Origin of the sequence: Paenibacillus rhizovicinus (assembly GCF_010365285.1) — a bacterium.
Classification (GTDB): Bacteria; Bacillota; Bacilli; order Paenibacillales; family Paenibacillaceae; genus Paenibacillus_Z; species Paenibacillus_Z rhizovicinus.
Genome location: NZ_CP048286.1, coordinates 2,252,402 through 2,310,072, shown reverse-complemented (window position 1 = coordinate 2,310,072; position 57,671 = coordinate 2,252,402). Strand labels below are relative to the sequence as shown.

The following is a 57,671-nucleotide window of genomic DNA, read 5'->3' as shown; positions in this document are numbered from 1 at the left end:
CCATTCAGAGAGAGCGAGAACGATCCTACTGGAGTTGGGGATGTAAGGGAAAATTTTTTTTCTCTTCATTAAATAAGTTTCTTGAATAATTTCCTTGGCGAAACGTTGCGAACGTAAAAGCCGGAGCATCCGTATCGAATACTCCGGCCAGGAACGGTGAAGCTTAGGCTTACCGCGGCTTACTTGTGGAACGCTGCGCGCCCTCGTTGAACTTCGATTGGCGCCGGGACCTCGTTGCCGCCTGCGAACTGATGCTGCACCAGCTTGTTGAAGGAGGACAGCCAAGGCTTAAGCGAATGGCCTGCCCATGCTTCCTGCGCGTATTGAATCAAGTGATTGTTAAATTCCATGTTTGCGGAGATATGCACTTCCTGAACGGCTGGCGCAAGCTTGCGGACATGAACCGCGATCGTTTGTTTAAGCTCGTCGGAGATTTGATTATGGTCATTGACGGTGAAGTTGGAATTGTACGGCGTTGCGACTCGCTGATTGTTCCAATACGGGCTGCCGCTATCGTCATTGTATACGCCTTGCGTCGAACCCGAGTTATTCTGTTCGCGCGTGCTGCGTCCGCCGGATTTGAGCGTGCCGGTTGCCGTCCAGTCCGTCGTAATGGCGATATAAGCATTCTTGTCCGTCAGCATCGCGATGGCGCCGGCCACGCCATTGATATTCGAGACGTCGTTGGAAATCAGCGAGCTGTATTCGAACCAGGCATTGTCGTGCTGTCCGGGCAATCCGCTTACGGTACCGAACATGCGGCTGCCCAGCATTTTCGGATCGCCTTTGTTGTTGCTTCCGTAATCGTATGTGCTGTTTTGAACGTAGCGTTGATAATTGCAGCCGTTTGTGACGACCACGCTTAGCGTTAATGCGGTAAGCAAAGTAAGAAAACGTGCTTGCTTCATCGTAAGGTCGCTCCTTTCTTCTGCCTGTCCTTAGAATGGGCGAGCGGAGAGCAAATATGCATGGCGAACCGATACATAAAGAACCATGGTTTATGCACACAATGTAGGATAGACATGGAGCTTCAGAAGTGAAAATTGGCAAGCTAAAAAACGGGGAAATCGTTGGTTTCACTAGGGATGAGAACATTTTGTGAACATCCTTGGGAACATTGACAAATAGCACCTGCAACTTTATATTTATTTAAGTGATTAGATTGCGGAAGTTGTCTACACATCTAGGATTTACAAGCAGCAGAGCCGCTTTTTGCACTGTCTACGGCTGCTGTCAAAACGTAAAAAGTGGGGTTGATTGATGATGAAACGGTGGCACGTTCTAAAACGGCTATTGCCGCTTCTCGCCGGAATGGTGTTGCTGCTGTCAGCTTGCGGACGAGCTGACTTATCGACGCTGAGACCGCAAGGACCGGTAGCCGAAGAACAGTTCGGACTAATGAAACTTACGATCACGATCATGGTTGTCGTCGTTCTGATCGTATTCGTAATCGCAGGCTATGTTATTATTCGCTATCGCCGCCGTCCGGGTGACAAATCGATCCCGGTTCAAGTGGAAGGCAACCACAAGTTGGAGATTATTTGGACCGTTATTCCAATCATTCTCCTGATTATCGTCGGTATTCCGACGGTTAATTCCGTATTCGGGCTTGCGAAGGATTACACGAAAGACCCGAATGCCGTACAACTCAATGTTACGGCTCACCAGTACTGGTGGGAGTTCGAATATTCCAAACTTGGCGTTAAAACAGCGCAAGAGCTTGTTATTCCGGAAGGTACGATCATTTCCGTTCAAGCGAAGACTGCCGACGTTCTTCACTCCTTCTGGATCCCGTCCCTGGCGGGTAAAGTGGATACGAACCCGGGCGGAAACGTGAACACGATGTACTTTAAAGCCGATCATACCGGCGTATTCCTTGGCAAGTGCGCAGAGCTTTGCGGACCTTCACACTCCTTGATGGATTTCAAAGTCAAAGTCGTGGACAAGGCTTCGTTCGACCGTTGGGTTGCAGCAATGAAGTCGCCTGTAGCTCCTCCTCAAGATCAAGAAGTTGCGGACGTGCTTAATAAACAATGTCTGACTTGCCATGCAATCGGTAGCAGCGGTGCTGCTTATCCTAACCTCATGGGTATCGGAGGCAAACAAACGGTCGCAGGTATCTTGGTCAACACGGATCAGCCTGAATATGCCAACGAAGGTTCGGTTGAAGACAACCTGAAGAGATGGATTACCAATCCTCAGGAAGTTAAACCAGGCACATTGATGCCTAAGGTTGATTTGACCGAGAAACAAATCGATGGCATCGCGAAGTACTTGGCGGGCTTGAAACTAGACTATTAATCACTTACGGAATGAAGGAGGTACCTACTTTGGCTCACGCACACAAGGTTAAGCGGTATAGTGGTCTCATGGACTGGCTAACAACCGTTGACCATAAAAAAATCGGCATTCTGTATTTGATCTCAGGCGGATTTTTCTTCCTGGTAGGCGGATTGGAAGCATTGATGATCCGCATTCAATTATGGCAGCCATTGAATGATTTCGTAGCAGCGCACACGTTTAACGAATTGCTGACGATGCATGGAACGACCATGATCTTCCTTGCGGCGATGCCGATCATATTCGCCTTGATGAATGCGATCGTGCCGCTGCAGATCGGCGCACGCGACGTAGCGTTCCCGTTCGTTAACGCGATCGGCTTCTGGACATTCTTCGCAGGCGGCGTCCTGCTGAATGTCAGCTGGTTTGCCGGCGGCGCGCCCGATGCAGGCTGGACGTCATACGCACCGCTTGCAACGCCTACTTTCAGCGGCGGTCACGGCGTTGACTTCTATGTTATCGGTCTTCAAATCGCCGGTATCGGCACGCTGGTCGGCGGTATCAACTTCTTGGTAACGATCATTAATATGCGTGCTCCAGGCATGAGCTTCATGCGTATGCCGATGTTTACCTGGACGGCGTTTATCACTTCTGCTTTGATTCTGTTCGCTTTCCCTGCACTGACGGTCGGCTTGGTTGCCATGATGTTCGACCGGCTCTTCGGAGGTAACTTCTTCGAACCGACCAATGGCGGTAACGCCGTGCTGTGGGAACATATCTTCTGGATCTTCGGACATCCCGAAGTATACATTCTTATCCTGCCTGCTTTCGGCGTCATTTCCGAGGTTATCAGCACGTTCTCCCGGAAACGGTTGTTCGGTTACAGCTCGATGGTATTCGCAACCGTGTTGATCGGCTTCCTCGGCTTCATGGTATGGGCGCATCACATGTTCACGACGGGTCTTGGACCTGTAGCGAATGCGTTGTTCTCCATCGCGACCATGCTGATTGCCGTACCGACAGGTATCAAAATCTTCAACTGGCTGTTTACGATGTGGGGCGGATCGATCCGGTTCACGACGGCTAACCTGTTCGCTGTAGGCTTCGTGCCTACATTCGTAATGGGCGGCGTAACAGGGGTCATGCTTGCAGCAGCTCCTGCCGACTTCCAGTATCACGATTCGTACTTCGTCGTTGCCCACTTCCATTATGTTATCGTGGGCGGCTTGATTCTCGGCCTGTTCTCGGGGCTATACTACTGGTGGCCGAAAATGTTCGGACGCACGCTGAGCGAAGGTCTTGGCAAGCTTTGCTTCTGGACATTCTTCCTCGGTTTCCACTTGACGTTCTTCGTACAGCATTTCCTCGGTTTGATGGGGATGCCGCGCCGCGTATGGACGTACCTGGACGGTCAAGGCTTTAACAATCTCAATATGATCAGTACATGCGGCGCATTCCTGATGGGAATCGGTACGATCGTATTCTTGCTAAACATCGTTATCACGTCGTTCAAACCGCGCAATGCAACGAATGATCCGTGGGAAGACGGCCGTACGCTGGAATGGACGATTCCATCCCCGGCACCTGAGTACAACTTTGCTCAAACGCCGCTTGTTCGTGGTTATGATGCATTCTGGAAAGAAAAAATGGAAGGCAAGAAAGAAATGCTGCCTGCCGAGCCGCTCGGTTCGATCCATATGCCTTCGCCTTCGATTCTGCCGTTTGTCATGGCAGTGGGGCTCTTCATTGCAGGTCTTGGCTTCATGTACGGCAAAGGCGATTACGGCGATGGCTTCAAAGCTTTCTTGTTCAACAATCACATCGTAGCGATCTTCGGTTTGGCAATTACGCTGTTCTGCATGTTCCTGCGTTCGGTGTACGACGATCATGGCTTCCATATCGAAGTGGATGAAATCACTGGTGATAAGGGGGTTAAGGCATGAGCGGACATTCGCACGTAGACGGACAATTGCCTCACGAGCCCGAGAAAGCAACGCTCGAAGGCCGTAATAAAGTTCTTGGTTTCTGGCTGTTCCTTGGTGCCGAAACCGTATTGTTCGGAACGCTCTTCTCGGCGTTCCTCGCGCTTCGCCATCAAGTTGGCGACGGCAACCCGAGCGCGCAGGAGTTGTTCGAGCTTTCGACAACTGCTTGGGCAACGTTCATCCTGTTGACTTCGTCGCTTACCAGCGTGTTCGCGATTCAGTCGATGCACACGAATAAAGTAAAGTCGATGATCATCTGGTTGGTTATCACGATCTTGCTGGGTCTTGGGTTCCTTGGACTCGAGATCGTCGAGTTTACAAACTACGTTCATGAAGGTCATAAGTTCTCGACAAGCGCATTCAGTACATCGTTCTATACGCTGGTTGGCTTCCACGGTGCCCACGTATTGTTCGGTATCCTTTGGATCAGCATTCTGATCGGTCAAATCTTCAAAAAAGGTTTGAATGTCGTAACAGCTCCTAAGATATATGTAGCCGGTATTTATTGGCACTTTATCGACGTCGTGTGGGTATTCATCTTCACCGTCGTGTACTTGATGGGAAAGGTGGGCTAAAGAATGTCAGGTCAACAACATTCCGCAGTCAATGAGCAAGAAAAACACCATAAACACGAAGGTCCTAAGAAACATATCATCGGTTTCATCATGTCCATCCTGCTGACAATCATCGCATTCGCGATGGTTGCAGCAGGCGAAATCAACACTACGTTTATCTACTTGTTTCTCGTTCTGATGGCATGCGTTCAAGTTTTCATTCAAATGGGTTTCTGGATGCACATGAAGGATCGGGGACATCTGTACCCGATTATCGGAATTTTGATGGGCGTGTTCGTCGTATTCACGATTGTCATCATGGCTGAATATTGGGCTTGGTGGTAATACGGTGTTAATTGAAGAGGGGGAGGTCCTTGCCGACCCCCTCTTTTGTTGTAAGTGAGTATCGCTATGGAAAGGGGTACCAACCACATGCTTGGATTGCAATATTTCAGCTTTGATGAGTTGTGGAGCCCATGGTTTTTCTTCTTTATGACAGCATTAGTCATTCTCTATTTCTACTTGGCTGGGCCTTGGAAGGAAAAGCATGCGCCGCAGGAGCCGAAAGTAACCGGCTTGCAGAAAACGATGTTCGTGTCTGGGATGGTCTTTCTGTACTTGGCGCTGGGCGGGCCGCTTCAGCTGCTCGGGCATATGATGTTCACGTTCCACATGGTCAACATGTCACTAGCGTATTTGATAGCGCCTCCGCTGCTGTTGCTAGGAATTCCGGCGTACATGTGGCGGCGATTCTTCCGTGCATCCTTCTGGTCCAAGTTAGGGTGGACGATGCACCCGATTTTCACGCTCGTTTTTTTCAATATGATTTTCTCGGTCTATCATGTGCCTGACATTCATGATTATGTCATGCTGCATTTTACGATCCATCGAATCTTCTATTTGGTATTGTTTATCACATCGATGATGATGTGGTGGCAGATCGCTTGTCCTGTACCGGAATGGAACAGGCTAACGGATTTGCGCAAAATGGCGTATATTTTCGCTAGCGGGATGCTGCTTACGCCTGCTTGCGCGCTCATCATCTTCTCGGGCTCGACGATGTATGCAACCTATAGCGATCCCGATGTATGGGCGAAAGCAATGGGCTACTGTATCGGCGGGGGCAATGCCAGCCTGCTGTTATCGAAATTCTCCGGGCCGTCGTTCTTCAACTTATTGTCGTCGCCGGCAGAAGATCAGCAACTGGGCGGTATCGTCATGAAGCTGGTCCAAGAGCTGATGTATGGCTGCATTCTGGCCTACGTTTTCTTCCAATGGTACAAGAAAGAGCACGGGGATGCGAAGGATGACGAGATCCCGGACAACGGTGCACTGAACTAGAATAGCTCGAACATTTTTGTGTAGAAACGGACGGGATGAATCTTGTCAAAGTACGATATATTACCTACGATCAGCACCTCTTTCATCGTGCTCAGCGCGATATTGGTGGCGATCGGCTGGAATCTCGCTATCAAGCGGAAGCTTGAAGCGCATAAGAAAGTCATGCTGGCCGGAGCAGTCTCGGCACTGCTCTTCTTCTTGATCTACATGTCTCGTACCGTGTTCGTAGGGAATACGGACTGGGGCGGTTCGGATGAAATGAAACCGTATTACTTGACGTTTCTCTTCTTCCACATCGTGCTCGCAACAGTAGGCGCAGTCTTCGGTTTAACGACGCTGACGCTGGCTTTCAAAGAACGTTTCGCGAAGCACCGCAAATGGGGACGCATTACGTCGGTCATTTGGTTCTTTACGGCGATAACGGGCGTAATGGTGTATGTGCTGCTCTATCTGATGTATCCGGGCGGTCATACGAAGCCGGTACTGGACGTATTGTTTGGCGGCGGTTAATCGAAACTGCATGCACGGTTTTCAGCCTGAGGAACGTAAACCAATCAACCTAAGAGGTAAATCTCCTTGTGAGATTTACCTCTTTTTCGTACAATCATGTTAGTTAAGAACATCACATGTTTGTTTTAAACAAGGGGGGTTAGAGGATGCGGCTGCATGGGCGTCAATATACTCGAAGAGAAATCGAGGCGCATGTTGGACGGATGGAGCAGCTCGGCGGGATTCGAAGAATGGCGCTTGCGGAGGGCAATGAAACCGGTGCCACCATCATTGCCGTACGGACGGGTGCGGGACTTGCGTATGAAGTGACGCCCGATAAAGGAATGGATATTTCCATGGCTGCATTCTCGGGTTCGTCCTTGGCATGGCAGTCGGCCAATGGCGATGCGCATCCTTCTTATTATGACGATCAGGGCACAGGCTGGCTGCGCACGGCGGCCGGAGGCTTATTCATGACCTGCGGCTTGATCAGCGCCGGCTCGCCCGGCATGTATGACGGTCGCACATACGGACAGCATGGCCGGGCGCATCATACGCCGGCACGGCAGGTCAGTGCGGAGAGCAGCTGGGTCGGCGACGAGATGGAGCTCATTATTCGTGGCGTAATCGAGGAGACGTCGATTTTCGGCGGGCATCTGCGCTTGCGACGAGAGATTCGCAGTCGGATGGGAGAGAATGCGATCGTAATCCGCGACTTGGTGGAGAATGCCGGCTTTAAGGCCTGTCCGCATATGATGCTGTATCATTTTAACTTCGGCTATCCGCTGATGACGGAAGAGACGAAGATTCGTTTTCCGGGCGGGAAAGTTAAGGCTAGGGAAGCCGAGCTGCCGATTGACGGTTATGATCGCTGGGAGCAGCCGGATGCGAATTATGAAGAGCGCGTGTATTACCATGAGCTCCCGGAGAGTCCGGACGGGTGGGCGGAGGTCGCCGTTCATCAGCCGCGGTTTCCGCTAGCTGCGGGGATAACGGCACCGGCAACGTTGAAGCTGGCTTGGAAGACGGCGTTGCTGCCACGCTTGGTGCAATGGAAAATGCCCGGGGCCGGCGTTCATGCGCTAGGCATCGAACCGGCCAATTGCGGCGTGGAAGGACTGGAGGTCGAGCGGCAGCGCGGCACGCTGCGCATGCTGGAGCCGGGCGAATCGGTGCAATACGAATTGAAGCTGTCGATCGACGCATCGATGGACGTGGAGGAAGAGTCATGAGCTTAAACGAACGGCAGCGGAAGCTGCTCGCCATGCTGGCAAACACCGGCGAAGTGAAGGTAGCCGCATTGAAAGAGACATTCGGCGTGACGGAAATGACGATCAGGCGCGATCTGGAGAAGCTGGAACTGGCCGGGTATGTGAAACGTACCTTCGGCGGTGCCATCATGGCATCGAAGGATGTTGCGATTGGCGACCGGACGGGTGTAAGGACGGAAGAAAAGCAGGCCATCGGCAAGGCGGCCGCCGCGCTCGTGCAGGAGAACGACGCGATCTTCATCGATGGCGGAACGACGACGTTATATGTGGCTCGTTATTTGAGAGCGGACATGAACCTCACGGTCGTGACGAATGCGTTGAACATTGCCATGGAGCTGCTGGAGAAGCGAATTACGACCGTGGTGACTGGCGGCATGGCATTGGAAGCGACCTCCACGCTGGTCGGTCCAGGCACGATAGAGGCGATCGGCAAAATGGCCTTCGACCGCGTGTTTCTCGGAGCGACGGGATTGACGGCCAAGCATGGCTTCAGCAATTCCAACATGTATGAGGCTGAAATCAAACGATTGGCGATTGCTCAGGCGACCGAAGCGAACATCGTCATCGACCATACGAAGTACGGGGCGAAGGAGCTGTTTTCTTATGCCGGGATCGCTGACGTACAGCGCATCATTAGCAGCGAGCGGCCGGAGGAAGCGTTGGAGCAGGCTTGCCGGGAGAGCGGGACGGAATTGCTGATCGCCCATAAAGATGTTTAACTCGAACAAATGAATAGACATGCTTCACTGTTCAAGTTAGAATAATGTTATAAACGAACATAATTTGTGCTGTTATAACAAAGGGAGATGGGATACGAATGTCAGTAAAGCCAAGACTTAACCGGATGTTCAGCGCGCAGGGGAAATGTTTCGATGTGGCGGTGGATCATGGCTTCTTCAATGAGCCTTCGTTCTTGTCGGGCATCGAGAATATGAAGCAGGCCGTGCAAACGATCGTGGACGCGAATCCGGATTGCATTCAGCTCAGCATCGGGCAGGCAAAATGGCTGCAGGACGTCCCGGGGAAGAAGAAGCCGGGCCTCGTGCTGCGCACGGATGCGGCGAACATCTACGGAACCGAGCTGCCGCGTTTTCTGTTCAGCGAGCTGATCGACCGTGCGATCGAGAAGGCGGTTTCCCTCGATGCGGTAGCGGTCTGCGTCAATCTGCTGCTGCTGCCGAGCCAGCCGGAGCTGCATCATCAATGCGTGCGGAATATTTCGCTATTGAAGAGCGAATGCGAGAAATACGGCATGCCGCTGATGGTAGAGCCGCTCGTCATGCTCCCGAATGAGGCGAAAGGCGGCTATATGGTCGACGGAGATATTAATAAAATCATGCCGCTCGTCCGTCAAGGCGTAGAGCTCGGAGCGGATGTCATCAAGGCCGATCCGTGCGACGATGTATCGGAGTATCATCGCGTCATCGAAGTGGCTTCCGGCATTCCGGTGCTCGTTCGCGGAGGCGGACGAGCCAGCGACGAGGAAATCGTCAGCCGCACCGTTGAACTGATGAAGCAGGGCGCTTCCGGTATCGTTTACGGCCGCAACGTCATTCAACATCCGAATCCGGCCGGCATGACGAATGCGCTGATGGCGATCGTGCATCACGGAGCGACGAACGAACAGGCACTCGCGATTTTGAACGGCGGGGAGGTCGGTTAATATGGGAAAGCGGACGATCAGCTTCGGCGTTATCGGCTGCGGCTTGATGGGCAAAGAATTCGCAAGCGCGGCTGCCAGATGGCTGCATCTGGATGACGTCGATTTCGAGCCGCGCATCGTAGCGGTGTGCGACGCGAATCCTGCGGCTGCGGAATGGTTCAAGCGCCAGGTGCCGAGCGTCGAACGAACCTATTCGGATTACAAGGAGCTGCTCGCGGACGACAGCGTCGAGGCGATCTACTGCGCGGTCCCGCATAATCTGCATGCGCAGCTCTATGTCGATATTATCGAATCGGGCAAACATCTGCTCGGCGAGAAGCCTTTCGGCATCGACGCGGAAGCGAACGCGCGCATCAACGACGCGCTTGAAGCGAATCCCGGCGTTATCGTTCGCTGCTCTTCGGAATTCCCGTTCTATCCGGGCGCGCATCAGATCATCCAGTGGGTGAACGAAGGCAAATTCGGCCGTATCATCGAGGTCGAAGCAGGCTTCTGGCATTCCAGCGACCTGGATCCGACCAAGCCGATCAACTGGAAGCGGCGTATCGCGACGAACGGCGAATACGGCTGCATGGGCGACCTTGGCATGCATGTGCTGCATTTGCCGATGCGCTTCGGCTGGAAGCCGAACAGCGTCAGGGCGCTGCTGAGCAAGATCGTCTCGGAGCGTCCGGATGGAAAAGGCGGGATGGTGCCTTGCGAAACGTGGGATAATGCGATTCTGGCTTGCGACGTGAAGACGGCGGACCAGCAGTTTCCGATGGTGCTGTCCACGAAACGGATTGCGCCGGGTCATGCGAATACATGGTTTATCCGCATTCAAGGCACGGACATGTCGGCGGAGTTCAGCACGAAGAATCCGAAGCAAGTGTCGTCGCTCCCTTATACGCCGGGCAAGCAGCAAGCATGGCATACAGTGGATGCACCGTATAAGTCGGCTTACGCGACGATTACCGGCGGGATTTTCGAATTCGGCTTCTCGGATTCGATTCTGCAAATGTGGGCGGCATTCTGCGATGAGCTGGCGCATGGCGCGGACGGCATGACGCAGCCATTCCGCTGCGCGACGCCGGAGGAAGCATCGGGCAGCCATCGCGTCTTCACGGCCGCACTGGAATCGGAGCGCACCGGGGCAACCGCAGCGATCGAATGGAGGGATTAGCGTGAGCAGAGCGCGCACGGGCGCGGAAGTCGTGGTGGCGGGGCATATTTGCCTGGACGTTATTCCGACGATGCACGAATTGAAAGAAGGCATGGGAGCGCTGCTCGTCCCGGGCAAGCTTGTCGATATCGGCGCGGCGCGGATCGCAACGGGCGGCGCTGTCTCCAACACGGGGCTTGCGCTGCACCGTCTCGGGGTCCGTACGAAGCTGATGGGCAAGATCGGCGACGACTTGTTCGGGAGCGCGATCGAAAACGTGCTTCGAAACTGCGATCATGCGCTTGCGGACGGCATGATCGTGGCACGGGGCGAGTATACTTCGTATACCATCGTCATTAACCCGCCGAACATCGACCGGATTTTCCTCCACTGCACCGGAGCGAACGACACGTTCGCGGCAGAGGATCTGCAGGAGGGGGCGCTCGATGGCGCGCGGCTGTTCCATTTCGGTTATCCGCCTCTCATGCGGCGCATGTACGAGGACGGCGGAGGCGAGCTTGCAACGCTGCTGTCCCGGGCGAAGGCGAGAGGGTTGACGGTTTCGCTCGACGCGGCCAAGCCGGATCCGGCATCGCCGGCAGGTCAAGCGGATTGGCGGACGATTTTCATGGAAGCGCTGCCTTATGTCGATGTTTTCTTGCCGAGCTTCGAGGAGATCCTGTATATGTTAAGGCGGCATACGTACGATGCGCTGGCGGCTGAGCATGGCAGCGATCTGCTGCCTTTCGCGGATGGCCCGCTGCTGCGGGAACTCGCCGATGAGCTGCTGGCGCTAGGTGCCGCGGTCGTCGTGCTCAAGCTTGGGGAACACGGGCTATATCTGCGCACGACGAACGATGCGGCCAGACTGTCCGCGGCGGTGATGGGCGCCGGTGCGGTGTGGCCGGAATCCGTGGACGAATGGCTTGGCCGCGAGCTGCTGGCACCTAGTTACGCCGTGGAGGTTGCGGGGACGACAGGAGCCGGCGACTGCACGATTGCGGGTTTCCTGGCTGGCTTGTTGAAGGGTCTGAACCCGGAATCGGCTCTGCACGGCGCGGCTGCCGTCGGGGCATGCAATGTGGAGCAGGCGGATGCGACCAGCGGCGTACCGTCGTGGGAAGCCGTACAGAAGCGAATGGCTGCGGGTTGGAGCAGACGCGAGGTGAGCTTGGTTTTGCCCGGGTGGCATGCGGGGGAAGAAGGGATATGGCATGGACCGGCCGATGGGCGAAGCCGTTCGAAAGACTGATCGCCGCGGTTAGACGATCAGCGGAATCCTAAATTGACGAGGAGGATGACGGGCATGAGACGAAGCGAAGTGAGGGCAGCGCAGAAACGGGCGGCGGCCATGTTTGAACAGACGGGTATCGCCTTGACGCCGCACGAGCGCGAGAACATCGAGGTTGCGGGGTTCGGGCTTGGCGATTTGGAAAGCCAGGGGCTGGAGCTCGTGACCTACATCAATACGGACCGTTATTGCGCGAAAGAGCTCGTTCTGTTCCCGGGTCAAACCTGCCCGGAGCATCTGCATCCGACGGTCGGCGGGAATCCTGGCAAAATGGAAACCTTCCGCTGCCGTTACGGCGTCGTGTATCTCTACGTCGAAGGCGAGAACGGCGGCACGATTCAAGCCGAGGTGCCGGCCGGGAGCGAGGCGTATTACACGGTCTTCCATGAAGTCGAGCTGCATCCGGGTCAACAGTACACGATCCCGCCGGGCACGAAGCATTGGTTTCAAGCCGGCGAGAAGGGAGCGATCGTCTCGGAATTCTCGAGTACGAGCCGCGATGAGTTTGATATTTTTACGGATCCGAGAGTCGAGCGCATGCCTGTCGTCGTGGAGGATTAGGCTTGGCGAGGATGAGCGGTAGCGGTAAACAGGAACTGGAAAATGCGGCATCTAACCTGAATTCGGGGTTGGATGCCGCATTTTTCGTTGCATGTTACTCTTATTAAAATAGTTCCAAACATTGTGCTGAATCGTGTATACTTTTAAAAGCATGCTTTCAAAATATTCCCAACCCGCGGAAGGAAGGTCACATTGAAAATACTTCGTTATACAAACAGTTTACTGCTGGTCATCTTGCTGCTATTGCCGATGGCTGCCCAGGCTTTCGCTGAATCCGGTACGGACAACGTTAACACGCAGGAGAGCGTGGCCGCCAAATGGAAGGTGACCCTAACTCCGGGTGATTCACAGCTCACCGTTTCTTTTCCGAAAACACTCGACTCCGGCATCGTTCCAGATACATTTACGCTAAGGATCGTAGCTGCCGAGGGACAACCCGAAGCACCTATTCCGGTCATTCTGTCGACAGATACAATTCAGTCCGATATCGTGACCTATACCTTTACGAAATTGACCAATAAGCAGCAATACATTATCGGCGTAATCGCCACGAAAGAAGGAGAGCGTCCACATATAGGCACTGCAGTCGGTACCCCAGTCATCATTCCGGTCGCCATTGCGATCAAGACGGTTGTTGGCGACGGCTCAGTCAAGCTGACGTTCGGTAAACTAAAGGGACCCAAAGTGCCGACGGTATACAAAATTCAATGGTGGTACAAAACGGACAAGAAGGGCAAACCGGTTTACGAGAAAACGGTAACTATCAACTCGCAGAAAGTTACTGGACCGGAATTCGGCTACACGTTCACCAAGTTGAGCAACGGAGCTGTCTATCATTTCGATATCACAGCCGAGATGGGTGCTGACGTTTTGGGTCAAACCAAGGACATCAAAGCAACGCCGAAGGCCTCGCCGAAAAAGTGAAATGCAATGAAAATAGAGTGAACAGAGAAGACGACTCCTTTCAAAAACGGAAGGGAGTCGTCTTTCATTATGTTTTCATTAGCGGATGCCGGTTTTGTCGCGCAAGACGTGCTCGACTTTGGCGAGATGCCGCCCCATGAGCGATGAAGCGAGCGCTTCGTCTCGCTGCGCAATCGCGGACACGATGGAGCGATGCTCCTCCAGCAGCTGGCTCGCCGAATGGCGCTCGGCGTAGAACCAGAGCGAGCGCGTGTCGCGCATGCTCGCATGCAGACGCTCGGACAAGCTCTTCATTAGCTCGATTAGCATCGGGTTCTGCGTCGCCCGGGCGATCTGCTCGTGCAGCAGCACGTCGGCCTGCTCGCTGAAATGCTCGTCATCGAGCTGCTGCTCCATCTCCAGGAGCGTGTTGTTCAAGGCAGCGAGATCATTGCCGTTGCGGTGCTTGGCGGCCAGCCCGGCACAGCCGGTTTCCAGCACTTTGCGAACTTCCAGCAGCTGCAGCAGCGAATCGGCGCGGTCCAGCCATGCTTCCTGGGCGAAGGCGGGAGCTTCCGGCGGCGTCTTGACGTAGGTGCCGCCTCCTTGGCGGATGTCGAGCAGCCCCTGTGCCTTGAGCGCGCTCAACGCTTCGCGGATGGTGGAGCGGCCGACGCTGTATTCCGCAGCAAGGTCAACGACCGAAGGGAGCTTGTCGCCGGGCGACAGCTCGCCGGACTTCAGCTTCAGGTGGAGCTTCTGGGTGACCCACTCGTTGCTCTTGAGCGGTCTTTCGTTTATCGACATTGGCGCAGGCCCCCTATCCTAGAGGTGAAAAGTAATTTCGGGCGATATCGGTTCATATCGAAATTCAAGCACGATTAAGTTTCATCTTATGATATACTATTCCCAAAACAAAGTCATCAGATGACCTGATCTATTAGTGTTCTTATTCTTATTATTAAAGGGGAGTTATCCATGCTGCAAGATGCAATCGCCGGCAAGCTGCGGGCCATCGTCGGAGCTCAGTGGTTCAAGGATGATCCGGAATCGCTGATCACGCATTCCTACGACGGCACGCCAATGCTGCAATCGCTGCCGGACGGCGTTATCTATCCGGCCAATACGGATCAAGTTTCTTCGATTCTGAAAGTGCTGCAGGCGCATCGGATTCCCGTCGTGAGCCGCGGTTCCGGGACGAATCTGTGCGGAGGGACGGTGCCTGTTCAAGGCGGCGTCGTCATGGTCATGCACCGAATGAATCAGATACTCGAGGTGGATCTCGAGAACTTGACGGCGACCGTGCAGCCCGGATTGAATACGAAAGCGTTCATTACGCATGTTGAGGGGCTGGGCTTGTTCTACCCGCCGGACCCGAGCAGCATGGCGATCTCGACGATCGGCGGCAATATCGCGGAATGCTCGGGCGGCCTGCGCGGTTTGAAATACGGCACGACGAAGGATTACGTCATCGGCCTCGAAGCAGTGCTGGCGAACGGAGAAATCATCCGTACCGGCGGGAAGCTGATGAAGGACGTGGCGGGCTACGACCTTACGAAGCTGCTGGTCGGCTCGGAAGGCACGCTTGCCGTCATTACGGAAGCGACGCTTAAGCTCATCCCGCCGCCGAAGACGAAGATGACGATGCTGGCCATGTACAAGGATCTCTACGGCGCCGCGCGCACGGTGTCCAAAATCATCGAGAACCGCATCATTCCGGCGACGCTGGAATTTCTGGACAATCCGACGATCCGCGTCGTGGATGATTTCGCCAAGCTGGGCCTGCCGCTCGATATGGATGCGATTCTGTTGATCGAGCAGGACGGCGATGCCGCGACGGTGGAGCGCGACATTGCGCGCATCGCGGACATCTGCCGCAGCGAGAACGCGGAACGCGTTAGCATCGCGGCCGACGAAGCGGAAGCGCTGAAGCTGTTGACGGCGCGCCGCAGCGCGTTCACCGCGCTCGCGAGACTGCGGCCGACGACGATCTTGGAGGATGCCACGGTGCCTCGTTCCAAAATCGCCGATATGGTGCTCGCCATCAACGACATCGCCAAGCGCCACGGCGTGACGATCTGTACCTTCGGGCATGCCGGGGACGGCAACCTGCATCCGACCGCGACGACGGACGCCCGGGACGCGGACGAGATACATCGCGTGGAGGAAGCTTTCGCGGAGATTTTCGAAGCGGCGATCGCGCTTGGCGGCACGATTACCGGCGAGCATGGCGTCGGCCTCGTGAAGGCGCCTTTTCTGGAATGGAAGGTCGGCGCGGCGGGGATCGAAATGATGAAGGCGATCAAGAAGTCGTTCGATCCCGACAACATTCTGAATCCGGGCAAAATGTTCGCGAAATCCGCGCGCAAAAGGGTGGTGCTGAGCCGTGGCTAAAACGTTAAGCGACTTGCTCCCGAGCGCTCCGGACAGCGGCTGCGGCGAGCTTGCGACAACGCTGAAGAATACGCTCGACTACGATCAATTGACGAACTGCATGCGCTGCGGCTTCTGCCTGCCGGCTTGTCCGACGTTCCGCGAGACCGGCATCGAAGCGGAATCGCCGCGGGGACGCATTGCCTTGATGAAGGCCGTCGCCGACGGGATCATGAACCCGGACGAGGCGTTCGAGACGCAGATGAATCACTGCCTCGGCTGCCGTGCCTGCGAGCCGGCTTGTCCCGCCGACGTGAAGTACGGACAGCTGCTCGAACAGGCGCGCGACTCCGTGGAGAAGCATACGACAACGCATCGCTGGTGGGTGAAGATCGCCCGCAAAGCCGCATTCGAGGGCATGTTTCCTCATCAGAACCGGATGCGGCTGCTGGGCGGCGGTCTGCAGCTGTACCAGAAGACAGGCCTGCGCAAGCTGTTGCGCGGCGCCGGAATCATGAAGCTGTTCCCGCCGCATATGCGGGAGATGGAAGCGATCCTGCCGGACGCGTCGTACAAGGGCGTCGTGGAGCAAATCGGGACGCATCATGCGGCAAAAGGCGAGCAGGTGGCCGCCGTCGGCTTGTTCAGGGGCTGCATCATGGATGTGCTGTTTACCGAAACGAACAAGCACACGGTCGAGCTGTTGAACGAAGCTGGCTTCGACGTCATCATTCCGGAGACGCAGAATTGCTGCGGCGCGCTGCATGCGCATAGCGGCGAGCAGGACGGCGCCAAAGAACTCGCGAAACGGAACATCGCGGCGTTCAAAGCGGCAGGCGTCGATTGGATCGTTTCCAATGCCGGCGGCTGCGGCGCGCTGCTTGTGGAGTATGACCATCTGCTGCAGGATGATCCGCAGTGGAAGCAGGATGCGGCTTGGTTCGCGGCAAGAACCATCGACGTGAGCCAGCTGCTCGTCCGGCATGGCCGGCTGCAGTCGGCGGCGCAGGCGGCGGCTGCTGCCGGAGCAGGCTCGGTGATCGGCGGCGGGCTGCAAACGGCGGGAGGCGCGGGCTGCGGCGGTTCATGCGGCGGCGGCGTAAACTTCGCGTCCGGCGAGACGGTCCGCATCACTTATCAGGACTCTTGCCATTTGCGCAACGTGATGCGCTCATCGGAGGCGCCGCGCAAGCTGATGCGCAGCGTCGCGAACGCCGAGTTCGTCGAGCTCGCGGAAGCGGATCGCTGCTGCGGCTCGGCGGGGATTTACAATCTGACGCAGCCGCAGATGGCGGGGCAGATTCTCGATCACAAGATGGAGCATGTGAAACGGACCGGCGCTCATTATTTGCTGACGAGCAACCCGGGCTGTCTGCTGCAAATGAAGAACGGCATCGAGAAGCACGGGATGAGCGGGCAGATGCAAGCGCTGCACGTGGTTGATTTTCTGCATGAGCGAATGTGCGGCACTGCCGGCCGTTCCGGTTCACCGGACTGACCCGTCGCCGGACTGTAAGATTTCCGTACTGACCAAGTTCCGTACTGAACGATCGTCGGCCCAAACGATCCAGCTCCATCGTATGGACTATTAAATCATCGGTTTCTAATCAAATCATAGCGGACGCTATAAGCAGGACAGCATGAGGGGCGGCGGAAGCCGCCTCTTTCGTGCGTGCATACGGCAAACAGCATACGGCATGCCGCATGCCGCATTCCGCAAGTTACGGCAAGCTTAACAGCCCGCCAGACGCACGGCTTTGCGGACATTCGCTAATCCATGGAAAAGTCGGAGCCGATGCGGCTAACGGTAATTTCTATGCATCGATAGAAAATTTTTTAATTCATAGTTGACACATCGGAATAATCTATATATGATTATCCCATAAGATGGATTGAACTTACCGGACCGCCGGAAGTTTCCTGCACTGATTCTCCTACGAGGGAGCTCAAGACAAGGGAAACTTCCGGCTTTTTGCGTCCGAAATTACAAAAACAGGGGTGTATCTTATGAAGAAACGAGTACCAGCTTACCGGAAATTATCCTTGCTCCTCATTGCATTGCTCAGCATGGTTACGGTTCTGGCCGCCTGCGGCTCGAACGATTCCAATAGCGCATCGAATTCTTCCAATTCCGCTTCGAATTCCTCAAAGGGAGCTTCGGGCAGCAAAGAAATTCGCATTGGCTACCAGAAATACGGCACCGTCAATATTCTCAAAGCGAAAGGTACCTTGGATAAACGATTGGAAGCGGAAGGCTACAAAATTACGTGGACCGAATTCCCCGGAGGCCCGCAATTGCTGGAGGCGTTGAACGTCGGCAGCATCGACATCGGCCATACCGGAGAAGCCCCGCCGATCTTCGCCCAAGCGGCCGATGCTCCGCTCGTATACTTGGCTCATGAGCCCGCAAGCCCGAATAGCGAAGGCATTATCGTGCCGAAGGATTCGAAAATCACTTCCGTCGCCGATTTGAAGGGGAAACAGGTTGCGCTCAACAAAGGCTCGAACGTTCACTATTTGCTCGTTAAGGCGCTGGAGAAAGCGGGCGTTGATTATAACGATATCAAGACGGTCTTCCTGCCGCCGGGCGATGCCCGGGTAGCTTTCGAGAACGGCACCGTAGACGCGTGGGTCATTTGGGATCCGTTCCTGGCTGCCGCGCAAACCGCGACGGGCGGCAAGCTGCTGACCGACGGCAAGGATCTCGTATCGAACATCGAGTATTATATTGCTTCCCGCAAGTTTGCCGAGGCGAACGGCCCGGTCATCGAGGCGTTCAAGGAAGAGCTGAACAAGATCGACGAATGGTCCGAAGCCAATCAGAAGGATGTCGCGGCGCTTCTGTCCCCTCAGCTTGGAATCGATATTCCGTCGCTTGAGCTAGCGGCAGGGCGCAGAGGCTACGGCTTGTCGCCGATCGACGATTCCATTATCGAAGCCCAGCAGAAAATCGCCGATACGTTCCTGGACCTGAAGCTCATTCCGAAAGCCATTCAGGTGAAGGATGCGACTTTAAAATAGCAGTCGACAACGATTAGCTATGCAACGGCAATTGAACATCGAATTACTGAACAGCGACTTACAGAACGGCGATCAACCGAAAACAACTTACAACCGACAACGGAAAGGGTGTTTTGACAATGGAAGTATTCTGGTTTATTCCGACGCATGGCGATGGACGTTATCTTGGCAGCGCTGAAGGAGCGCGCGTTGTCGATGCAAAATATATGCAGCAAATTGCGCAAGCGGCAGACCGGCTTGGTTACGGCGGCGTCCTGCTGCCGACGGGGACTTCATGCGAGGACGCATGGGTCGCGGCTTCTTCGCTCATTCCGGTGACGGAACGCCTGAAGTTCCTGGTCGCGCTGCGGCCGGGGCTGATGTCGCCGACGTTAGCGGCCAGAATGTCGTCGACGTTCGACCGCCTCTCGAACGGGCGGCTGCTGATCAACGTCGTGACGGGCGGGGATCCGGTGGAGCTGGCAAGCGAAGGGGTCTTCCTCGAGCATGACGAGCGTTATGACCTGACCAGCGAGTTTCTGGATATTTGGCGCAAAGAGCTCAGCGGAGAAACGGTCGATTATGAAGGCGACCACCTGCGGGTCAAGGGGGGCAAGGTGCTGTATCCTCCCGTGCAGAAGCCGTATCCGCCGCTTTATTTCGGAGGATCGTCCCCGGCAGGCCAAGAGGTTGCCGCAGACCACATCGATGTCTACTTGACTTGGGGCGAGCCGCCGCAAGAGGTAGCCAAGAAGATCGACCAGGTTCGCCGATTGGCGGCCGAGCGGGGAAGAGAAGTGCGTTTCGGCATTCGTCTGCACGTCATCGTTCGCGAAACGTCCGAAGAAGCCTGGAAAGAAGCGGCCCGTCTGATCAGCAAAGTCGACGATGACGCGATCGCCGCAGCCCGGAAAGTGTTCGCGCGCTACGACTCGGAAGGCCAGCAGCGGATGTCGAGTCTGCATGGCGGGGACAGGAGCCAGCTGGAAATCTATCCGAACCTGTGGGCAGGCGTCGGTTTGGTCCGCGGCGGCGCAGGCACGGCCCTCGTAGGCAATCCAACCGAAGTGGCCGGACTCATGCACGAATATGCGGCGCTTGGTATCGAGACGTTTATTTTATCGGGATATCCGCATTTGGAAGAAGCTTATCATTTTGCCGACCTCGTCTTCCCGCTGCTTCCGCTCAAGGGCGTTCAGCCGGCTGGCGGTCCGTCCTCGACGAGTCCGTTCGGCGAGCTCATCGCCAATGCGATTAAACCGGCGGAGCGGGCAGCAGCCAGATAAGGGGGAACGCGAATGAGGAGTCCATCGTCACGTAACTGGAAAGCTGGAACGTTATCTATCGGACTCGAGTGGCTGATTCCGGTTCTGATCGTTGCCCTCTGGCAATGGATGGGCAGCGCGGGGTGGATTTCGCAGCGCATTCTGCCGACGCCCGCATCCGTCGTAGAAGCCGGGGTCAAACTGGTCCGCAATGGCGATTTGTTTACCTATATCGGGGACAGCACGAGGCGGGCGCTCATCGGGTTCGTGATCGGGGGAGGCATCGGGTTCGTGCTGGCGATCCTCAACGGCTTGCTGCCGCTGGCGGAGAAGCTGACCGATTCGTCGATCCAGATGATTCGCACGATTCCGCATCTCTCTCTCATCCCGCTGATCATTGCCTGGTTCGGCATCGGCGAAGAGGGAAAAATCTTTCTCGTCGCGCTCGGCGTGTCGTTCCCGATTTACTTAAACACGCTACATGGTATCCGGTCCGTCGACTCGGGCTTAATCGAGATGGGACGCACGTATGGATTGCGGGGGTTTGCGCTATTTCGTACGATTATATTTCCCGGCGCGCTTCCGTCCATCTTGGTCGGCCTGCGGTTTGCGCTCGGCATTATGTGGATTACGCTGATCGTATCGGAAACGATCTCCGCCAATAGCGGGATCGGCTTCATGGCGATGAATGCAAGGGAATTCTTCCAAATGGATGTCGTCGTACTCAGCATTGTCATCTATGCGTTGTTAGGCAAACTGTCGGATTGGGTAGCGAAGCTGATGGAGAGGAGTTGGCTGCAATGGCATCCGCACTATCGTCGAGGGAAATGATTGATCGGCATCCGGCAGATTCCCAAGGGGATTCTTCTTCACGGGGATTGCGAGTAGACGTACGGGATGCGGCCGTCCGTTTCGGCAGCTTAACCGTGCTTCAGGAGCTGGATCTGTCGATTCCGGCCGGACAATTCCTGGCGGTCGTCGGGCGCAGCGGCTGCGGCAAGAGCACGCTGCTTCGTCTGCTGGCAGGCTTGGAACAAGCATCGCAAGGATCGGTATCCATAGGCGGCGCGGCTTCGGCCGGATTAAGATCGGACGTGCGGGTGATGTTCCAGGACGCCCGGCTGCTGCCTTGGAAAAGCGTGCTGGATAACGTTCGGATCGGCGTGGAAGGCGGCGACCGTGCCAAAGCGTTAGAAGCGCTGGAGCTCGTTGGCCTGGCCGACCGCGCGAAAGAATGGCCCTCCGTATTGTCGGGCGGCCAGCGGCAGCGGGTCGCCCTGGCCCGGGCGCTCGTCAGCGATCCGAGCCTCCTGCTGTTCGATGAACCGCTTGGCGCGCTCGATGCGCTTACCCGTATCGAGATGCAGCAGCTCATCGAACGGTTATGGCTGGAACGTAAGTTCACCGCCGTACTCGTCACCCATGACGTGAGCGAAGCCGTGGCGCTTGCCGACCGCGTCGTACTGGTGGAGCAAGGCACCATTTCGCAGGACATTACGGTCTCCCTGGCCCGTCCGCGCGAGAAGGACAGCGGATTTACCCACTACGAGAGCAGCATTCTGAATCGCGTGCTGGGAAGACGGCCGGCCAGCGTTACTCAGGGCGGCTTTACGATCTAGCGTATGTGTGCCGCCGGGCGGCGGAGTGATGAAGAACCGGATTCCCCTTGTTGCAGTGCACCCCTTAGAATAGACATTGGAAAAACCCCTAGGTTAATCCGATGAAATTCTAGGGGGTGCTTTTTTTATGGCGATTAAAGGACAAAAATTTCATCATTATCCGGAATCGATTAAGGTTGAGGCTATTCGACTGCATGTTGAGGAACGTTGGAGTTACAGTCGGATTACAGCACATTTGGAAATTCAGGATAAGGATCGAGTGAAGCGCTGGATGAGGAAGTATCGCGAAAAGGGAGTCTCTGCATTCGAGGACAGACGAGGTAACCCACATCGAGATGAAACGAAGCAAGAACGTGAGCTCAAGCGGCTCTACATGGAGGTTGAGGTGCTAAAAAAGTGGTTACAAATCTTGAATCGGGAGGGCTGCAAAGCAAACACATCGTCATCGACGAGTTGAAAAGTAAACGAACTGTCAAGGAATTGTGTGCATATCTGGGGATCAGTCGAAGTGGTTACTACTCCTATCTAAACCGCAAAGACCACGATCCTGATGAAGATCTGAAGAACAAAATCAAAGCCATCTACGAACAGCGCGACAAGACTGTAGGGTACCGCCGCATACAGGATGAACTATCTCGTCAATATGGCCTCATAGTGAACCATAAGAAAGTATTACGCTTGATGCAGGAGCTTGGCATAAAAGCGATTATACGTCGTAAATATGTCCATCGAACAAGCTATGAAGCAGCTGTTTCAGATGGCAGAATAGCAGCAAACATGTTACAAAGAAACTTTAAGGCGGATAAACCCAATCAAAAATGGGTAACAGATGTGACGCAATATCGCGTATTCGATGAGAGAATTTACTTATCGGCGATCAAGGATTTGTGGAACAACGAAATCGTCGGATACCACATCAGTCGTCACAATGACAATCCGCTTGTGCTAGAGACGTTTAGGAAGGCGTTTGAAAAACATAAAGACGTGACTGGGCTGATCGTTCACAGCGATCAAGGAAGCCAGTACACGTCCCATGCTTACCACGACATGCTGCCACAGGTTGGCGCCCAAATCAGCATGTCACGCCGAGGCAATTGTTATGACAATGCCTCAATGGAGAGCTTCTTCTCTCATCTGAAAGTAGAAGCACTCTACCCTTATGATATACGATCCATCGATGAGGCACAAAGAAGAATTGAGGAATACATCCGCTTTTACAATGAAGATAGGGCTCAACGAAAACTAAACAAGCTGACTCCGGTCGAATACCGGCGTCAGCTTGTTGCCTAGGGCTTTTTCCAATGTCCACTAAATGGGGTCTTGACCATGTTGGGGAGGCGGTTCTTTTTTGCGTTGGCTGGGCGGGAGCACGCGTCGACCGTGCCGACTCGCGGGACCCCGCGGACCTCGTGAACCTCGTGGCCCTCGTGAACCTCGTGGCCCTCGTGAACCTCGTGGCCCTCGTGAACCTCGTGGCCCTCGTGAACCTCGTGGCCCTCGTGAACCTCGTGGCCCTCGTGAACCTCGTGGCCCTCGTGAACCTCGTGGCCCTCGTGAACCTCGTGGCCCTCGTGAACCTCGTGGCCCTCGTGAACCTCGTGGCCCTCGTGAACCTCGTGGCCCTCGTGAACCTCGTGGCCCTCGTGAACCTCGTGGCCCTCGTGAACCTCGTGGCCCTCGTGAACCTCGTGGCCCTCGTGAACCTCGTGGCCCTCGTGAACCTCGTGGCCCTCGTGAACCTCGTGGCCCTCGTGAACCTCGTGGCCCTCGTGAACCTCGTGAACTCGGAAACCCGCGGCCTGTCGACACCTGCGGCTCCATGAACTCCGCGAACTGCGGACCCCGTGCCCCCACCACCCTGTGGCTCACGCCGACCCGCGCCCCCGCGCCCCTCGCCGCCCCCGCGGCTCCCGCCGCCCCGCGCCCCTCGCCGCCCCCGCGGCTCCCGCCGCCCCCGCGGCTCCCGCCGCGGCTCCCGCCAACTCCGCGCCCCCGACCAACTAAGCTAACGAACCCAAACAACGCTATTGGCCCAATATTCCTGCCTTTTGCAACGTAACGAATCCTAGCGTCGCTATTCGATCGAAAAGCCCTGATAATGAGCTTCTTCGCTTGGTTTCACCGAAATAAGGCTAGTCAGATTCGCTAGCTGCGAAATGACGGTCTTTTCAACCATATAAGACGCGTGGAGTTCGTTAGGACTCAGCAGCCTATATTCCTCGCTGATTGAATCGGACTTTCTACTAAATCTATACATCTATTTCCTGCAATTGTATGATGGGAATATCGGCATCCAAACGTGACATTGATGCTGGAAAGGATGAACCTGGTGCCCAATCCATTCGACTGTATCACGGAGTTTATGTTTTTCGAGACGGACATGCAGCCATCCGATGTCATCTTGATCCCCGGAGGAAGCCATCCCCAATTAATGGAGAGGGCGGCAGAACTATATCGGCAAGGGCTTGCTCCGTACATCCTTCCTTCGGGAGGGTCAAATCCCAAATTGCAATCGACGGAATGGGCATTCCTTCGCGAAGTTGGCCTAGCGCTCGGAATACCCGACAGCGCCATTCTGAAGGAAGATCAAGCGAAGAATACATTCGAAAATGCAAGATATTCGTGGGAAGTGCTGCAACGGCAAGGAATCCGGCCAAGAAAAGCGATTCTAGCATGCAAATCCTATCACGCTAGACGCGCGTTGCTCACCTACCAAGTTGAATTTCCGACCGATGTTGCATTTTATATAAGCCCAGTGACGGATAAAACGCAGACTACGAAGGATAACTGGTTCCTGGATGAATCGAAGATCCATGATGTCATGAGCGAATTAACGAAAGTGGGCCAGTATTTTAAGCACCACATTCCGAATTGGGCGAAGCGATAACAATCGGCCTCGCCCCCCAAGAAGTCCGAGCAGAAAGGAGCTCGCGGATGAAGCTGCTTTGGGATTTTGACGGGACGCTATTCGATACCTACCCGGTATATACGGATGTCTTGTACGAGGTGCTGGCCGGGGCGTCGCCGAAGCGAGAGATCTTGTCGCGGTTGAAGGTTTCTTTTACCCACGCAGTGAGGCATTACGGGTTATCGGAGGCGCAAATCCGGCGCATTTTCGAGTTGGAGGAGGCCCTTCATCCGGCGCAGACGCCGCCATTCCCGGATGTGGAGCACGTCTTGAAGTTCGCGGAAGTCAATGTAATCATGACGCATAAACCGCGCAAGGAAGTCATGGCTATCCTGCAGCATTATGGTTTGGCGGAGTATTTCAAAGAAATCGTTGCGGGCGATGACGGGTATCCCAAGAAGCCCGATCCGGCGTCTTACCTGTATTTGCATGGCAAGCATCAACTTGATCTAGCCATCGGCGATCGAGAGATCGATATTCTTCCGGCCAAGGCGATCGGCATGCAAACCTGTTTATTTCAAAATCCAACGCCCGTAGCCGATTTCTACTTGACGCACTATAAGGACTTCTTCAAGAAGATCACGGGAGGGAATTTATGACGACGAAGAAAGCTTTACTGATTATCGATGTCCAACTGGCGATGTTTGACGAAGCAGCCCCTGTCGATCAAGGCGAACGTTTACTCGAGAAACTTCAAACGGTCATCTCGCGGGCACGGGTTTCAGGAACGCCGATCGTCTATATTCAACACAACGAAGGACCAGGCACGCCGCTCGAATCCGGCACAACCGGCTGGGAAGTTCATCCGGCCATTAGACCGGAAGCCCATGATCTGGTCATACAGAAGGAAACGCCGGACTCGTTCTATCGAACGCCGCTAAAACAAGAATTGGACGCGAGAGGCATCCATGAACTTATCCTTGCAGGCATTCAAACCGAGATCTGCGTGGATACGACCTGCCGCAGCGCTTTTAGCCACGGCTACAACGTTACCTTATTGCGCGATGCCCACAGTACGTGGTCTACGGACGAGCTCTCGGCAAAGCAGATCATCAGCCATCACAATAACGTATTGCGATGGTTTGCTGAGTTAAAGGATAGTGCGGATTTTGAAGGCTAGCTAGCGGGTGACGTTGGAGGGAAACGATGAAATTCTATCTTGCATCCAGTTTCAGAAACACAGCGAGTGTCCGAATGGTTGCTGAGCAGCTGAGAGGAAGGGGATACACCCAAACCTTCGATTGGACGGCTTACAAAGACATCCCTTCACTGACCGAGTTAGGTGAAATCGGGCAAATCGAGAAAAACGCCGTCTTGGACGCGGATCTATTCATCATGATGATGCCGGCCGGTAAGGGCAGTCATGTCGAGCTTGGCCTCGCATTGGGCCATGGCAAGCGGATCATTATTTATTCGCCGACGGATGAAATCTATGATCTGGAAACGACAAGCACCTTTTATCATTTGAAAGAGGTCAGCATCTGTATCGGCGGGATAGAGCAGCTGATCGCTCATATTGGTGCCGAAGATAGGAGCGGTGAGTTTTCATCCATGCCGTATACAATTAGACCGATCGAACAACGGGATATTCCATTCTTGCGGGACATGCTGTATGAGTCGCTTTTCGTTCCGGAGGGCGAGCAGCCGTTCAGTAAAGAAATCATTCATGAGCCCTCTCTGGCGAAATACGTTGAGGCGTGGGGACGTGAAGGGGACTTCGGATTTATCGCGATGAATGACGACGGCAAGTCGGTCGGCTCCATTACAGCACGTTATTTCGATCAGAACAACCAAGGTTACGGCTATATTAGCGACGATGTACCTGAAATCGGAATGGCAGTAATAGCGGAGAACAGAGGGAATGGAATTGGGACGGCTTTGCTTACTGCGCTGTTTGAACATGCCCGTGAACGGAACATACGAAGACTGTCGTTAAGCGTTGACCCGATGAACTTGGCCGCAATGAAGCTTTATCGACGATTTGCGTTCAGAGAAGTCGGAAAGAGCGGGACTTCGATTACGATGGTGGCCGTCGTGAACGAATCGTGAGCAGGAATGGAACGGCAAAGCTACTACAGTGAGGAGATCCCTATGAAAATGACATGCATTTCGGATACGGAATATGCAGTTTCAGAACTGTTTGTCGATGATTTTGCCAATCAACGATACTGTGTGTTTGATTTCGAAGCGACTGGAATCATTCCTGAGACGGAGCATATCACTCAGATCGGAGCTGTTATTGTCGAGAACGGCCGCATCCAGGAGTCGAGGAGCTTTAACACACTCGTCAAGTCCCCGAAACCGATACCGGCAGCTGTTGAACAACATACGGGTATTAACAATACGGCTCTCGAGCATGCCCCGGCGCTGCAAGAGGTGTATGATGATTTTCTGGCCTTTACGAAGGACTGTATTCTCGTTACGCATGCCGGTTATGAATTCGACTTGCCGCTGTTATCCAAAGAATGCAGATTACTCGATTTACCTATGATCACGAATAAATGTTTAGATACGAAGGCGTTATTCTCGTTTCTGCATCCGGAGATTCAGGATATTATTTGGACGGATTACTTGATTAAGCATTACAAGGTGAACGATCGGGACTTGAGAAGGCATGATGCGCTCGCGGACAGCATTCTGATCGGGAGGATTTTTCTGCAGATTATGGATGAGTTCTTGGAGCGGGATCTACGAAACATCGCGTTTGAAGAGAAGGTTATTGTGAAGCGGTTTCAGGTTGTGCCGTTGGCTTGAGCAGCTTCTTGCCAGCCAGTGCCTTTGGATATAAGGAAGGGTTCGAATGATCATAAGAATTGCCACGCATGCCGATATTGCGTCACTCAGGCCCCATCTGCCGATCGGAACGGATACGATGAATGCCGAAAGCTTGATCGAGCGGGTGGCGGAGCGCTGCGAATGCATCGTAATGCCGTCGCTTCCTTTTGCGCCGACGATGCTGTGGGCGGCGGGGCCGCAGGACGGCGAGTTCGATTTCAACCCGGATGTGCTCGCGGCCTATGCGGAGGAGCTGTTCCGGGGGCTGCTGGCTGTCGGCTTCCGGAGAATTTACGTCGTTCAGCATCATCAGGGGCGGGAAGGGCTGCCCTCGCTGACGCTCAGAAGGGCGGCTGCCAAAGTGACGCGCGAGCTGACGCTGGCTTGGGGAGCGGAATGGGGCAGGGAGCGGGCGGAGCTGCCGGAGCCGAATATATTCTCACTCATCCGCGTGGCGCAAATCGACGAATTCGCCGTCTACGAATCGCCGGAAGCGGAGCGGATTCCGATCGGCCATGCGGGCAAAGGAGAGACGCAGCTCATATGGGCCGGCTACCCGGATTCGGTGGATCTGCAGAAATTCCACGCCATGGCCGCAAGCGAGCCGCTGCCTTCATGGCTGCTCGACACCGCGGAGGCGACGCCGGAAGAAGGGGAGCGCTGGCTGGCGTTTTGCGTAGAAGGCTGGGTGAAGGAGATTACTCAAGGCGGAATCTAGCCGTTATCATTGAAATCCTTGCAGAGACAAGCGCAGAAAATAGTTAGTTCCGAAAAAAATGCAGAAAAAGCCGCAGCTTGGGCGGAGCGGCATTCTCGGTTACAGCTATCGTTTCGCAGTTTGCAGACCCGCAAGAAGGCGCTTGAAAAGGCGATCTTCTTGCGGGTCATTTGCGTTGTGCATGAACACCTGAGCTAAGGATCGATCTCCCGCTATCAGCCCGTGTCATTTTTACAGTTATTTTTAACGCAATATGCCATAATTCGACAAAAAAACTGCTTGTATCCGCTTACAGATAATCCTATAATGAGACTACACACAATATTATCGATTATCGATAATCGATAATCGATAAGGAGGCGGTGAGTGCCATGAGCAGCGGCCAAGTGGATTATCCGAACAATTCGATCAGCGAACATGTGTATGCGGATTTGAAGAAGGACATTATCGCAGGAATTCTTCAGCCGGACACGCGATTAATCGTCACCGAGATCGCGGGGAAGTATCAGATCAGCCAAGCGCCCGTACGCGAGGCGTTGGAGCGGTTGAAGCAGGAAGCCTTGATTACAGGCATTCCGAACAAAGGCTCGGTCGTATCGACGATCACCCCCAAAGAAATCAAGGACATATTCGTCCTGCGCGAAATTATCGAAGGCTTTGCCGTCCGGCAATCGATGCCGCTGTTAACGGAAGAGGATTACAGTTATCTTCATCGCCTCATCGAGGACATGGAAGTCGCTAACAAGCACAACGAGATGCTGCGCATCCTCGAGCTGGATATGGAATTCCATGCGTTCTTCTATAAGCGCTGCGATAATCAGGCCATTTTGGAGCTGTGGAATCGTATGCAAACCAAGGTCATGCGGTTCATGGCGATTTCCAATCGCCACCATACCACCGATGTGCTGGCCGAATGGCATCTCATTCTTATCGATGCGCTGCGCTCCGGCGATGCGGACGCAGCGGAGGCGGCGTTTATCGAACATATGCATGCCTACAAGATGATCGATCTTGAATAATGACGGAGTTGGCGTTTGTTCGACGAAAGTTGTAGAGGCTTTGTGCAAAGGAAGATCTTTCGGACAAGCGCCTAGCAGCTAGTGCCCTGATATTCATCCTTTCATAAAGGGGAGACGGAACGTGCTGAGCGAAAAGCTGTTGTATGAAGACGACGTAATCTTGACTTGGATGAGAAATAGATTTCTGCAGGATCTTGTCTGCGGAGGCAAACAGAAGAGCGCGAATTTGAAAGAAAGCTTGTCCCGATTGAATTTGAATCCCTACTTTACCTATCCTGCGATAGCGCTGCTCGAGCCGATATCGGTGACGGCCGACGAGCATGAGAAGATCCTGCAATTGGAAGAAATGCGGGATTATCTGCAGCAATGGGTACCGGTCGGCAATGTCGTGTTCATGGATGAACAGAATCGGCTGGCCTTGTTATTCTCGTGGGTTTCCGTCAATCAGCTGGGAACCATTCAGACGATGCTGAGCCAGCAGTTCGATCTGCTCATCAATATCGGGGTAGGCAAGCCATGCAGCCATCTGTGCGACGTCAATCAATCGTACAGGCAAGCCTCCCGCGCGCTGCAGAACAAGTTTTACCGCGGCACGGGCAACATCATCCATTACAGCGAGCTTACCCGCTACGTGACGTTCGGCGAATATCCTACGGATGCGGAAAAAGTACTGCATGACGCCTTGAAGGCGGCCGACTCCGATGCCGACATTGAAGCGGCCGTCGAGGCCTTCTACGATGCGCTGCTTGCGCAAGGGCCGATCGATACGAAGGAAATATACGAATTGACGGCAAGGCTGCTGATCGGTACCGAGAAGAAGCTCCTCGCTAATCCCAACTATGACAGCGCTTGCAATAAGTTTGAAATCATGTCCATCGTGGGCATGCAGACGCTTCAGGAAATCAAAGCGTACGTCAGCCAGTTCTTCATCGGCGTGTGCGCCGTCATGCTGCCCGATCAGAAGGAAAGCCATCGCAGCATTATCAAGAAATCGATCCAGCTGATGGAGCAGGAGTATCAGGCGGCATCGCTGCAAAGCGTGGCGCAGAAGGTCTATATGACGCCGACCTACCTCAGTTTGCTCTTCAAACTGAATACCGGCACAACGTTCATCGAGCATTTGACCCATATCAGAATCGAGAAGGCGAAGCAGCTGCTGGACAACACGCATTACAAGAATTACGAGGTGGCCGAGCAGGTCGGCTATCAAGATCCGCGTTACTTCAGTCAAATATTCAAGCGCAAAGTCGGATTGTCGCCGACGGAATATCGGGAATCGGCAGGCAAATCCTAATAAAAGAAGGACCCGGGAGACGGCTATTCCGTTCATCCAGGGTCCTTCTTCTCGTTCAGGTGTTCGTTCAGGCAAGCCTTCTACAGCCGGACATCATGCTTCTGATCGTCCTCGTCGTATTTCACCGCGTCCTTGAGCTCTTCCTCCCAAGTTAAATGACGATATTCTTTCGCAGCCGGGTCGGAGTTGAACCAGTTGACAAAGTCGGTCCAGAGCGCCGTATTCCAGCCGGCATCGATCTGGGCGGTGGAGTAGACGCCTTCCTTGAGGCGGACGAAGCCGAAGATGTCGCGAACTTGGGATTTCTCCGCTTGCACGACCGTGATTTCCGCGAGATGAGGCGGAATGAAGATGACGCCGGACGGGGTGCCGAGGACAACGTCGCCCGGCAGGCAAATCGCCTTGCCGATGCGCGTCGGAACATTCATGCCGACCATGGTGACGTCCGCGATGGCCGTAGGGTCGCTCCCACGGTAGTAGACGTTGATATTGTCGATTTCGACGACTTGCTGATTATCGCGAATACCGCCCCAGATGACCGCGCCTCCCCGTTTCGTACGGGTCGAAATCGCAGTGGAGAGGTTGCCCCCTACATAGGTGCCCAGATGGACCTTATCGAACATGTCGACGACCGCGACGTCGTCTTCCACGAGCGAATCAATGACCCATTGGTTGAAGAAGCCTTTGCGGCCTTCCTGTTCGTGGCCGTATTTCAGCAGCGTTTCATGCAGATCGGGGCGTTTCGGAACCAGGACAGCCGTTACCGCACGGCCGACCATGATTTTATCGGGATGAATGATTTTGAAATCGCCTTCAAATTGAAACGCGTAGCCTCTATTCCAGAGCGGGCCCCAAGCTTCCTCCAAGGTGATTTTCCGCATGCGGCGAAGCACGTCGTCGGATACTTTCGGACGGCCGTTCTCGAACCGTTCGCCTTCCCATTGCGCGGTTAACTGGACGATATCTTCGGGATTATCAAATTTCATTTTGGAGCACCTCTTTCGGACAAGTTGGTGTAGTGTGCGGCGTTCAACGGTCGGTTGCCGCCGGCTCTCGAGTCTATTGTTAGGGACATTCGTGCTTTTGTCTATGCGACATTCTTAAGGCATTCGTCGTTGAACGCATAATTATTTCACCCTATCCGGAGAAGGTCTGGGATCCGTTTCCAGCAAAAATAGGATCGTTAAAATAAACAAACAAATTCATAATTTCGTCGCCTTCTCACGTGTAACCGCTTTCGATAAAGTGGAGAAGTGCAAAAGCACAGCGAACATCTAAGCGTTTAGAGGAGGAGATTCATGGGTGGCTTCTGAATCGTTGTCCCAAGCACCCCGCGCAGAGACGGTGAAAGTTTCCCGCAAACTGCGAAGAAACAAGGGAGAAACCAATTTAGCCGGCTATGTCTTCATCGCCCCGTGGCTGATCGGATTTCTTTGCTTGACATTATGGCCCGTCGCACAGTCCTTCTACTTATCCTTCACGGATTATTCGTTGCTGGATGCTCCGGTTTGGACGGGAACAAGCAATTACCACAATATCTTCACCAATGACACGACCTTTACCAAATCGCTGAGCGTAACGTTCATCTTCGTATTAGTCTCGGTTCCGTTAAAGCTGTTCTTCTCGCTGATGGTTGCGATGGCGCTGAACAAGAACGTCCGCGGAATGAACATCTACCGCACGGCGATCTACTTCCCCTCCCTGATCGGCGGCAGCATCGCAGTAGCCGCGCTATGGCGGAACATGTTCGGTCTAGACGGTTACGTCAACCAGGTGCTGTCCTGGTTCGGCATCGAAGGCGTAGGCTGGATCACGAATCCGCATACGTCGCTCGGGACGCTGATCCTGCTCAATACGTGGCAGTTCGGCTCGACGATGGTCATCTTCCTGGCCGGACTCAAGCAAGTTCCTCAAGAGCTGTACGAGTCGGCATCGGTCGACGGCGCAGGACGCGTCCGCAAATTCATCAGCATTACGCTGCCGATGCTCTCGCCGGTTATGTTCTTCAACCTGGTGCTCGGCATAATCGGCTCGTTCCAGACCTTCACCTCGGCCTTCATCATTACCAAGGGCGGTCCGATCAACTCCACTTACATGTATGCGATGTTCCTCTACGAGAAAGCGTTCAAGCATTACCAAATGGGATACGCTTCCGCGCTGGCTTGGATTCTGCTCGTTATCGTCGCCTTGCTGACCTTGCTTAATTTCGTGGCCTCGCGCTACTGGGTATTCTACGAAACGGACGGGGGGAAAGCCAAATGAATACGATGCGATTCAAATGGTCCAACCATCTGTTACTAACTCTCTTCTCCCTCTTAATGCTTTATCCGGTGATTTGGTGGATCGGCGCTTCCTTGAAGAAGACCTCGGAGCTTGGGTTGCCGACGATTTGGCCTTCTACGCCGATGTGGTCGAATTACAGCAGCGGCTGGAATTTCTCCGACCAATACACCTTTGCCCACTTCTTCGGCAACTCGCTTCTGATGGAGCTTGGCAACGTAACCGGCGGCGTGCTGACGGCAGCGATCGTGGCCTACGGCTTCGGCCGGCTCAATTTCAAGCTTCGCGGCTTCTGGTTCTCGATCCTGCTGCTGACGATGATGCTTCCGGGTCAGGTAACCGTGGTGCCCCAGTATATTCTTTTCAACAAGCTCGGCTGGGTCGACAGCTACATTCCGCTGGTGCTGCCTCACTTCTTCGGCGGCGGAGCCTTCTTCATCTTCCTGCTCGTCCAGTTCATCCGCGGCATCCCGCGCGATTTGGACGAAGCGGCCAAGATCGACGGCACATCCGTGTACGGTATCTTCTTCCGCATTATTCTCCCGCTGATCAAGCCCGCGCTTGTCACGGTTGCCATCTTTACGTTCATCTGGAGCTGGGACGATTTCTTCGCCCAAGTGCTGTACATCAGTTCCGTCAGCAAGTTTACCGTAGGCCTTGCGCTGCGCATGTTTATCGACCAGTTCGATATTAAATGGGGCCAGCTGCTCGCGATGTCATTGCTGTCCATTATGCCTTCGGCCATCATCTTTTTGTTCGCGCAGAAGTATTTCGTCGAGGGGATAGCTACGACAGGTTTAAAAGGATAACTTTACGTTCGAAAAAAAGAGAGGGGATTACGAGAATGAGTAGAAAAAAACGCGCAATTGTTCCAGTGCTAGGTTTGTCCTTGATGCTCGCGGCGACAGCTTGCGGCAACAATGGAGGCAGCAACGGCGATAACGCCGCAAACGCTGCGAACGCCGGCAACAGCAACAAGGGCGGCGAGACGAAGGCGGAGAACGTTACGCTAGGCATGATGTGGTGGGGAGCGGACGAGCGCCATGAAGCGACCAAGAAAGCACTGGAGCTCTATACGCAGCAGCATGCGAACGTAACCTTCAAGCCGGAATACATGGCCTGGGATGCTTATTGGCAGAAGCTTCCGACGCTCGCGGCTTCCAAGACGATTCCGGATATCCTGCAAATGGATGCCGCTTATATCCAGGAGTATGTCGCCCGCGGACAGCTGGAAGACCTGTCCGATATCGACCTCAGCGGAATCGTGGATCCGAACGTCATCGAGAACTTGAAAATCGGCGGTAAACTGTACGGCATTCCGCTCAGTCAGAACGCGCAGGGCATTGCGTTCAACAAACCGGAGCTGGAGCAATACGGCATTCCGCTTCCGCAGAAGAACTGGACGTACGACGAATACTTCCAATGGGCGAGAGATGCCCGCGCGAAGCTGCCGGAGGGCAAATATCCGATCGGCGACTCGACGGATTGGGGCGGCTTCAACTTGTATCAGACGTCGATGGGCAAAGAGCCGGTCATGTCCGACGGCGGCAAGAAGTTCTACCTCGACAAGGATTTGTTCATGACCTACTATAAGACGTACGAAGAGTTCCGCAAATCCAAGATCGTTCCGCCGGCCGAGAAAGGTGCGGCGTTCCTGGAGAACGACCCGCAAGCCGATCCGATGGCATCCGGCGTGGTCATGACCCGCGGCGCGACGACGGGTTCGGTAAGCGCGCTGGAGCAGTTGATGCCTGGTAAAGTAGGCGTCGTGAACGAGCCGACGGGTCCTGCGGGCGGCGGCTGGGCGCAATCGACCATCTTCCTGAGCGTCAGCGCGAACTCCAAGCATCCGGAAGACGCGAAGAATTTCCTGAAATGGTTCATTACGGACAAGGAAGCCGGCAAGACGCTCGGTCTGACGCGCGGTATTCCGATCAATCCGGAAATTTACAAAGAACTCGAACCGACGTTGACGGATAAAGACAAGCTGGGCAAAGAAATTTATGACCAGTCGGTCGAGAAGGCGCTGCCTTTCTATTCGGCCGCGGCAGGTTACTCCGAATGGGTGGACACGTATCTGAAAGAGATGACGGCCGTCGCGTACGGACAAGGATCCATCGAGAAAGCTTACGACAAAATCAATAAAATGGGCATGGACCTGGCAGCTAAGGCCGCATCCGGATCCTAAGACACTGCAATCACCGATGAACGCATGATTAATGGAACGGGGGCCGCTTAAGCGCGTCCCCCATACTACCAACGAGAGGAGCCAATCAGCTATGCAGCTTGCGGAATTTTTCTCTTCCCAACCAACCCAATTGTGGCAGCTCGCGAAGCAAATGAACGTTAATTACGCCGTTGGAGGTCTTCCTTGGGAAGAGAAAACCGAGAAGCCTTGGGATCTAATGCCGCTGATCCGGATGAAGCAGCGGTACGCGGACCATGGTCTTACGTTGTCCGTCATCGAATCTATGCCTCCGAGCAACCATATCAAGCTTGGCACGGCAGGCCGCGATGAAGAAATCGAGGTCTTCCAGAAGTTCCTGATCAACATGGGAGCGGCCGGAATCCCGGTGCTCTGCTACAATTTCATGGCACAGTTCAACTGGTTCCGCACGTCCACGACGACGAACACGCGCGGCGGGGCGCTGGTATCCAGCTACGATCATAGCCTTATGAAAGACGCGCCTCTGACGGAGGCGGGGATCGTAACGGAAGAACAATTGTGGGAGAATCTTCAGTATTTCATGGAACGGATCGTGCCTGTTGCCGAGGAGGCCAAGGTGAGGCTTGCGCTTCACCCGGACGACCCGCCGATCACGCCGATTCGCGGCGTCTCCCGCATTCTGCGCAGCGCGGCCGCGCTGCAGCGCGCGATTGATTTGGTGCCTAGCGCCTATAACGGCATCACGCTGTGCCAAGGAACGCTGGCAACGGCCGGCGACGATATTCCGACGGTCATCCGCGATTTCGCCAAGCAGGACAAGCTGTTCTTCGTCCACTTCCGCGACGTGAAGGGAACGCCGGAGAAGTTCGAAGAAACCTTCCACGATGACGGTAAAACGAACATGCTGGAAGCGATGAAAACCTATTTCGAAGTCGGATACGCCGGACCTGCAAGACCGGACCACGTTCCGACGATGGCCGGCGAGAACAATGACAATCCGGGCTACGAGCTGCTCGGCAGGCTCTATGGCATTGGCTATATTAACGGATTGATCGAAGCTGCTTCGGCCGTGTAGAACGTTGCCGAGCGACAATCCCCAGAGGAATTGTTTAAACCAAGAAAGCGGTTGTGCAGGTCCTAAACCTGTACAGCCGCTTTTGCATTTTGGGCAGGAATGCGATGTACATCATATACATTTCGTAAAGTCAGCGGATAACGGCGAAGAAACGGCGATTGAAGCGGTTGATGCCAATTCGATAATGACATTCATAAATTGCAACGGGATCAATTGTATCCGTTTTCAACTACCTCTATAATAAACTACACACAACATTTATCGATAATGTTCAAGGGAGCAGTGAGCACCATTAGCAGCAGTCAGGTGGAGTATCCCAACAATTCAATCAGTGAGCATGTTTATGCGGGTTTGAAGAAGGACATTCTCGCGCTGATTCTCCAGCCGGGCACCCGGTTAATCGTCACCGAGATTGCGGGGAAATATCAAATCAGCCAAGCGCCCGTACGCGAGGCCTTGGAGCGGTTGAAGCAGGAAGGCTTGATTACCGGCATTCCGAACAAAGGCTCGGTCGTATCCACGATCACGGCCAAAGAAATCAAGGATATCTTCGTCCTGCGCAAGATTATCGAAGGGTTCGCCATCCGGCAATCCATGCCGTTGTTGACGGAGGAAGATTATGACTATCTTCATTGCCTCATCGACGAGATGGAAACCGCCAACAAGCGCAACGAGATGCTGCGCACCTTGGAATTGGATATGGCGTTCCACGCTTTCTTCTACGAACGATGCGATAATCAAGCCGTCTTGGAACTGTGGAATCACATGCAAACCAAGGTCATGCGGTTCATGGCGAGCTTCGACGACATCCACGCGAACAATGTGCTGGCCGAACGGCATCTTCATCTCGTCGATACGCTCCGTTCGGGCGACGCGGACGCGGCGGAGGCTGCGTTTATCGAACACATGCAGGCCTACAGGAATATCGATCTTGATTAGCGAAGAGCATGGATAACAAAACACGCATAACAAACAAGAAGGACTCTGGCAGCGGTGAATTCGCTATCCAGGGTCCTTCTACTTGTTGTTCAGGTGTTGTTCAGGTATTCAGGCTGCGGACGAGCATTACATCATGATTAGAATCTAGCTCCAAAGCCGGTCGTTGGAATGATGTTTATTCCAATTGTCTGTCGACTCCCATAGGCCCGGAATATCGGGATGCAGATGCTGCGCGAGCACTTCGTCGTTCAGGTCGTCGATGCCTAGTCCAGGCGCGTCCGTCATGGTGATGAACCCGTTCTGCACCAGTTTCTGCGGCAGTTTGGCACCAATGACGATATCATCCCACCACTCGACTTCGCAGGAGTGATATTCGAGCGCGAGGAAGTTCTCCGTAGCTGCTGCAACATGTGCGGCCGCCAGGCAGGCGATCGGGCTTTCCGCCATATGGATGGCCATCGAGACGCCGTAATCCTGCGCCATATCGCCGATTTTCTTCGTTTCCAGAATGCCGCCCGTCGTCAAGACATCGGGGTGAATGACGGAGACGCCGCCGGCTTGGAGAAGCGGCAGGAAGTTTTCCTTCAGATAGATATCTTCGCCCGTACAGATCGGCGTCGTCACCGCGCGCGACAATCTCGCATATTGCTCCGTGTACTGCCATGGAATCATATCTTCCATCCAGGCCAGATTGAATTTATCGATGCGGCGGCCAAGCTTGATGCAATCTTCAAGGCCGATATGGCCGAAGTGATCGATGGCGAGCGGCACCTGATAGCCGATTACGGCGCGAACGTCCGCTACGTATTGTTCCAGTACATCCAGACCTGCCTCTGTCACGTGGATGCCCGTGAATGGATGCGGGATATTGTAAATGTCGTAATGACGGTTGCTAACGTCCCGAATTTGGTCGGCGGTCATGCCGTCGAAATTCTGCTTGTAGCGGTTCCTGGATTTCTCCTGCATTTCTTCAAGGAAGCCGAGCGGAGCGCTGAGGGTCCCGGGCGTATTGATCAGCTGCCCGATGCCAAGGTCCATCTTGAGGAACGTAAACCCGGCATCCATGCGTTTCTTCAGCGCTTCTCCCATGGCTGTGCCCGTATCTTTGCCGGAGACCTCCGTGTCGCAGTACATGCGGATTTTATCGCGGAACTTGCCGCCCAGCATTTGATAGATCGGAACGCCGTACGCCTTGCCGGCCAAATCCCACAGTGCGATCTCAAGTCCGCTTACGCCGCCGCCTTGACGGGAATGGCCGCCGAATTGTTTGATGCGGCGAAACAGTTTGTCGATGCTGCATGGATTCTCGCCTAGCAGCCGGCTCTTGGCAAGCTGCGCATACACTTTGTCAGCGCCGTCTCGCACTTCGCCGAAGCCGACCAATCCCTGGTTGGTATACACTTTGATCAAGCTGCTGTGGAACGGAGCGCCGACGATGTCGGTGAAACGAATATCTGTGATGCGCAGCTCCGACGGATTCGAATGGGTCGATACGTGGGCTAGCGTTTCTTCATAGGTTTGTTCCTGCATGGCTTATATTCCTCCCTAATAGGTTGGTACCGCTTTCCTACTTAATCTTAGTGAACCGGGCCAAGGAGCGGGAGGCTGTAAAGTTATGATTTTGTTTGATTTCTTTGAAAGATTGCGGGGAGGGGAGTCGAACGCATTCACGGCCAAAAAGATAGGCGAGCGCAACTTCGATTACTGGCATTCGTCTAATGAATTTAGTGCCATTTTCTACATAGCGGGGGACATTTAATGAGAGGGGTTAGATTCGCGATTGTGCTCGGTATTCTGCTTCAACTGCTCGTTGGATGCAGCCAAGCTGCCAGTAGCCCTGGCGACGAGCAAACCGCCGAGCAATACGTAAAGGCGCACGATTATAAAGTGACTGCGAGCAAGGGCAAGGTTGACAGCTTCACGTTAGACAAAAGCAAACTGATCGGCGGCACGGACTCGCTCGGCCTGGACGCGCTCAAGGTTCAACAAATATGGGGCGTGCAAACGGAAGAGCCGGATACGTATTTTGGCAAAGAGATCACGGTCTATGGCTTCGTCGTCTCGAATCATCCCTTGGAAAAGATCTATAAAGTCAATACCAGCGTATTCGTCATGGTCTGCGAAGGAGACGTAATCGGGGCTTTTGCGGCCCCGGATGCGCAAATGTTCGGATCCGTCTATTCATTCGCAGGCGAGACGCTGGAGGAAGTCACTGGATTAAGTTATGACGCGTGGAGAACGCAGTGGCTCAAGAAATATGGAGGGAGCTGAAGCAATGATTGTCGAGAAGGGTGCGAAGAAGAAGCGGAATATCGTGCTTGTCGGAATGTCCGGAGCGGGCAAAAGCACGCTGGGCGTGCTGCTTGCCAAAGCATTAGGCATGGATTTCGTGGATACGGATCTCGTGATCCAACAGCAGGAAGGCAGGCTGCTGCAAGCAATCATCGATCAGGACGGCATCGAAGCCTTCATGGCCGTTGAAGAGTCGGTCGTGTCGGCATTGCAGGTGAACGATTGTATCATAGCCACGGGCGGAAGCGTGATCTATTCCGAGAAAGCGATGCATGCCCTACGGCAGGGCGGGCAGATCGTGTACTTGCATGTTTCTTATGAAGAAATTATGAGGCGTCTCGGCAACGTCGCAACCCGGGGTATTGTCATGAAGAACGGCCATACGCTGCAGGACGTTTACGAGGAAAGGGTCCCTCTGTACAGGCAGTATAGCGATGTGACGATCGATTGCGCGAAGAAGGAGATCGAACAGTGCGTTCGTGAGATCGTAGAGCTGCTGTGATGCTTAGGTTCTTAGGATAGGCGCAAGGGCTATTTTGGGTTGTTTTTCCTATTCGTGAGTTGGATCGATAGCGCTTCCTCGCCGTCACCGATTCCTCAAAATAGGGATAACCTCTGCGCGCATATAGTGGAGTAACAACAGGTGCAGGGGTGTTGCGCATGGGACGCTTCAAATTATTCCTGACCAAATTCACGATCGAGCTGTTCTTGTTGGTGTTCATTTATCCAGCGATCGTGTTCGCGCTGCTCGTGCTCGGATTCACGTCGTCATGGAAATCGGGGACGCTCATGCTTGTCTCGGCGCTGCTGCTCCGCTTCGTTCTGAAACGCGAGGCGGCGGCCATCCGCCCCGGGTTTCGCAAGTCGCGGACTCGTACGCGTGCTCGCCGCAGCAGGGGCGGGCCGGCAAGTAAAGCGTTGCGCCCATTTCCAGGCGTGTACGATCACGAAGCTTCGCCGCCGCAGCTCAGCGACATTTATTATGACATCGCTGCGCAGATGAAGGAGCAGGAAGCGCTTCTGGCCATGTTGAAAGCGCAGGAAAAGCGGCAAGAGGAGTGGAAAGGGCCGCGGCAAGAGGAGTGGGGAGAACAGCGCCCGGAGGGAAGGCCGGAGCGCCCGGTGGAACGGGAAGCGGAACGTCAAGGGCAGTGGCGAGAGCAACGGCATGAGGGAAGGCAAGAGCAACGCCCCGTGGAACGGGAAGCGGAACGTCAAGGGCAGTGGCGAGAGCAGCGGCATGAGGGAAGGCAAGAGCAACGCCAGATGGAGCGTAAAGCGGGGTGGCAGGAGCACAGCCCGCAAGCGCAGCAGCAGGTGAAACAGAAAGCGGAGTGGCACGCGCAACGGCCGGAGGGAAGGCCGGAGCAGCGGAAAGTTATATTACAAGTGCAGCGCCAAGAGAGGAATCCGGGGTTGTCCGGCCATCCAGCGAGCTGCAGCTGTTCGGCTTGCAGCCGAAGCTTTCAATGAGGCGGCTGCACATGGGGCTGGCTGACCGATCGTCATGTTTGTCGTGGGAACGCTTCATAAGAAAACCGCCAATCGTGCCGGGCACGGTTGGCGGTTTTTGTTCAAATGGGGAAGGCCTTAAGCTCTAAGGAATCGTAGGAAACTTATTGTTGGTTTTTGAAGCTAATTGGAATTCTTACGAATCCTACGCACGCTATTCGACTCGGTCGCATCCATTTTGCTCGATTATCGCTCGTTCTCGCTTCAATAAGGTTCGCTCGATTCGTTAGAATTCAAATGGGTGCAAAATCCACCAAATAACGCTTGCTGGGTTCGTTACAGGTAATGTGCGGAGCAGCTCCTTCCGTTGTACGGGCTTGAGAAGCAGGCTGCTTGAACCTGTTCGAGCAGCCTGCTTCTAGGCTTTGGGTGCGTGCAATCGCTGCTTCGGATCACGCAATGCTTGCTCCGCCTCCGCATGCATCTCCGCAAGGACATCCTCCGTCTTCCGGGTAGCATTCACGTCTGTATGGTCGTCTACCACCGGAACATCTGCAAGCTTGTGGGATTAACAGCCGGCGGCCGGCGGTCAGTCTGTTTAGGTCGCGGTTTGGTTCAGCGTGCGCGAAAAGCACTAACTTTGCCTGGTACCTGAATCGCGTGCCTTCAAGGTACCAGGAAAACTTAGTACTATGAAATTCTCCCAATGTTGACGATGATAGAGCATATACTAATATTTTCCACAGAGGAGGATTCCGATGAATGCTGTATATATCACGAGTATCGGGAAGTTCCTGCCCGGTTCACCCATCGACAACGATGAAATGGAAGCATACCTCGGAAGAATAGGCGGAAAAAGCTCGAAGGCGATGCGGCGTATTCTGGATCAGAACAAAATTCAATATCGCCATTATGCCATCGATAAAGAGCAGCAAAGCCTGTATTCAAATGCAGAAATGGCAGCCGGCGCGATTCGCGACGCGCTTGAGCGTAACCATGCCGATCTAGTTAACCAAGTCGACTTTCTAGCGGTCGGCACGACCCAGGGCGACCTGCTGGTGCCCGGGTTTGCCAGTATGGTCCATGCCGAAACCGGCCTCCCCGTCATGGAAATCGCGACACATCATGGCGTGTGCGGCAGCGGCATGCAGGCGATCAAGAATGCCTACCTCCAAGTGCAGTCCGGCGAGAAGAAAGCCGCCATCTCCTGTGCCAGCGAGTTTCCGAGCCGCGTATTCAAGCATACCCGCTTTGAAGCGCAGGCTAAATTCATGGATCGTCCGATCCCGTTCGATACGGATTTCCTTCGGTTCATGTTGTCCGACGGCGCAGGCGCCGCCGTGCTGCAGCATCAACCGAGCGATCAAGGCTTATCCCTCCGAATCGAGTGGATCGATAACCAATCGTACGCCAATCTGTATGACACTTGCATGTATGCCGGCATGAATAAAGATAGCACTTATGGCAAGCAAGCGAGCTGGTTGGATTACGCCTCCATTCACGAAGCGGCGGATGAGGGGGCTATCAATTTGAAACAGGACATTCGCCTTGTGGACGAAATGCCGAAAGTAGGCGTGAAACGTTTCTTCGAGCTCGTGGACGAAGGCAGAGTGGATCCTTCGGCGATCGATTGGATGGTGTGCCACTACTCCTCCCATTATTTTCGCGACGAGATCTTCCGTCTGATGCAGCTTGGCGGGATGACTATCCCCGAAGACAGATGGTTTACGAACCTCTATACCAAAGGAAACACAGGGGCCGCCTCGATCTATATCATGCTGGAGGAACTGCTCAACGAGGGATATCTGAAGCCGGGCGAACAAGTGTTGTGCATGGTTCCGGAGAGCGGGAGATTTCAGACATCCTATATGCTATTAACCGTTGTCGGAAGCGATAACAGGACGACCGCCCCGTACATGGAGCGCCAGCCGGAAGCGCCGGCGTTGGCCTTCGATTCTTCCGATTCGGTGCAGGCGTACTTAGTGCGGCGGCTGGTTAATGTATGGATTGATTTTGAGCAAAAACTGGCTCATGTACCGATCATTCATAAACTGTACAGCGGCAAATTCACGCTTGAAGATTACATGCTGCTCATGGAGAACATACGGCAGCAGGTCATTGACGGGTCGCAGTGGATCGCGCGCGCCGCCTCGTACATTGCGATCGAGCATATCGAACTGCGCTCGATGTTCATCGCCCATGCCCGCGACGAGCACCGCGACTTTCAAATACTGGAACGCAATTACGTGTCCGTGGGAGGGGATCTTGCAGTCATTCAGGCCGGGGAGAAGAATATCGGCAGCGAAGCGCTGTCCGCTTATCTGTTTCAACGGGCAAGCCGCGAGAATCCGGTCGATCTGATGGGTGCGATGTGGATTATTGAAGGTCTTGGCTGCCGTATGGCGCGGTACTGGGGCGAGGCCATCCGTGATCAACTCCGCTTGAACGACGATCAAGTATCGTTCTTGCTCTATCACAGCGACTCGGACGAGAAACATTTCGAGCGACTGGAAGCCGGCATTCAGCATCCGATGCTGACGATGGAGCTTGCCGAACGGATCATTAAAACCGCGAAAACGACGGCGCGCTTGTATCTCTTACAACTAGAGGAGCTAGGGAATCTATGAGCAAAGCCGATTATTTCAATCAGATGCCGCATGATAAGCAGGACCCTAATCCGTTCCTTGCCATCTATCTGGATCAGAGCATTCCATTCAACGAAGAAGCGAAGGCCTCATATTTGAAAGACTGCGCGAGTAAATCCAGACAGTTTCTGCTGCCGGTTCTCAGGCCGATTGCCCGGCTGCTGATCATACTCTTCCAAATCTACAAAATCATACTCCCGAAAGCCTTCACTTCATCTAAAATGCTGCATCGTGTTTTGTACTGGGGGATGAAAACCTTCGTAAGTCCAGACGCCAATTATATGATTCTTCGGCATTTTTATCTGGGGTCTGAAATACTGCAATTTATCCGCGATAACATTCCGGGCGTTCAAGTCGAGCTGAATCCGCTGAAACCGTTAAATCTGGAACCGGTGAAGGACGATTTGTTTCTCATGCATGATATCAATTTGTATAATTTCGTTATCCATTTGAATACGCAGATCCGCGAGAAGAACATCGAGGTGACCAAGCAGGAGCGGCTTAACTTCGATGCCGTTACTTCAAGCTCCATTCCGATCGAGAAGCTGCCTGATCGCTGGACCAATTTTCTCGATCTGACGACGGCGATCGAATGCTTCACCCCGGTCTATCAGCTATTTCTGACCGACAATGACTTCTGGAGGGCCACGAATTCCTTGCAGCTCGACGAAACGATCGGCATTCTGGCCTCCAAAGTGATCGGCAGCAATGACAGGCTGGCCTTGATCAATAATAAGCATCCGATGGTCCCGCTTTCCACGCTTCGGGCCGGATTCCGACTCGTGCTTCACGGACTCGCGACGGAACAGCTCCATGCTTTGTTGGTGGAGTTGAAAAACAAACAGGCTGCTTCATGACAATCATCGATCGGACCGGCAGGATGCAAATCGAACGGCGGAGCTTAAAGAAAGGAAACCGATAGAGGACGGTGTGCTGTCGTCAAACGCGAAAAAAGCTTCCAACACCACGCCTTGCGCGGTGTTGGAAGCTTTTGCGTGTCTAGCTATGAAGCTATGAAGCTATGGAGCAATGAAGCTATGAATCTCGTTTGTCCGTTATGAGAGATTACTTCTGAAGCTCCCACAGCGAGACAGCAGCCGTCGGCGTCCACGTGTAGATGGACGTGTGGGCTTGCAGGCATTTATACGTATGCCCGTTGTAGGTCACGAATGTGCCTCTCGCATAGTAGGTATTGGTTGCCCAAGCGGCAATCGCCGAAGCCGCGGCCGTAGTGCCGCTGATCGTGCTGCCGGCCGACTTATTGCCTGCCGCGTCGATTGCGTACACGGTAAAGGAATACGTCTTGCTTGCGGCAAGCCCGGTTACCGTATAGGATGTCGCCGCAGCGGAAGCAGTGGTAACAAGGGTCGAACCGTTATAGATCTGGTAGTCTTTCACGCCGACATTGTCGGTGGACGCCGTCCACATCAGCATCATGCTGGAATCGGTAGGCGTCCCCATGATATGAAGGCCGGTCGGCGCTGTCGGCGCGGCGGTATCGACGACCGGCGGAGCCGTCGTTGTGAATTTGAGGCTGTTGCTTGCGCCGGATTCGTTGCCGGCTGCATCGATGGCTTTGACTGTAAACGTATAAGCGGTGCTCGCCGTAAGTCCAGTCACGGTATAGCTGGTACCGGTAACTGTCGCGACAAGCTTGGAGCCGTTATAGACGTTGTAGCCCGTCACGCCAATATTGTCCGTCGCTGCTCCCCATGTTAACGACGCGCTCGTTGCGGCAACGGTGCTCGCTGTAAGGGAAGCCGGCGCGGTCGGAGCAGTCGCATCCGTCGGATTCGTACCGGAGAAATTCGCGTCGATGACGTTATAGAACGCATTTGCCGTATCCGCGATTTCCCACACGGCCAGGATAACCTGATAGCCGCTGCGCGCAGGCACGTTGCAAGTATCGGTGTGGCCGGTTGTCGGCTGCGCGCCGTTATAGTTGATGGAGCAAAATGGCGTCAAGTCGAAGGAGGCCCGGCTGAGCGGGCTGTTTGGATCCCAATTTTGTTTCGTAATATAGTACTTCCAGCCTGTCGTGGAATGATTGGCCGTAAACGTCCAAGTAAAGGCGTTGGTGCCGCTGGACATGTTCACTTTGGACCAGCGTGAAGCCGATTGCTGGTCAAGCTCGGGGAACTTGCCGCCAGCGCTGGCAATTTGGCCGTCTGCAGGTCCGGCAGCGGGGAAGCCTTTGGGAGCTTCCAAACTTTGAGGCTCATAAATAATCGAACCGCAGTTTTGGTTAACGCCCGACTTGCATAGCGCGGAACGGCTTGCGGGGCCATCCACGTAACCGTGCGCCGATGCTCTTCCGGCTTGGAACAGCATGCCGACGGATGCGAACACGACCAGGAAGCAAATCAGAGCGGTTTTTGCGGGAGCGGGCCTTGATAAACGTAAACCATGCATAACTCGAATACCTCCAGTTAGTAGTGTGTGATATATAAACTCCTGCGGAGCTCATACCCGGAGCACATGACGAAACACCCGCTCAAGTAAAACTAGAGAACGGATATATGATTAATTCTAAAGAAGAAATGGCCGTTACTCATGAGTCTTAAGATTTAAATGTAAATTCAAGGAAATTTAATGAGAAATTAATGTAAAAAATAAGGAAATGAGTCCGATTACTCTTTATTTATTCTACGATTCGTTCGATTATGCTCGCGATTGCCAAGGATGAATTCATCCGGGTTGTTGGACGCATGTAAGAGGCCTTCGTCCAATGGAATACAGGACGAAGGCCGAATAAGGGGCAGCTTGCGCAGGTTTGTCCGGAGATTTTAGGAGTTAAGTCCCGCCCCCTCGTCAAGGCCCAGCATGATATTCATACATTGAACGGCTGCCCCCGACGAACCCTTCCCGAGATTGTCTAATCGGCATGCGAGAAGCACGTGATCGTTATTTCCCATAACGAAAATTTCCGCACCATTGGTTCCGTTGCACGCTGTCGGATCAAGCGCGCCTGGGGAGATGTCCCTGACTGCATCGAACGGGAGGACGCTTACGAATCTTTCTCCCTGGTAAGAGTCTGCGAGCGCGGCATGGATTTCCCGCAAGCCAGGCCGATCGGTCAGCATGCGAGTAACCAAGGGAACCGTCCCGACCATCCCGTTGTAGAAATTGCAAACCGTCGGAAGGAATACGGGCTGGAACGCGAGATCCGTTACTTTCTTCATTTCGGGCAAATGTTTATGATTCAGGCTTAAACTGTAGTGCTGAGGGTGCCTCAGGCTGCTGTTTGGATCGCTGATGCCGCCTGATTCGTATTGTTCGATCAATGTCTTGCCTCCGCCGCTGTAACCCGTTAACGAATGGCAAGAAACCGGGTAATGACGTGGGAGGATTCCGCTTTGGACAAGGGGGTGAATCATAAGGACAAAAGCGGTCGCATGGCAGCCGGGAACCGATACGCGGGCCGCGTTGGCGATCTCCTTCCTTTGTAAAGCCGATAATTCGGGCAAGCCGTAGGTCCAATCATGATGGGTTCGAAAAGCCGTACTGCTGTCGATAACGCGGGTATTAGGATTCGTAATGAGCGAGACGGCCTCTCGTGCAGCCTCATCCGGCAGACACAGGAATACGATATCCGCTTCATTCATTAACTTGATCCGGTTTCCCAAATCCTTCTTGTTTCCCTCGGAAATCGATAAAACGTCCAGATCGTTTCGTTTGTTAAGCCTTTCGTGGATGCCTAGTCCCGTCGTGCCGTATTGACCATCTACAAATACCTTCAAAGGATCTTCCTCCTAACCTAGTTTGGATAACTATACATATTAACGCATATTTACTCAATGCTCGCTATCTACCGCGGCACGGAATTCCTGATCTTTACAACTTCTATGAATTCCAAGTATTGACAGGTGAGAGGCTGGGTGGTTATAGTGTATATATGAATATACACAGCAGGCGTGACAGGAGGATGAACGATGACGACCTGGCAGGGTGCAATGACGCTGCTTCGGCTCGAAGGGCGGCGATCTTGGATCGGACTGCTCGCTACGATGGCCTTATTCGTTTACGTCGGCGTGGTCATCATCATGCCGTTATTCGATGACATGCTTACCCAAGGCGGCGCGAAAGGCTACGGCTACGATTGGGCTTCGAATTTCCTATATCTGTCGCTGTTGCCGACGATGGGATTCATTATGAATCGCAGCATGTTCTGCTACTGGAGTCGCGATTCGTATACACGTAAGCTCGCCTATTGGCGGACGCTTCCGATCAGCTGGAATGCGATCTTGGTGTCGCGGATGCTGCAGCATGTCGTCGTGCTTTCGATCGTGTCGATCTGCTTCTTCGCCACCCAGTACTCGCTCTTGGCTCCGATGCGCGAGCAGCTGGCGCCTGGCGACTTTGTCCTGTATGTATTGACGTGGTACGGGTATTCGATGATGGTGGGAGCGACGTATGTTTATCTTGAGTTGACGATGAAAGGGAAAGTCTATTTCGTTGTCTGCTCGTGTTATCTGATCTTCTACGCGCTGCTTGTTCTTATCCTGCAGATGACGGATACGAACCTGGTACTTCGGACGATCGCTGCTTCCCGCCATCATCATTGGCTGTGGCCGGGCGTTTCGCTGGCGCTCGGCGCGGCGGTTACGGTACTGATCGGATGGCTGGCCCGCATGCGGCTTGCGAAGCGCAGCTTGCTGCATTGACGCCGGACGGGCGATTATTTGTCGAGAGAAGGTGTACGCGGTGTGGATTCCCATACAACTGAACGAACATAGCCCCGAGCCGCTGTACCATCAAATCGAAGTCCAGCTCCGTGCGTTCATCGTAAGCGGGCAAATGCCCGAAGGTACGCTGCTGCCCTCCATTCGCGAGCTGGCGCAGCTGACGAAGTGCAGTGTCATTACCGTTCGCCGGGTTTACCAGGACTTGGAGAACGAAGGACTGCTCCGCACCCGTCAAGGTACGGGCACGTTCGTTGCCAAGGTGGACGATCAGCTGCGGAGCAATCAGCGCCGCAGCGCGGTCATCGAGGCGATCGAGTCGGCGGCGGACGCGGGAATCCGGGTTCATTTTACCGATGAGGAGATCCTTCAGATGCTGCGGGAGGTGCTTGCCCGGAAACGGGCGGCGGCGGACGGTGAGGCAGAGCAAGCAAGGCAAGCGGATAGAGGAGGGGGAGCGACATGACGGAAGCGGCTGTTGCCATCGAAAGACTGATTCAGCGCAGGGCGCATTTCGAGCTGGGGCCGGTGAATCTGACGATCCCGAAGGGCTGCGTGACGGCGATCGTCGGACCGAACGGCTCCGGCAAGAGCTCGCTGTTTCGGCTCATGCTGGGACTGGCGATGCCGGACGAAGGCAGCGTGCGAATGTTTGGGGAGCAGGTAGACGGCGCTGGCGACGCCGTTGCCTACAAATCGCGCATCGGCTACGTTCCCGAGCAGGCGATCGATATCGAGGAGCATCTCAGCGGGGATGAGAAGGCGGCGTTCACGCGCCCGTGGTACCCGGGCTGGGACGTGAACTTTTACAGGGAGCTGCTGCGGCGGTTCGAGGTCGATCCCGGCATGAAGTTTCGCAAGATGTCCAAGGGGATGCGGCGCAAGTTCGACCTGTCTCTGGCGATGGCGCATCATCCGGAACTGCTGCTGCTCGATGAACCGTCCTCGGGACTCGACCCGATTGCCTGGAAAACGATGATCGATACGCTTCACCGGTATATGGAACCTGGTGACCGGACCATCGTGATGGCTTCTCATATCGTGGACGAGGTGCGGCGGCTGGCGGACTATATCGTGTTCATCATTCAGGGGAAAGTGCTGGGGATTTACGAGAAGGACGCGCTGCTGGAGTCCTGGCAGACGCTGTATGTCGACGCCGGCGGCAAGACGATACTATGGAAGACGATGCCCGGCTTCCGCAGCTGCGACCGCGCAGGCGGCACGACGTATAAGATCGTGACGGAGAAAGCGGGCGAGGCGGAACAGTGGCTGGCCGCGCACGGCGCCGCATTGATCAGCAAGCAGAAGCTGGAGCTGGACGAGATCCTGTTGGAATTGCGCTAGCAACGAACATGCGAGAGGAGTTTTGAGAGAATGAATGCTTTATCGCTGGAGAAGGTTTTCAAGCAGTATGGGGACAAAACAGCCGTGAACGGCATCAGCTTCGACGTTGCGCAAGGCGAAATCTACGGCCTGCTCGGCGGGAACGGCGCAGGCAAGACGACGACGATGCGGATGGTGCTCGGCCTGATCTACCCGGATTCCGGGCAGATCCGCTACGAAGGCAAAGTGTACAGCAAGGAGCAGCTGCGCAGTCTCGGCTATCTGCCGGAGGAGCGCGGCCTCTATCCGAAGGTGAAGGTCGGCGACCAAATCCTATACCTTGCGCAGCTGCGCGGCATGTCGCGCAAGGATGCCGACCGGAACTTGAAGCGCTGGCTGGAGCGGTTCGGCGTGCCGGAGTATTACGGCAAGAAGGTCGAGGAGCTGTCCAAGGGCAATCAGCAGAAGATCCAGTTCATCGCGTCGGTCATCCACAATCCGCGGATCGTCATCATGGACGAAGCGTTCAGCGGGCTGGATCCCGTCAACGTCGAGCTGTTGAAATCGACGGTCAAGGAGCTGCGCGATGCCGGATCTTCGATTCTGTTCTCCACGCACCGCATGGAGCATGTCGAGGAATTATGCCGCAATATTACGATTCTGCACCGTTCCAATCCCGTGCTGCAAGGGAATTTGAAGGCGATCAAGAAGCAGTTTCCGCGAGAGCGCGTGATTCTGGCGACGGACGGCGACGTGTCCGGCCTGGAAGCGATCGGAGGCGTCATGAGCGTGAACCGGCATGAATACGGCTACGAATTAACGATCAACGACGAGGCCGCGGGCCGGCCGATTCTGGAGCTGGCGATGACGCAAACCGGCGTGCAGCGCTTCGAAATCATGGAACCGACGCTCAACGAAATCTTTATCAAGACGGTAGGTGAGAATCATGAATAGCGGATTCTGGACGGTAGTCGGCTTCACGGCGAAGAATAAAATGCGCGGCAAAGCTTTTCTCGTCACCACCCTCATCATCGCGGTCATCATGAGCATCGGCATCAATTTGCCGTATATCATCTCGCATTTCAGCGGCGAGGGCAAGACGACGGCGGTCGGGTATCTGGACAGCACGGCGGATGAAGCGAAGTCGGAGATGTTCACTTCCACGAAAATCGCCGCCATGCTGAACAAGTATTACGAGGCGCAGGAGAAGCCGGAGCTGAAGCTCGTGCCGATCGCGGAGGCGGGTTCCGCGGAGGAGAACGAGAAAGCGCTGAAACGCGCGGTTGCCGACGACGTGGTCAATGGCTATATCGAATTCACGCCGGACCCGGCGAGCGGGTTCCCGGCCGTCACGTACAAATCGGAGAGCCTGATGGAATCGAAGGTATCGCAGTCCTTGAAGACGGCGCTGCAGGCGGTCAAGATGGACGGCGTCATCAATAACGGAGGGCTCAGCAACGAGTTGAAGGCGCTGCTGACGAAACCCATCGAGCTTAATACCGTTCAAATTTCGTCAAGCGGCGGCGCAGGCACGGGCGCTATCGGCGGCCAAGGCAAATCGACGGAGCAGCAGGGCATGGACATGGCGACGGTGTACGTCATTATCTTCATGCTGTTCATGGCGATCATGATCAGCGGCCAAATGATCGCGAGCGAAATCACCGCGGAGAAGAGCTCCCGCGTCATGGAAATTCTCATTACGAGCGTCGCGCCGCTGAAGGCGATGTTCGGCAAGATCCTCGGCATGTTCCTCGTCGTGCTGACGCAGCTGGCGGTCTACGTCATCGTCATCGTGATCAACATGACGCTGCCGCAGAATGCCGACAAGCTGAACGAATTCGGCATTTCGCTGGATAAAATCGATCCGGTCCTGCTGGTCTATGCGATTCTGTTCTTCTTGACGGGTTTCTTCCTGTTCGCGACGCTGTTCGCGGCCGTCGGCTCGATCGTCAGCCGCACGGAGGATCTCGGCCAGGCGGTGCTGCCGATCACGATGCTGTCGCTTGCCGGCTTCTACATCTGCATGTTCGGCGGCCTCAACAGCCCGGGCTCGATGCTGATGAAAGTATCGTCGTTCATCCCGTTCTTCGCGCCTTACGCGATGGTCGTGCGGCTCGGCCTGTCCGACCCGCCGCTCTGGCAGGTATGGCTGTCGATCGCGATTCTGCTCGTCACGATCCTCGTCTGCGGCTGGCTGTCCGCGAAGATCTACCGCGCCGGCGTGCTGATGTACGGCAAGAAGCCTTCGATGAAGGAAGTCATGAAGGCGATGCGTTACCGGTAAGGAGAGCAAGGCAGAGGTTGGGATTGTTAACGCGGTCTTGCATGCATACGACGGTTTTGATGTGAAAAGGCCAGTAAGATCTTCATGATCTTACTGGCTTTTTCGTTGTATCAGGTTAAGCGGAGCATTCTGGTTGCGTTTCACAACATGTGCATACAAGTTGGCGAAATGCTATACTAATAGCCATACAAGTGAGCATCCATATGACGAGGGGACGAAGCCTTATGAAAGAAAAGGCGCTGCCCAAATACGCGCAGCTGAAAAAAGAAATATTGGCTTGGCTGGATCTGGGCAAGCTTCAGCCCAATGATCAGATGCCGTCCGAGAACGAGATTGCCGAGCAGTTCGGACTGAGCCGGCAAACGGTTCGGCAAACGCTGGGCGAGCTGGAGACGGAAGGCAGGCTGTACCGCATGCAGGGGAAAGGGACCTTCGTCGCCGAACCGCGGGGAAGCGAGCAGCGCGCCGAGGTGCAGACGATCGGCCTGGTCACGACTTATATTTCCGATTATATTTTTCCGCATATCGTTCGGGGCGCCGAGGCAGCGATTCGCGCCAGGGGCTACAGCTTGCTGCTGTCGAGCACGGACAACGATAAGGGCAAGGAGCGGGAAAGCCTCTCGATCCTGACCGGCCAGCCGCTCAGCGGTTTGATTATCGAGCCGACGAAGAGCGCGGAAGGCAACCCAAACCTCGACTACTTCCTGGCGCTCAACAACCGGCGCATCCCGTACGTCATGATCAATGCGAAATATCCGGAAATCAGCAGCCCATCCCTGGTCATTGACGACGAAGCGGGAGGCGCCGCGGCTGCGGAGTATCTGCTTGGGCTCGGACATCGCCGCATCGCGGGCTTCTTCAAAACGGATGACCAGCAAGGGGTGCTCCGCCTGAAAGGCTTCCTGCGGGCGCATCAGAGCGCAGGCCAAGCGCTTCACCCGGACTTCGTCATTGCCTATCGCACCGAAGAGAAGGCGAAGAAGCCGGCTGCGGCGGCCGAACAACTGCTGGGACGTCCCGAAGAGGAGCGCCCGACGGCGTTCGTCTGTTACAATGACGAGCTTGCCCTGCAGCTGCTGGAAGTCGTGCGCAAGCTCGGATTGTCCGTTCCGAACGACGTATCGCTCGTGGGCTTCGACGATTCTCCGCTGGCGACGGCTACGGAAGTCAAGCTGACGTCGCTGTCGCATCCGAAGGAGGAGATGGGCGCGGCTGCGGCGCAGATGCTGTTCGAGCTCATCGCAAGCGGCGGGGCGTCCGTCCCGGCCTCCAAGATCTATAAGCCCGAGCTGGTCGTCCGGGCATCTGTTCGGCAGCTCTAGAAGTTTTTTGATAATAGAACTAGAAAATTGGTACGTACAAGTCTATAATTCAGATAGAACGACAAGTCGTGCGAAAGGATGATCGGTTTGCTGAAGCGATTAAAGCAAGAGGTACTGGAAGCGAATCTGGATTTGCCCAAGTATGGTCTCGTTACATTCACGTGGGGCAATGTCAGCGGCATCGACAGGGAGAGAGGCCTTGTCGTCATCAAGCCAAGCGGCGTTCCGTACGACAAGCTGAAGCTGGAAGATCTCGTCGTCGTCGACCTTGAAGGGAACAAGGTCGAAGGGGAGCTGAAGCCGTCTTCGGACACGCCGACGCATCTCGTGCTGTATCGGGCCTTTCCGCAAGTCGGCGGCATCGTGCACACCCATTCGCCGTGGGCGACCAGCTGGGCGCAAGCGGGCAAGCCCATTCCGGCGCTTGGTACGACGCACGCGGATTATTTTTACGGGGAGATACCTGTTACCCGGGCAATGACGACCGCGGAAATCGAGAACGCCTACGAGTTGGAGACGGGCAAAGTCATCGTGGAGACGTTCAAAGATAAGGATCCGAGTCGGATTCCGAGCGTGCTCGTCAACAGCCATGCGCCGTTCAATTGGGGCAAAGACCCGCATGAAGCCGTGCATAACGCCGTCGTGCTGGAGGAGGTCGCCAAGATGGCGCTGCATACCTTTGCCCTGAATCCGAATATTGGGCCGATGGATCAAGCGCTGCTGGATAAGCATTTCTTGCGGAAGCACGGTGCAAGCGCTTACTACGGGCAGAACTAGCAACCAATGAAGCAGGCATTCCGGCCTTCGCAGCGACGATAAGCGCTGGAATGGATTCGAAGAACTCGCCTTGGAGGGATATTCGTGACTCATAACATTATCGAAGATATTCAGCTTGGCAGAACCGCGCTCGGCATCGAGCTCGGATCGACGCGCATTAAGGCCGTGCTTCTTGGCGCCGATCATTCGCCGATCGCGTCCGGCAGCCACGACTGGGAGAACAGCTACGTGAACCAGATCTGGACGTACGGCATCGAGGAGATTTGGCAGGGCGTTCAGGACAGCTACCGGAAGATGGCGGATGACGTGAAACGGCAATATGGCGTAAGCCTGCAGCGGATCGGAGCGATCGGGTTCAGCGGCATGATGCACGGCTATATGGTTTTCGGCGAATCCGGCGAATTGCTGACCCCGTTCCGCACATGGCGCAACAACATTACCGAGCAAGCATCGGCGGCGCTGAGCGAGCTGTTCGACTTCCATATTCCGCAGCGCTGGAGCATCGCCCATCTCTATCAAGCGATTCTGAACGAGGAAGCGCATGTAGGCAGCATTCATTCCCTGACGACGGTTGCCGGGTACATCCATTGGAAGTTGACGGGGAGGAAGGTGCTGGGCGTCGGCGAAGCTTCCGGCGTATTCCCGATCGATATCCGTACGAAGGATTACAACGCCGTTATGGTCGAACAGTTCAATGCGCTGATTGCGTCCGGCAATCTGCCTTGGCGGCTCGAAGATCTCCTGCCGAGCGTACTGGTCGCGGGCGAAAGCGCCGGCACGCTCACGGAGGAAGGGGCTAGACTGCTGGATACGACAGGCGAGCTGCAAGCCGGCATCCCGTTCTGTCCGCCGGAAGGCGACGCCGGAACCGGCATGGTAGCTACCAACAGCGTAGCGGTGCGCACGGGTAACGTGTCCGCGGGCACCTCCGTATTCGCCATGGTCGTGTTGGAGAAGGAATTGTCCAAAGCCTACGAGGAGATCGATCTGGTCACTACGCCCAAAGGCGATCTCGTCGCCATGGCGCACTCCAATAACTGCTCCTCCGATCTCAACGAATGGGTGGGCTTGTTCGGCCAATTCGCCGCCGCGATGGGGATGGAGGCCGATGCCGATCGATTGTACGGCACGCTGTACAACCTCGCGCTGCAAGGCGATCCGGATTGCGGCGGACTGCTTGCTTACGGCTATCTCTCGGGCGAGCACATGACGCATTTCGAAGAAGGCCGGCCCTTGTTCGTCCGTTCCTCGGAAAGCAATTTCAACCTGCCGAACTTCATGCGCGTACATCTGTTTACGGCACTCGGAGCCTTGAAGATCGGCATGGATATTCTGCTCAAGGAGGAAGCGGTGAAGCTGGACGCCATCCTGGGTCACGGCGGCCTCTTCAAAACCGTCGGCGTGGGCCAGAAGATCATGGCCGGCGCGCTCGATGTGCCGGTTGCCGTCATGGAAACGGCAGGCGAGGGCGGAGCCTGGGGGATTGCGCTGTTAGCCGCGTTCATGCTGAACCGGAAGGACGGCGAATCGCTGGAGGATTACTTGAACGGTAAAGTGTTCGCGGATAAAGCGGGCGTGACCGTCCAGCCCGATCCGAAGGACGTCGAAGGATTCGAGGCGTTTATGAAGCGTTATATGAAGGGGCTCGCCATCGAGAGAGCCGCAGTGGAATCGTTCCATTAACCGATTATAAGAAACGAAAGGGGCATAACCCATGTTGAACGTGAAACCGTACGAATTTTGGTTTTTGACCGGCAGTCAACATCTTTACGGCGCCGAGACGCTTTTGGAAGTCGAGGCCCACTCGCAAGAAATGGTCGACGGTTTGAATTCGGATTCCTCCATCTCTTATAAAATCGTGTTCAAGGCGCTGTTGACCACGCCTGAAGATATTCGTAAGACGTTGATCGAGGCAAGCAGCAGCGAAGCATGCGCCGGGGTCATCACTTGGATGCACACCTTCTCGCCGTCGAAGATGTGGATCTCGGGCTTGGCGCAGCTGAACAAACCGCATTTGCATTTCGCCACGCAATACAACCGGGAAATTCCATGGAGCACCATCGACATGGATTTCATGAATACGAACCAAGCTGCGCACGGCGACCGCGAGCATGGGTTTATCGCCACTCGCATGGGCCGCTCCCGCAAGGTCGTGTTCGGCCACTGGGCAGATCAAACGGTGCGCGCGCAAATCGGCGGCTGGCAGCGAACGGCGGTTGCGTACTGCGAGAGCAAGACGCTTAAAGTCGCGCGATTCGGCGACAACATGAGGCAAGTGGCCGTAACGGAAGGCGATAAGGTCGAAGCGGAGATTCGTTTCGGGTGGTCCGTGAACACGTACGGCGTGGGCGATTTGGCCGAGCGGGTAAGCGCCGTCGCGCAAGGGGCGGTCGACGAGCTGGTTGCCGAATACGAGCAGGCGTATACGCTGGTTGCGGATACCGCGGAGAAACGGCAAGCGATCGCGTACCAAGCGCGGCTCGAGCTGGCTATCCGGGGCTTCCTCGAAGAGGGCGGCTTCACGGCGTTCACGACGACCTTCGAGGATTTGCATGGGCTGGAGCAGTTGCCCGGCTTGGCCGTGCAGCGGTTAATGGCCGATGGCTACGGCTTTGGCGGCGAAGGGGACTGGAAGACGGCCGCGCTCGTGCGGCTCATGAAAATCATGGCCGACGGCAAAGGCACGTCCTTCATGGAAGACTATACGTATCACCTGGAGCCGGGCAACGAGCTGGTCTTGGGCGCTCATATGCTTGAAATTTGTCCGACCATCGCGGCCGGCAAGCCTCGCATCGAAGTGCATCCGCTCGGCATCGGCGGCAAAGCCGATCCGGCGCGAATGGTGTTCAACGGTCGGAGCGGTTCGGCGATCAATGCGAGCATCGTCGATCTTGGCCATCGCTTCCGGCTGCTGGTGAATCAGGTAAACGCGGTGGAAGTGGCGGAGGCGATGCCGAATCTGCCTGTAGCGCGGGTACTCTGGCAGGTGCTGCCGAACTTGAAGGATGGCGTCGAGGCGTGGATCTTGGCCGGCGGCGCGCATCATACCGGATTTTCCTACGAAGTGACGACCGAACAAATGCTGGATTTCGCGGAAATGTTCGGCATCGAGTCGGTCCTCATCGACGAGCGGACGGACCGAATCAGCTTCCCGAATCAGCTTCGGTTGAATCAAGCGGCATGGAATAACAAGTAGAACGGCAAGCGCCCTGAGGGCGGATTCATAAGGCGTTTCATCGGCAGCGAACAAGCGGGCCTTCTGACAACAGGAGGCCAAGCCATGCAGCGCCAGCGGAAGAAGACAGTAACGCAAGAAGGCGGAGTCCCCGGACTCCGCCTTCTTCGTTTGCCTGAAGGTGCGGCGCTCCTGGCGCCCGTGATATGCGTTTCGGCAGAAAGGTTAGAGGATTTAAGAAAATCTCTTGTACACACGCGGAGACCGCGCAGCGGCTCGAACGCGAGGTGAGAGCTTGGTACGCCGAGCTGGCAGGCGCGCCGCTCGATCCGGACGGCATTGCATACGATGGGATACTAGCCATGCTCCATGATCGATCTCATCAATTTCGTTCATGGTCCGCAGTCGGAAAAGATCGGTTGCTGACGCATATTCCGATACGATGAGCGAGAGTGCGGCCGGATTCTAACGAGGCTTGAACGTGAATTCGCCGCCGCATTCGACAGGCAGCCGGGAGGCCGGTTATATCGGGTCCGTACCCGGCAGACGTATAGGACGAGCGCGAGCGGATCGCGCCAGGCACATTCGATTTCGCCCGCGGACCGCGCCATCCGGTTCGTCCGGGCATCTTGGACGACGGCATAAACCTCCGATATTGGACGTATGGACGAAGCGGTTTCGATGCGTGGATGGTGGTTCGGCCGTTCATGGAGGCAGGCGTTTCGTAATGGCGAAAGGGGCGCCGCGGCTTATCGAGAGCCGCGGTTTTTGTCGCGAAAATTGAGGGAGAAGCCGCCGGCCTGGGAAC

The 57,671-nt window shown here is 54.8% G+C and carries 55 protein-coding genes; 49 read left to right on the top strand and 6 right to left on the bottom strand.

The features are described 5' to 3' along the window. Nucleotides 1–179: 179 nt before the first annotated feature. Entirely contained in the window at nucleotides 180–908 is a 729-nt protein-coding gene (locus GZH47_RS10490; RefSeq protein ID WP_162640051.1) for a hypothetical protein, read from the bottom strand. 352 nt (nucleotides 909–1,260) lie between these two features. On the opposite strand from GZH47_RS10490, the gene coxB reads away from it, so the two are divergent. The 13 genes from coxB to GZH47_RS10425 all read left to right on the top strand — a co-directional run bounded on the left by coxB (nucleotide 1,261) and on the right by GZH47_RS10425 (nucleotide 13,500). Then, a complete protein-coding gene (gene coxB, locus GZH47_RS10485; protein ID WP_162640050.1) occupies nucleotides 1,261–2,301 on the top strand; it encodes a cytochrome c oxidase subunit II in 1,041 nt (346 codons plus the stop codon). Between the two features lie 68 nt (nucleotides 2,302–2,369). Further along, complete coding sequence (gene ctaD / locus GZH47_RS10480) at nucleotides 2,370–4,223, top strand: cytochrome c oxidase subunit I (RefSeq protein ID WP_192043632.1); 1,854 nt, start codon at nucleotides 2,370–2,372, stop codon at nucleotides 4,221–4,223. Next, complete coding sequence (locus GZH47_RS10475; RefSeq protein WP_162640048.1) at nucleotides 4,220–4,840, top strand: cytochrome c oxidase subunit 3; 621 nt, start codon at nucleotides 4,220–4,222, stop codon at nucleotides 4,838–4,840. Before ctaD ends, GZH47_RS10475 begins: the two co-directional genes overlap by 4 nt. Before the next feature lie 3 nt (nucleotides 4,841–4,843). Next, the gene (locus GZH47_RS10470) at nucleotides 4,844–5,164 is read left to right on the top strand and encodes a cytochrome C oxidase subunit IV family protein (protein ID WP_162640047.1); all 321 of its coding nucleotides are present in this window, start codon (nucleotides 4,844–4,846) and stop codon (nucleotides 5,162–5,164) included. An 87-nt stretch (nucleotides 5,165–5,251) separates the two neighbouring features. Beyond that, the gene (gene ctaG / locus GZH47_RS10465) at nucleotides 5,252–6,160 is read left to right on the top strand and encodes a cytochrome c oxidase assembly factor CtaG (protein ID WP_162640046.1); all 909 of its coding nucleotides are present in this window, start codon (nucleotides 5,252–5,254) and stop codon (nucleotides 6,158–6,160) included. Between the two features lie 42 nt (nucleotides 6,161–6,202). Further along, complete coding sequence (locus GZH47_RS10460) at nucleotides 6,203–6,670, top strand: DUF420 domain-containing protein (protein WP_162640045.1); 468 nt, start codon at nucleotides 6,203–6,205, stop codon at nucleotides 6,668–6,670. Between the two features lie 146 nt (nucleotides 6,671–6,816). After that, a complete protein-coding gene (locus tag GZH47_RS10455; protein WP_162640044.1) occupies nucleotides 6,817–7,881 on the top strand; it encodes an aldose 1-epimerase family protein in 1,065 nt (354 codons plus the stop codon). Beyond that, nucleotides 7,878–8,639 (top strand): DeoR/GlpR family DNA-binding transcription regulator, encoded by a 762-nt coding sequence (locus tag GZH47_RS10450; RefSeq protein ID WP_162640043.1) that lies wholly within the window; start codon nucleotides 7,878–7,880, stop codon nucleotides 8,637–8,639. Before GZH47_RS10455 ends, GZH47_RS10450 begins: the two co-directional genes overlap by 4 nt. 98 nt (nucleotides 8,640–8,737) lie before the next feature. After that, nucleotides 8,738–9,583: a class I fructose-bisphosphate aldolase gene (locus GZH47_RS10445; protein WP_162640042.1), complete on the top strand. Its 846-nt coding sequence runs from the start codon at nucleotides 8,738–8,740 to the stop codon at nucleotides 9,581–9,583. 1 nt (nucleotide 9,584) lies between these two features. Continuing rightward, complete coding sequence (locus tag GZH47_RS10440; protein ID WP_162640041.1) at nucleotides 9,585–10,745, top strand: Gfo/Idh/MocA family protein; 1,161 nt, start codon at nucleotides 9,585–9,587, stop codon at nucleotides 10,743–10,745. 1 nt (nucleotide 10,746) lies between these two features. Then, nucleotides 10,747–11,976 (top strand): carbohydrate kinase family protein, encoded by a 1,230-nt coding sequence (locus GZH47_RS10435; RefSeq protein ID WP_162640040.1) that lies wholly within the window; start codon nucleotides 10,747–10,749, stop codon nucleotides 11,974–11,976. Between the two features lie 54 nt (nucleotides 11,977–12,030). Continuing rightward, nucleotides 12,031–12,576 (top strand): D-lyxose/D-mannose family sugar isomerase, encoded by a 546-nt coding sequence (locus GZH47_RS10430; RefSeq protein ID WP_162640039.1) that lies wholly within the window; start codon nucleotides 12,031–12,033, stop codon nucleotides 12,574–12,576. Between the two features lie 192 nt (nucleotides 12,577–12,768). Beyond that, a complete protein-coding gene (locus GZH47_RS10425; protein ID WP_162640038.1) occupies nucleotides 12,769–13,500 on the top strand; it encodes a hypothetical protein in 732 nt (243 codons plus the stop codon). Between the two features lie 78 nt (nucleotides 13,501–13,578). Here GZH47_RS10425 and GZH47_RS10420 read toward each other — a convergent pair whose 3' ends face one another. Beyond that, nucleotides 13,579–14,286, bottom strand: a complete 708-nt coding sequence (locus tag GZH47_RS10420) for a FadR/GntR family transcriptional regulator (RefSeq protein WP_162640037.1) — start codon at nucleotides 14,284–14,286, stop codon at nucleotides 13,579–13,581. 171 nt (nucleotides 14,287–14,457) lie between these two features. On the opposite strand from GZH47_RS10420, the gene glcD reads away from it, so the two are divergent. From glcD to GZH47_RS10325, 17 genes are all read left to right on the top strand, one after another. Beyond that, on the top strand, nucleotides 14,458–15,873 hold the full coding sequence (glcD, locus tag GZH47_RS10415; protein ID WP_162640036.1) for a glycolate oxidase subunit GlcD: 1,416 nt from the start codon (nucleotides 14,458–14,460) through the stop codon (nucleotides 15,871–15,873). A 100-nt stretch (nucleotides 15,874–15,973) separates the two neighbouring features. Then, a complete protein-coding gene (locus GZH47_RS10410; protein ID WP_162645172.1) occupies nucleotides 15,974–17,350 on the top strand; it encodes a (Fe-S)-binding protein in 1,377 nt (458 codons plus the stop codon). A gap of 509 nt (nucleotides 17,351–17,859) precedes the next feature. Beyond that, nucleotides 17,860–18,873 (top strand): sulfonate ABC transporter substrate-binding protein, encoded by a 1,014-nt coding sequence (locus GZH47_RS10405; RefSeq protein ID WP_162640035.1) that lies wholly within the window; start codon nucleotides 17,860–17,862, stop codon nucleotides 18,871–18,873. Between the two features lie 119 nt (nucleotides 18,874–18,992). Further along, nucleotides 18,993–20,138, top strand: coding sequence for an FMNH2-dependent alkanesulfonate monooxygenase (gene ssuD, locus GZH47_RS10400; RefSeq protein ID WP_162640034.1), 1,146 nt, complete (start codon nucleotides 18,993–18,995; stop codon nucleotides 20,136–20,138). Between the two features lie 12 nt (nucleotides 20,139–20,150). Next, entirely contained in the window at nucleotides 20,151–20,948 is a 798-nt protein-coding gene (locus tag GZH47_RS10395) for an ABC transporter permease subunit (RefSeq protein WP_162640033.1), read from the top strand. Beyond that, on the top strand, nucleotides 20,945–21,736 hold the full coding sequence (locus tag GZH47_RS10390; RefSeq protein ID WP_404823804.1) for an ATP-binding cassette domain-containing protein: 792 nt from the start codon (nucleotides 20,945–20,947) through the stop codon (nucleotides 21,734–21,736). The genes GZH47_RS10395 and GZH47_RS10390 overlap by 4 nt, the downstream gene beginning before the upstream one ends. Before the next feature lie 127 nt (nucleotides 21,737–21,863). Next, nucleotides 21,864–22,193, top strand: a complete 330-nt coding sequence (locus GZH47_RS10385) for a helix-turn-helix domain-containing protein (protein ID WP_162638436.1) — start codon at nucleotides 21,864–21,866, stop codon at nucleotides 22,191–22,193. Then, nucleotides 22,133–23,026 (top strand): IS3 family transposase, encoded by an 894-nt coding sequence (locus tag GZH47_RS10380; RefSeq protein ID WP_162640031.1) that lies wholly within the window; start codon nucleotides 22,133–22,135, stop codon nucleotides 23,024–23,026. Before GZH47_RS10385 ends, GZH47_RS10380 begins: the two co-directional genes overlap by 61 nt. Before the next feature lie 11 nt (nucleotides 23,027–23,037). Next, nucleotides 23,038–23,559 (top strand): hypothetical protein, encoded by a 522-nt coding sequence (locus GZH47_RS34065; protein WP_225446432.1) that lies wholly within the window; start codon nucleotides 23,038–23,040, stop codon nucleotides 23,557–23,559. Nucleotides 23,560–24,044: 485 nt separating this feature from the next. Beyond that, nucleotides 24,045–24,623, top strand: coding sequence for a YdcF family protein (locus GZH47_RS10370; RefSeq protein WP_318653426.1), 579 nt, complete (start codon nucleotides 24,045–24,047; stop codon nucleotides 24,621–24,623). Nucleotides 24,624–24,670: 47 nt separating this feature from the next. Then, nucleotides 24,671–25,243, top strand: a complete 573-nt coding sequence (locus GZH47_RS10365) for an HAD-IA family hydrolase (protein ID WP_162640030.1) — start codon at nucleotides 24,671–24,673, stop codon at nucleotides 25,241–25,243. Continuing rightward, nucleotides 25,240–25,764 carry a cysteine hydrolase family protein gene (locus GZH47_RS10360; RefSeq protein ID WP_162640029.1) on the top strand — a complete coding sequence of 175 codons (525 nt, stop codon included), beginning with the start codon at nucleotides 25,240–25,242 and terminating at the stop codon, nucleotides 25,762–25,764. Before GZH47_RS10365 ends, GZH47_RS10360 begins: the two co-directional genes overlap by 4 nt. 26 nt (nucleotides 25,765–25,790) lie before the next feature. Then, the gene (locus GZH47_RS34060) at nucleotides 25,791–26,693 is read left to right on the top strand and encodes a GNAT family N-acetyltransferase (RefSeq protein WP_225446431.1); all 903 of its coding nucleotides are present in this window, start codon (nucleotides 25,791–25,793) and stop codon (nucleotides 26,691–26,693) included. A 48-nt stretch (nucleotides 26,694–26,741) separates the two neighbouring features. Then, nucleotides 26,742–27,398 carry a 3'-5' exonuclease gene (locus tag GZH47_RS10345; RefSeq protein ID WP_162640028.1) on the top strand — a complete coding sequence of 219 codons (657 nt, stop codon included), beginning with the start codon at nucleotides 26,742–26,744 and terminating at the stop codon, nucleotides 27,396–27,398. 46 nt (nucleotides 27,399–27,444) lie between these two features. Then, entirely contained in the window at nucleotides 27,445–28,137 is a 693-nt protein-coding gene (locus GZH47_RS10340) for a creatininase family protein (protein ID WP_162640027.1), read from the top strand. Between the two features lie 371 nt (nucleotides 28,138–28,508). Continuing rightward, nucleotides 28,509–29,156, top strand: a complete 648-nt coding sequence (locus tag GZH47_RS10330; RefSeq protein ID WP_162640026.1) for a GntR family transcriptional regulator — start codon at nucleotides 28,509–28,511, stop codon at nucleotides 29,154–29,156. A 121-nt stretch (nucleotides 29,157–29,277) separates the two neighbouring features. Continuing rightward, on the top strand, nucleotides 29,278–30,450 hold the full coding sequence (locus tag GZH47_RS10325) for a helix-turn-helix domain-containing protein (RefSeq protein WP_162640025.1): 1,173 nt from the start codon (nucleotides 29,278–29,280) through the stop codon (nucleotides 30,448–30,450). A gap of 80 nt (nucleotides 30,451–30,530) precedes the next feature. Here GZH47_RS10325 and GZH47_RS10320 read toward each other — a convergent pair whose 3' ends face one another. Then, nucleotides 30,531–31,436, bottom strand: a complete 906-nt coding sequence (locus GZH47_RS10320; RefSeq protein ID WP_162640024.1) for an RraA family protein — start codon at nucleotides 31,434–31,436, stop codon at nucleotides 30,531–30,533. 358 nt (nucleotides 31,437–31,794) lie between these two features. On the opposite strand from GZH47_RS10320, the gene GZH47_RS10315 reads away from it, so the two are divergent. From GZH47_RS10315 to GZH47_RS10295, 5 genes are all read left to right on the top strand, one after another. Then, nucleotides 31,795–32,712 carry a carbohydrate ABC transporter permease gene (locus GZH47_RS10315; RefSeq protein WP_225446528.1) on the top strand — a complete coding sequence of 306 codons (918 nt, stop codon included), beginning with the start codon at nucleotides 31,795–31,797 and terminating at the stop codon, nucleotides 32,710–32,712. Beyond that, nucleotides 32,709–33,539, top strand: a complete 831-nt coding sequence (locus tag GZH47_RS10310; protein WP_162640022.1) for a carbohydrate ABC transporter permease — start codon at nucleotides 32,709–32,711, stop codon at nucleotides 33,537–33,539. Before GZH47_RS10315 ends, GZH47_RS10310 begins: the two co-directional genes overlap by 4 nt. Before the next feature lie 35 nt (nucleotides 33,540–33,574). Then, entirely contained in the window at nucleotides 33,575–34,918 is a 1,344-nt protein-coding gene (locus tag GZH47_RS10305; RefSeq protein ID WP_162640021.1) for an ABC transporter substrate-binding protein, read from the top strand. Between the two features lie 91 nt (nucleotides 34,919–35,009). Further along, nucleotides 35,010–35,972 (top strand): mannonate dehydratase, encoded by a 963-nt coding sequence (locus GZH47_RS10300; protein WP_162640020.1) that lies wholly within the window; start codon nucleotides 35,010–35,012, stop codon nucleotides 35,970–35,972. A 282-nt stretch (nucleotides 35,973–36,254) separates the two neighbouring features. Further along, nucleotides 36,255–36,911 carry a GntR family transcriptional regulator gene (locus GZH47_RS10295; protein WP_225446430.1) on the top strand — a complete coding sequence of 219 codons (657 nt, stop codon included), beginning with the start codon at nucleotides 36,255–36,257 and terminating at the stop codon, nucleotides 36,909–36,911. Between the two features lie 144 nt (nucleotides 36,912–37,055). On the opposite strand, the gene GZH47_RS10290 is transcribed toward GZH47_RS10295, so the two are convergent. Beyond that, entirely contained in the window at nucleotides 37,056–38,441 is a 1,386-nt protein-coding gene (locus tag GZH47_RS10290; RefSeq protein WP_162640018.1) for a mandelate racemase/muconate lactonizing enzyme family protein, read from the bottom strand. Between the two features lie 228 nt (nucleotides 38,442–38,669). Here GZH47_RS10290 and GZH47_RS10285 point away from each other — a divergent pair, with 228 nt between their 5' ends. The 5 genes from GZH47_RS10285 to GZH47_RS10265 all read left to right on the top strand — a co-directional run bounded on the left by GZH47_RS10285 (nucleotide 38,670) and on the right by GZH47_RS10265 (nucleotide 44,157). Further along, complete coding sequence (locus GZH47_RS10285) at nucleotides 38,670–39,182, top strand: hypothetical protein (protein WP_162640017.1); 513 nt, start codon at nucleotides 38,670–38,672, stop codon at nucleotides 39,180–39,182. A 4-nt stretch (nucleotides 39,183–39,186) separates the two neighbouring features. Further along, entirely contained in the window at nucleotides 39,187–39,705 is a 519-nt protein-coding gene (locus GZH47_RS10280; protein ID WP_225446429.1) for a shikimate kinase, read from the top strand. A 158-nt stretch (nucleotides 39,706–39,863) separates the two neighbouring features. After that, nucleotides 39,864–40,676: a hypothetical protein gene (locus GZH47_RS10275; RefSeq protein ID WP_162640015.1), complete on the top strand. Its 813-nt coding sequence runs from the start codon at nucleotides 39,864–39,866 to the stop codon at nucleotides 40,674–40,676. Nucleotides 40,677–41,413: 737 nt separating this feature from the next. Continuing rightward, entirely contained in the window at nucleotides 41,414–43,282 is a 1,869-nt protein-coding gene (locus tag GZH47_RS10270; protein WP_162640014.1) for a 3-oxoacyl-[acyl-carrier-protein] synthase III C-terminal domain-containing protein, read from the top strand. Further along, nucleotides 43,279–44,157: a DUF6999 family protein gene (locus GZH47_RS10265; protein WP_162640013.1), complete on the top strand. Its 879-nt coding sequence runs from the start codon at nucleotides 43,279–43,281 to the stop codon at nucleotides 44,155–44,157. Before GZH47_RS10270 ends, GZH47_RS10265 begins: the two co-directional genes overlap by 4 nt. Before the next feature lie 208 nt (nucleotides 44,158–44,365). Here GZH47_RS10265 and GZH47_RS10260 read toward each other — a convergent pair whose 3' ends face one another. Continuing rightward, nucleotides 44,366–45,712, bottom strand: coding sequence for a lytic polysaccharide monooxygenase (locus GZH47_RS10260; protein ID WP_162640012.1), 1,347 nt, complete (start codon nucleotides 45,710–45,712; stop codon nucleotides 44,366–44,368). A 374-nt stretch (nucleotides 45,713–46,086) separates the two neighbouring features. After that, nucleotides 46,087–47,040, bottom strand: coding sequence for an N-acetyl-gamma-glutamyl-phosphate reductase (argC, locus tag GZH47_RS10255; RefSeq protein WP_162640011.1), 954 nt, complete (start codon nucleotides 47,038–47,040; stop codon nucleotides 46,087–46,089). 192 nt (nucleotides 47,041–47,232) lie between these two features. Between argC and GZH47_RS10250 the strand changes: the two genes are divergently transcribed. The 9 genes from GZH47_RS10250 to araA all read left to right on the top strand — a co-directional run bounded on the left by GZH47_RS10250 (nucleotide 47,233) and on the right by araA (nucleotide 56,884). Continuing rightward, nucleotides 47,233–47,964 (top strand): hypothetical protein, encoded by a 732-nt coding sequence (locus tag GZH47_RS10250; RefSeq protein ID WP_162640010.1) that lies wholly within the window; start codon nucleotides 47,233–47,235, stop codon nucleotides 47,962–47,964. Nucleotides 47,965–48,004: 40 nt separating this feature from the next. Beyond that, complete coding sequence (locus GZH47_RS10245) at nucleotides 48,005–48,448, top strand: GntR family transcriptional regulator (protein ID WP_162640009.1); 444 nt, start codon at nucleotides 48,005–48,007, stop codon at nucleotides 48,446–48,448. Further along, nucleotides 48,445–49,326 (top strand): ABC transporter ATP-binding protein, encoded by an 882-nt coding sequence (locus tag GZH47_RS10240; protein WP_162640008.1) that lies wholly within the window; start codon nucleotides 48,445–48,447, stop codon nucleotides 49,324–49,326. The genes GZH47_RS10245 and GZH47_RS10240 overlap by 4 nt, the downstream gene beginning before the upstream one ends. 30 nt (nucleotides 49,327–49,356) lie before the next feature. Next, the gene (locus GZH47_RS10235) at nucleotides 49,357–50,259 is read left to right on the top strand and encodes an ABC transporter ATP-binding protein (protein WP_162640007.1); all 903 of its coding nucleotides are present in this window, start codon (nucleotides 49,357–49,359) and stop codon (nucleotides 50,257–50,259) included. Further along, a complete protein-coding gene (locus GZH47_RS10230) occupies nucleotides 50,252–51,589 on the top strand; it encodes an ABC transporter permease (protein WP_162640006.1) in 1,338 nt (445 codons plus the stop codon). Before GZH47_RS10235 ends, GZH47_RS10230 begins: the two co-directional genes overlap by 8 nt. A gap of 224 nt (nucleotides 51,590–51,813) precedes the next feature. Then, on the top strand, nucleotides 51,814–52,911 hold the full coding sequence (locus GZH47_RS10225; protein ID WP_162640005.1) for a GntR family transcriptional regulator: 1,098 nt from the start codon (nucleotides 51,814–51,816) through the stop codon (nucleotides 52,909–52,911). 87 nt (nucleotides 52,912–52,998) lie between these two features. Continuing rightward, a complete protein-coding gene (araD, locus tag GZH47_RS10220) occupies nucleotides 52,999–53,688 on the top strand; it encodes an L-ribulose-5-phosphate 4-epimerase (RefSeq protein WP_162640004.1) in 690 nt (229 codons plus the stop codon). Nucleotides 53,689–53,772: 84 nt separating this feature from the next. Beyond that, nucleotides 53,773–55,371: a xylulokinase gene (locus tag GZH47_RS10215; protein ID WP_162640003.1), complete on the top strand. Its 1,599-nt coding sequence runs from the start codon at nucleotides 53,773–53,775 to the stop codon at nucleotides 55,369–55,371. A gap of 31 nt (nucleotides 55,372–55,402) precedes the next feature. Then, the gene (gene araA, locus GZH47_RS10210; protein WP_162640002.1) at nucleotides 55,403–56,884 is read left to right on the top strand and encodes an L-arabinose isomerase; all 1,482 of its coding nucleotides are present in this window, start codon (nucleotides 55,403–55,405) and stop codon (nucleotides 56,882–56,884) included. Nucleotides 56,885–57,671 lie beyond the last annotated feature (787 nt).

What these genes read in the sequence shown, in the direction of transcription:
- GZH47_RS10490 (WP_162640051.1), bottom strand. Translation starts at nt 908, where the DNA reads ATGAAGCAAGCACGTTTTCTTACTTTGCTTACCGCATTAACGCTAAGC.
- coxB (WP_162640050.1), top strand. Translation starts at nt 1,261, where the DNA reads ATGATGAAACGGTGGCACGTTCTAAAACGGCTATTGCCGCTTCTCGCC.
- ctaD (WP_192043632.1), top strand. Translation starts at nt 2,370, where the DNA reads ATGGACTGGCTAACAACCGTTGACCATAAAAAAATCGGCATTCTGTAT.
- GZH47_RS10475 (WP_162640048.1), top strand. Translation starts at nt 4,220, where the DNA reads ATGAGCGGACATTCGCACGTAGACGGACAATTGCCTCACGAGCCCGAG.
- GZH47_RS10470 (WP_162640047.1), top strand. Translation starts at nt 4,844, where the DNA reads ATGTCAGGTCAACAACATTCCGCAGTCAATGAGCAAGAAAAACACCAT.
- ctaG (WP_162640046.1), top strand. Translation starts at nt 5,252, where the DNA reads ATGCTTGGATTGCAATATTTCAGCTTTGATGAGTTGTGGAGCCCATGG.
- GZH47_RS10455 (WP_162640044.1), top strand. Translation starts at nt 6,817, where the DNA reads ATGCGGCTGCATGGGCGTCAATATACTCGAAGAGAAATCGAGGCGCAT.
- GZH47_RS10450 (WP_162640043.1), top strand. Translation starts at nt 7,878, where the DNA reads ATGAGCTTAAACGAACGGCAGCGGAAGCTGCTCGCCATGCTGGCAAAC.
- GZH47_RS10445 (WP_162640042.1), top strand. Translation starts at nt 8,738, where the DNA reads ATGTCAGTAAAGCCAAGACTTAACCGGATGTTCAGCGCGCAGGGGAAA.
- GZH47_RS10440 (WP_162640041.1), top strand. Translation starts at nt 9,585, where the DNA reads ATGGGAAAGCGGACGATCAGCTTCGGCGTTATCGGCTGCGGCTTGATG.
- GZH47_RS10430 (WP_162640039.1), top strand. Translation starts at nt 12,031, where the DNA reads ATGAGACGAAGCGAAGTGAGGGCAGCGCAGAAACGGGCGGCGGCCATG.
- GZH47_RS10420 (WP_162640037.1), bottom strand. Translation starts at nt 14,286, where the DNA reads ATGTCGATAAACGAAAGACCGCTCAAGAGCAACGAGTGGGTCACCCAG.
- glcD (WP_162640036.1), top strand. Translation starts at nt 14,458, where the DNA reads ATGCTGCAAGATGCAATCGCCGGCAAGCTGCGGGCCATCGTCGGAGCT.
- GZH47_RS10410 (WP_162645172.1), top strand. Translation starts at nt 15,974, where the DNA reads ATGCGCTGCGGCTTCTGCCTGCCGGCTTGTCCGACGTTCCGCGAGACC.
- GZH47_RS10405 (WP_162640035.1), top strand. Translation starts at nt 17,860, where the DNA reads ATGAAGAAACGAGTACCAGCTTACCGGAAATTATCCTTGCTCCTCATT.
- ssuD (WP_162640034.1), top strand. Translation starts at nt 18,993, where the DNA reads ATGGAAGTATTCTGGTTTATTCCGACGCATGGCGATGGACGTTATCTT.
- GZH47_RS10395 (WP_162640033.1), top strand. Translation starts at nt 20,151, where the DNA reads ATGAGGAGTCCATCGTCACGTAACTGGAAAGCTGGAACGTTATCTATC.
- GZH47_RS10390 (WP_404823804.1), top strand. Translation starts at nt 20,945, where the DNA reads ATGATTGATCGGCATCCGGCAGATTCCCAAGGGGATTCTTCTTCACGG.
- GZH47_RS10385 (WP_162638436.1), top strand. Translation starts at nt 21,864, where the DNA reads ATGGCGATTAAAGGACAAAAATTTCATCATTATCCGGAATCGATTAAG.
- GZH47_RS34065 (WP_225446432.1), top strand. Translation starts at nt 23,038, where the DNA reads ATGTCCACTAAATGGGGTCTTGACCATGTTGGGGAGGCGGTTCTTTTT.
- GZH47_RS10370 (WP_318653426.1), top strand. Translation starts at nt 24,045, where the DNA reads ATGCTGGAAAGGATGAACCTGGTGCCCAATCCATTCGACTGTATCACG.
- GZH47_RS10365 (WP_162640030.1), top strand. Translation starts at nt 24,671, where the DNA reads ATGAAGCTGCTTTGGGATTTTGACGGGACGCTATTCGATACCTACCCG.
- GZH47_RS10360 (WP_162640029.1), top strand. Translation starts at nt 25,240, where the DNA reads ATGACGACGAAGAAAGCTTTACTGATTATCGATGTCCAACTGGCGATG.
- GZH47_RS34060 (WP_225446431.1), top strand. Translation starts at nt 25,791, where the DNA reads ATGAAATTCTATCTTGCATCCAGTTTCAGAAACACAGCGAGTGTCCGA.
- GZH47_RS10345 (WP_162640028.1), top strand. Translation starts at nt 26,742, where the DNA reads ATGACATGCATTTCGGATACGGAATATGCAGTTTCAGAACTGTTTGTC.
- GZH47_RS10340 (WP_162640027.1), top strand. Translation starts at nt 27,445, where the DNA reads ATGATCATAAGAATTGCCACGCATGCCGATATTGCGTCACTCAGGCCC.
- GZH47_RS10330 (WP_162640026.1), top strand. Translation starts at nt 28,509, where the DNA reads ATGAGCAGCGGCCAAGTGGATTATCCGAACAATTCGATCAGCGAACAT.
- GZH47_RS10320 (WP_162640024.1), bottom strand. Translation starts at nt 31,436, where the DNA reads ATGAAATTTGATAATCCCGAAGATATCGTCCAGTTAACCGCGCAATGG.
- GZH47_RS10310 (WP_162640022.1), top strand. Translation starts at nt 32,709, where the DNA reads ATGAATACGATGCGATTCAAATGGTCCAACCATCTGTTACTAACTCTC.
- GZH47_RS10305 (WP_162640021.1), top strand. Translation starts at nt 33,575, where the DNA reads ATGAGTAGAAAAAAACGCGCAATTGTTCCAGTGCTAGGTTTGTCCTTG.
- GZH47_RS10300 (WP_162640020.1), top strand. Translation starts at nt 35,010, where the DNA reads ATGCAGCTTGCGGAATTTTTCTCTTCCCAACCAACCCAATTGTGGCAG.
- GZH47_RS10290 (WP_162640018.1), bottom strand. Translation starts at nt 38,441, where the DNA reads ATGCAGGAACAAACCTATGAAGAAACGCTAGCCCACGTATCGACCCAT.
- GZH47_RS10285 (WP_162640017.1), top strand. Translation starts at nt 38,670, where the DNA reads ATGAGAGGGGTTAGATTCGCGATTGTGCTCGGTATTCTGCTTCAACTG.
- GZH47_RS10280 (WP_225446429.1), top strand. Translation starts at nt 39,187, where the DNA reads ATGATTGTCGAGAAGGGTGCGAAGAAGAAGCGGAATATCGTGCTTGTC.
- GZH47_RS10275 (WP_162640015.1), top strand. Translation starts at nt 39,864, where the DNA reads ATGGGACGCTTCAAATTATTCCTGACCAAATTCACGATCGAGCTGTTC.
- GZH47_RS10270 (WP_162640014.1), top strand. Translation starts at nt 41,414, where the DNA reads ATGAATGCTGTATATATCACGAGTATCGGGAAGTTCCTGCCCGGTTCA.
- GZH47_RS10265 (WP_162640013.1), top strand. Translation starts at nt 43,279, where the DNA reads ATGAGCAAAGCCGATTATTTCAATCAGATGCCGCATGATAAGCAGGAC.
- GZH47_RS10260 (WP_162640012.1), bottom strand. Translation starts at nt 45,712, where the DNA reads ATGCATGGTTTACGTTTATCAAGGCCCGCTCCCGCAAAAACCGCTCTG.
- GZH47_RS10250 (WP_162640010.1), top strand. Translation starts at nt 47,233, where the DNA reads ATGACGACCTGGCAGGGTGCAATGACGCTGCTTCGGCTCGAAGGGCGG.
- GZH47_RS10240 (WP_162640008.1), top strand. Translation starts at nt 48,445, where the DNA reads ATGACGGAAGCGGCTGTTGCCATCGAAAGACTGATTCAGCGCAGGGCG.
- GZH47_RS10235 (WP_162640007.1), top strand. Translation starts at nt 49,357, where the DNA reads ATGAATGCTTTATCGCTGGAGAAGGTTTTCAAGCAGTATGGGGACAAA.
- GZH47_RS10230 (WP_162640006.1), top strand. Translation starts at nt 50,252, where the DNA reads ATGAATAGCGGATTCTGGACGGTAGTCGGCTTCACGGCGAAGAATAAA.
- GZH47_RS10225 (WP_162640005.1), top strand. Translation starts at nt 51,814, where the DNA reads ATGAAAGAAAAGGCGCTGCCCAAATACGCGCAGCTGAAAAAAGAAATA.
- araA (WP_162640002.1), top strand. Translation starts at nt 55,403, where the DNA reads ATGTTGAACGTGAAACCGTACGAATTTTGGTTTTTGACCGGCAGTCAA.